Consider the following 57,671-nt stretch of genomic DNA (forward strand, 5'->3'; position numbering starts at 1 on the left):
GGTCACCCACGTCTGTACCACCCAGATCACCTACAAGAAGTTCGGCATCTCCCTGAACTTCACGCCGGTCGTGCTCAGCGAGGGACGTATCAGCCTGCGCGTGATGACCGAAGTCTCGGAGCTGTCGAATCAGAACGCCATCTCCGTGACGCAGGCGGTGTCCGCGGGCCAGACCAGCTCGATCACCATCCCCTCGATCCAGACCCGCCGCGCCGAGACCACGCTGGAAATTCCCTCGGGCGGCTCGATGGCGATGGCCGGCCTGATCCAGCAGCAGACCAAGCAGGCGATCAACGGCCTGCCCGGCGTCGATCAGGTGCCGATCATCGGCGCGCTGTTCCGCAGCCAGGACTTCGTCAACAACGAGACCGAGCTGATGGTGATCGTGACGCCCTATGTAGTGCGCGCGGTCGCCCAGAAGGAATTGTCGCGGCCGGACGACGGCTTCGCGCCGGCCTCGGACGCGCAGACGGCTCTGCTTGGCCGCGTGAACCGCCTCTATGGCATCGCGGCCCGCCGCGTCGATCCGATCGACGGCGTCCACGGCGATTTCGGCTTCATCATCGACTGAGACCGACGGCTTGGGGGCCGGGGCGAGACACGGGGCAAGAGGGGACAAGGCGATGACGAAGATGACAGCCGATCGACGTCGCAGCTTGCGGATCGCGCTGGCGCTGACGGGGCTCTCCGTCTTGCTCGGCGCCTGCAACACCACTGGCGAAATCGTCACCCAGACGGTGCCGACCGACTACCGCCAGCGCCACCCGATCGCGGTGCAGGAAGGCAAGAAGTCGATCGTGATCTTCGTCGGCAAGGCCAGAGGCGGCCTCTCGACCGCGCAGCACGCCGACGTCGCCGGTATCGCCCGGGACTGGGTGCGCGAAGGCACCGGCTCGGTCGTGGTCGACGTGCCCGTCGACACCGCGAATTCGCGCGCTGCTGCGGCGACCTATCAGGAGATCCGCTCCGTGCTCGCCTCCGGCGGCGTGCCGTCACGCGCCATCGTCCAGCATCGCTACCGCCCTGAGGATCCCGGACTGCTACCGACCATCCGTCTGAGCTATTCGAAGATCACGGCTGTCGCCGGCCCCTGCGGGCTGTGGCCGGAGGACATCGGGCCATCCATCCTCGACCCCGGCTACAACGAGAACCATCCCTACTTCAATCTCGGCTGCGCCAACCAGCGCAACCTCGCGGCCATGATCGACAATCCCGCCGACCTCGAGCAGCCGCGCGCGGAGACGCCGGCCTATACCGCACGGCGCGAAATCGCCTTCGACCGCTACCGCAAGGGCTCGACGACCGCGACCACCTATCCAGAGTCCGACAGGGCCAAACTGAGCGACACAGGCAAATGACCAGCGTCCACGACGAAGAGGCGGACGATCCGCAGCACCCCGAGGAACACATTGCGCCGGTTCCTCGCATCTCCGTGCAGGCCTTTTGCGAGACCGAGCAGACGCTCGCCGCGGTGACCGCCGCCGGACAGGACCGCCGGCTCGCCAAGGCGCATCTCACCGCCAAGAGCGGCGGGCTCGCTGCTGCGATCGAAGTCTACGATTCGATGCCGACGCCGAACGTCATCGTGATCGAATCCGACGGCACGCGCGACATCCTCGAAGGCCTCGACGATCTCGCCGGCGTCTGCGATCCCGGCACCCGCGTGGTGGTGATCGGCAATCCGAACGACACCGCGCCCTATCGCGAGCTGGTCCGCCGCGGCGTCAACGACTATGTGGTGGGACCGGTCGAGACGCTCGACGTCGTTCGCTCCATCTGCAGCCTGTTCTCGGCGTCCGAAGCCATCATCACCGGCCGCGTCATCGCCGTGGTCGGCGCCAAGGGTGGCGTCGGCGCGTCCACGGTCGCGCACAACGTCGCCTGGACCATCGCCCGCGACCTCGCGCTCGATTCCGTCGTGATCGATCTCGACCTCGCCTTCGGCACCGCGGGCCTCGACTACAACCAGGACCCGGTGCAGGGCATTGCCAATGCGGTGCTGTCGCAGGACCGGCCCGACACGGCGCTGATGGAGCGCCTGCTCGCCAAATGCACCGACCGCCTCAGCCTCCTTGCTGCACCCGCCACACTTGACCGCGTCTACGATTTCGGCGCGGAAGCTTTTGACGCGGTGTTCGACACGCTGCGCATGACCACGCCGTGCATCGTGCTCGACGTGCCCCATCAATGGTCGGGCTGGACGCGGCGCGCGCTGGTCAATGCCGACGACATCGTGATCGTGGCCGAGCCTGATCTCGCCAACCTGCGCAACACCAAGAACATGCTCAGCGTGCTCAAGGCTGCGAGGCCGAACGACCGGCCGCCGCTGTACTGCATCAACCAGGTCGGCATGCACAAGCGCGCGGAGATCGAGGTCAAGGCATTCGCCAAGACCATGGAGAGCCAGCCGCTCGCGGTGATCCCGTTCGATTCGAAGCTGTTCTCGACCGCAGCCAATAACGGCCAGATGATCGCGGAGGTCTCCAGAAGCCACCGCACCACCGAGCTGTTCCAGAATATGGCGAACCGCCTCGCCGGCCGCGGCGAGGTGAAGAAGCCGAAGCGCTCGCTGCTCGGACCGCTGCTGAAGAAGCTGAAGGGCCGGTCAAGCCGCAGCTCCGCGCCCCACCGCAAGGCGTCGTAGAGACCAGGAATTGTAGGGATGATGGAGAGGGCGGTTACTTGTCCGCCCGCTGCTGCTTCTTCGCCAGCAGCTGCCGCAGCGCGGTGACCTTGGCCGCGGCCTGGTCCGGCGGCAAATCTGCCTTCACGAGGATTTCAGCCTCGGCCTCGCGGCCCTGCAATCCCAGCACGAGCGCGAGATTGGCACGGACCCGCGCATCGTTCTGATTGCGCTGATAGGCGCGGCCGAGCACCTGTTCGGCCTTCGGCAGATTGTTTTGCAGCATGTAGGACAGGCCGAGATTGGACAGCACGGTCGGCTCGTCGGGCGCGATCTTCAGCGCCGCGGCGTAATATTGCTGCGCCTCCTCGTTGCGGCCGAGCTGATCGAGCGCCGCGCCCTGCGCCGACAGGATGCGCCAGTCCGGATCCTCGGGCGAATGCGCGCGGCCGAGCACGTCGAAGGCCTGCTGGAAATTGCCGTTGTCGGCGAGCGCGCGGCCGTAGCCGGCGAGCAGCGCCTTGTTGCTGGGATGAGCGAGCACGGCCTGCTCCAGCACCGCGACCGCCTGCGCGCGTTGGCCGCTCTCGCGCAGCGCCTTGCCGTATTCGAGGGCGACGTTGGGATCACTGGGCTTGGCGCGATAGCGCTCGCGCAAGGCATCCATGTCCGACTTCGGGTCGGCCTTGGCGGCCGCCTCCGGCTTGCCGCCGAGCGCGCTGGTGACGTCCTCGAGGCCGGTGGTCTGACAGCCACCCAAGCCAAGGACCAGGAGCGCGGAAAACAGATATCTCGCCGGGGGAGAGGCAACGAACAAACGCTTGGACATACTCTGATCACTCGGCGACTGATCAGAGATGCTTTGCCGATTAACGCTAAAGTCCCGTTAAAGAGACAGTCGTTCAGACCTTAGTCGGTGAATTCGGCGCCGAATTCGCAGCCGATGCGCCAGCGCAGGCGGCATTGGCGGGAATAGTCCGGCGCGAAGATGATGGTGAATTGCGGCGGCACTTCCAGAAATTCCGCCACGACCTTCACGCCGCCGTCCGAGATATCCGTGATCGTGCAATCCCGCGGCAGCGAGCCGGCGCCAAAATGAATCTTGGCGAGCCGGCTGCACACCCGACGTTCGCTTCTCCGGCGATTTGCAAGCATTTGAACTGTTCACCCGTTAGATCACGGCCCATCCCGCAGCCCTAGGAGTACCGGACATTCGTTGGAATGTGCTGAGGACAGCCGCTCGCATTCGAGGCTTAGTGTCCGCTGCCCGTTTACCGCTTGTTAGGGCTTGCCGCGCCCCGAAAATGTTCCCGTATTGTTCTTGCCGAGCGCCGCGCCCCCTGCTACCCTCGATTGTGCAAGAGGGCAGGCTGGTTCGGCATGGTTCAACGGGTTTCTACCGTCGCCTTTGAGGGGATCGAGGCCCGTGCGGTCGACGTGCAGGTGCAGGTCGCGCCGGGCCTGCCGGCCTTTGCCATCGTCGGTCTGCCCGACAAAGCGGTGTCGGAAGCGCGCGAACGCGTGCGCTCGGCGCTGATCGCCTCGGGGCTCGCGCTGCCGGCGCGGCGGATCATTGTCAATCTGGCGCCGGCCGACCTGCCCAAGGAGGGCAGCCATTACGACCTACCGATCGCACTCGGGCTGATGGCGGCGATCGGCGCGATCCCGCCCGACGCCCTGACCGGCTTTACCGTGCTCGGCGAGCTCGGCCTCGACGGCTCGATCGCACCGGTGGCCGGCGTCCTGCCGGCCGCGATCGGCGCCAATATGCGCGAGGAAGGCTTGATCTGCCCGGCGTCTTGCGGCTCCGAGGCGGCCTGGGCGAGCCCGGACATCCAGATCATCGCGGCAAGCTCGCTGATTCAGATCGCCAACCACTTCAAGGGCACGCAGGTGCTGTCGCGCCCTTCGCCGAAGGTGCACGAGGCCGCCGCCTCCACGCTGAATCTGCGCGACATCAAGGGCCAGGAGAGCGCCAAGCGCGCGCTGGAGATCGCGGCCGCCGGCGGACATCATCTCCTAATCTGATGTCCTTTTGATTTTAGATCAATTGGCCATCTTATCTTGATGTGATGGCCTTTTGATTGTTGCATTGAGGGACCGCAAACCAATCCAATTCTTTCTCTAATAGAGCTGCCTCTAATAGAGCTGCTTCCGATTTCTTGAGGGTCTCAATGGCTGTTAAGCCCTATAAATTGTTAATTGACTCCGCATTGAAAGAGTTTCGTGACCTGGGCCCAGGCTTGATGGGAGAGGGGCCGAAAATACCAGCCCCGTTTAGGTTCGGACTTGGATCAAGTTCACCTGTCTCCAAATTCTTCGAAGATGCGGGCATGGACCCCGACTTCTTTGAAAATTGGTGGTGGCTTCTGACGACCCTCGCCGAAATCCATTATAAATCGCAGAGTAAAAAAGACGCTTGGAATTCTCAGCTTGGCGAGCAGTTAGTCGAAGCCGTTGCGTTTGTGAAACTGAAGTACCCCGATCTTTCCAACGTCGAATGCTGTCGTAGGCTGATGTCGTACAAACGCATAGCCCGCATCAAAATCAGCAAAACTCTTGGCCGAAAAATCGACAAGACCAAGCACCACCTTAGCTTGTATCGTCAACTTCGTTACGCAATCGAAGAACTGCAGGAACTCGGTCGCGATGGCGATCTGGAGCTGTTCGTACCCACCGCTGCGCTGAAGGTGATTTCTCGGAAGCCTCGCGACGCTACATAGTACGAAGACGTCGAACTTTGATTTTGAAGTTTTGGGTGCCACTCGATACTTCAATTCCGTGACGGCAAAACATCATCTCTGTCAAACCAAAGGAGATGCATGTGAATTCATTCAAACATCCAACTCACTCTCAAGATCGAGCGAATATCGTCGATCTTATTCGGGATGCTCGACCGTTGGCGGCAAAGAAGCCCGGCAATGGCATGCTTCTGCGTAAGATTCGCCAGCAAATGCAGCGCAAGTCGAAGCCGTTGTACATCGATCGACATAGGGCGCAGACGCTCGTGGATGTGCTGTGCCGCGGTCGACCGAAGGTTGCCCAACAGGTCCGCCCGATGCCGTCTTCAGTGGGAGGGCAGTAAATGACTACGCTCGACAAACCGACCGAAACTGCCGCTACGATCGAACTGCCTAAGCTCAACTCTGGAGCAACCGGTTTCTTCGACGACCTTGAAGCGCTCAAGCTCTCGCAAGAGGAGATGGGGATTCAAGGTGCGAACGAGATTCTCACGCGCATTCCGGTCCGGAAGCCGCAAAAGCACGAATATTTTCGCGTTCGCCCCGGGGACGAGAACTGCTTCACGGCAGTGCTCTACGAGGATCGCGAAACGCGGGAGTATTATTTCGTGGCGCCCAAGATGCTCCCGCTCTTGCGGGCGGTAACCGACGTTTCGGTCGCAACGCTGGTTCCGTTCATTACGAAGCAGAAGGTGGTCGGCATCTTCCCGCTCAAGCTCTCGGGTGATGCCACAGCTCAAGGTGGTTGGCAGACGACGGCTATGAGGGCAGCCCACTTGGCCAAAACCCAATGGATCCGCATTCAGGCCGACATGGGTTTATCAGGCTACAGAATCTACGCAGCAGAGGGACAGCTCGGGGAGCCCAAGTGGCCGGCCGAGCCGTTCAACGAGCTTCTGGACCTTGCGTTCAAGGACCGCGTGATTTCGAACCAAGATCATCCGATGTTCAACAAGATCCTCGGTCGAATCTAAGAGTACTCAAGGACGGCGGGTTTGGCCGCCGTCCTTTCACCACTCACAATTAAGTTGTACCGATCATGTCCACCTTCGCTGGGCAGCTGGACGCGTTCGCTCACCTGTCGCTGGTCGATTTTGAATTCCGCGCCCTGAATGGCAGCCGTCCCGACGTGGTGTGCATGGTTGTCCGGGATTACCGGTCTGGCGAGGTGCGCCGGTACTGGCGTGACGAGCTTGTAAATCTCCGCGAGTGCCCGTTCCCGGTTGGTCCTACGGACGCGATGGTCGCCTTTTACGCCTCCGCAGAATTGGGCTGCATGCTCGAACGTGGTTGGCGACTGCCCTCACACGTAATTGACCTGTTTGCCGAACATCGTGTCCAGACCAATGGTCTGCAGCTCCCGACTGGGAATGGTTTGCTGGGCGCGCTTGCCTGGCGGGGTTTAGCTCGCATCGACGTCGCCGCGAAAGATGCAATGCGGGATAAAATTCTCTACCAATCGTCATGGACGCAAAACGAGCGGACCGAAATCCTGGACTATTGCGCGTCAGACGTGGAGGCCCTCACAGTCCTGCTCGATTTCATGTCGCCCACATTGGACCTCCCGCGAGCGCTTTTGCGAGGCCGATACATGGCGGCCGTAGCGAAAATGGAGCGTACTGGTATTCCGATCGACACTGAACTCCGCCAAAGTTTTGTCGAAGGTTGGCAACGCGCTCGGGTCGAGCTGGTCAAGACCGTTGATGCCGAGTACGGCGTTTATGATGGTCTGCGGTTCAAGCTCGGTCGGTTCGACGAATGGCTGCGTGTGCACGGCATTCCCTGGCCGCGCACCGACGCTGGTTTGCTGAAGCTCGACGACGACACCTTCAAGGAGCAGTCGGCGGTCTGGCCGTTGCTGAAGCCGCTGCGCGAGCTAAGGCAGGCGTTGACTAGCATGCACGTGCCCCAGCTTCCGGTGGGTCCCGATGGCCGCAATCGAAGCCTGTTGGCCCCATTTGCCTCCAAGACCGGCCGCAACCAGCCGTCTGCGAAACGGTTTGCGTTTGGGCTTGCCGCATGGCAGCGGGGAATCATTAGGCCTCCCGAAGGTTGGGGGTTGGCCTATCTCGACTTTTCCTCGCAAGAGATCGGCATAGCGGCGGGCTTGTCCGGCGATCCTCGCTTGATCGAAGCCTATGAATGCGGCGACCCCTACCTTGCGTTCGGAAAGCAGGCTGGGTTTGCGCCTCCTGATGCCACGCGCGAGTCGCACGCCCGAGTTCGCGACATCTGCAAGACCGTAGTGCTCGGCCTTAACTACGGGCTGGGAGCCGAAAGGATGGCGTACCAGGCCGGTATCGCTCCTTCGCTGGCAGCTGAGCTGATCCAGCGGCATCATATTGCATACCCTCGTTATTGGCGCTGGAGCGAAGACACTGTCACCTCGGCCCTGCTCAGCAACCAGATGTCGTCAATCTTCGGTTGGCGTCGCAAGATTACGGAGATTGACCGCCCAACCTCGCTGATGAACTTCCCGATGCAGGCGAACGGGGCTGAGATGATGCGGATAGCCGCCATAGCCGCAACGGAGGGCCGCATCGAGGTTTGTGCTCCGGTTCATGACGCCTTTCTGATCGCGGCACCACTCGAGCAGCTCGATGACGCGATCCGGCACATGCGCGAGATTATGTCTCGGGCTGGATACCACGTCACAGGCGGCGTCCACATCCGGACCGACGCGAAGGTCATCCGTTATCCCGGCCGCTACATGGACGAGCGCGGCGTCGACATGTGGAATCGTGTAGTCCGCCTGATTGACCGACCCGATGCAATCTATTGATCACCGCAAACCATCGCATCGGAGCGAGGCTAGCTTCGCGACCGTGCGATCCCGTCACATCTAATCCGAGTCTACTAATGACCCAATCAGGTTTCAATGAAGTCGAGATTCAAACCGAGGTTAGCCGGCGGCGAAGAAGCCGTATGCAAGGCCGCTTCCTCAAAGGTCCGATCCCGATGACTGATCTCTGGGCCGCTGCCCGGCTACCCGGCCAGGCGCTCGCCCTCTACTTGGCTATCCGTCATCGATGCGACATTTCGCGTTCCAACGTGGTCACGATTCCAGCAACGCTGCTCCGTCAGTCCGGGATCAGCAAGGATGGAAAGTCGCGCGCCCTTAAGTCTCTGAGTGCGGGTGGCCTGATCAAAGTGGAGCAGCGGCGGGGGCGGTCTGCTCGGATCACGCTCGCAACCCCCTGCCGGGCGTAATTCGGAGAGCCGTGTAATGACCCACGAAGAAGAGTTCGAGCGTGAGCTGCTCAGGCGGACCCGTATAGCCGCTCAGCTCACTGGACATTCATTCTCCCGGTTGCTTGAGCTCATCAAGTCGGTTGGCGGGGTGGCTGCCGCTCGCCGTTTGATCGCCTATAGCGCAAACAATATTGGCAGATTTCCTATCGGCATGCGGGTCCTTGCCAGAGCCGGTCTGTTGCATCTTTCTGTAGAGCAAGCTGTGATTGACTTCGGCGAGGCCGGTAAGATCTTCAGTCCTGAGGAGGTTCGTGAAGCAAAGCAGCGCCTTGATATGGCTCGGATGGTGCTGAAGAGGAGCCAGAAGTGATTCGCTGCTCCATCGTAGCCGTACAGTCACCGATCGCCGGCATTAACCAAACAATCAAGTCGCCTTAATCCCGGCCAAATATCCTTTACGCTCGACGCCTCGGTGTGGGGGACATCGCCGTGATCAAGGTCGTCGTACTTGGACTGGTTTGCGTGGCGGGCGTCGGAGCTATTGCTGCTGCCACGTCCAAGCCCGCTTCGGTACCGATACCCTCGGTCGTCTATCCTGCCGTAGCCGGCAATAAGAGCGATCGACTGTCGCTTGTCAGCATCCAGGACATTCAGCCAACGGTCGACCAGGCTGCTCTTGTCGATACACCACCTACCGAGCCTCCGGCACCGACTCAGCCGCCACAGAAAGAAGTAGCCAAGGCGAAGGCTCCAGACTTCATCCCTCGCCACTGGCACGATCCAAACGACACCCGAGCCGGTATGAAGAAGTTGAGGCCCGAGCCGGCGAGAGATACCTCCCGTAACGGTACCTCCACCAAGGTAGCTGAGTCACAAGACTGTCGAAAAGATGGTCTGGGCTCATTGATGAGCAAACTCAACCTGCAGCCGGCGTGCGGCCGATGACGCTTTAGCCCTTCTTTGGCTTGGATTGCTCCCTGTTGGTTGGCCGATCATCGTTTCAAGCGAACTGCGGCAATTTAGAAACGTTCTCTGACGCTTGAGTTGCCGAACATGTGACGAAAGTGGGGTCCGTGCCTTGTCCAATCTCCTCCGTAACGACAGAGAAGTGCTCTAGCTGGGCGGCACCAAAGCTCGTCGATATCGCAACATCTGCTGCGTCTCGGCCACGAGCGATCAAGATGCGGCCGATACGCGGGTGGTTATGCCGCGCATCAAATGTGTACCAGCGTCCGCCAAGGAATGCTTCAAACCATGCACTGAAATCCATTGGCGCCGGATCCCGCGGTACGCCTATATCGCCAAGATAACCCGTACAGTACCGGGCCGGTATGTTTACGCATCGACAAAATGTAACTGCCAAATGCGCAAAATCCCTGCAGACGCCCACCTTTTCCTCGTGACCCTCGGCGGCCGTTCGATCTCCTCGCGCGTAATGGTACCCGAACTCGATCCGGTCATGCACATAGTCGCAAATGGCTTGCACTCGTTGCCACCCAGCCGGCTTGCTTCCGAAGAGGGACCAGGCAAGATCCGTAAGCTTTTGTGTATCGCAGTAGCGGCTACCAAGCAGGTAAACCAACGCTTCGTCGGGAAGTCGATTGACTTCCCATTGCTCGGCATCCGGAACGACATCGTCAGGTAAGCCGCTGTCGTTGATTAAGAAGCGGTTGCGGATATGCAGAGTACCCGTCGGCGCAACCAATCTCGTGCACACGTTTCCGAAAGCATCGAGGTAATTTCGGGCAGCGACGTCGGGGGTAAAGCTCGGTTCGTCCTTAGTGAGGAGATCACGCTGTCGCGACGGATGCACGCTCAGCATCAGCAGTAAAGGTACGTTCTGACTGCACTTGAACGCAATGTTGTACCCGACCTCGATCTTCAAGCTCACACTCCCTGATAATGAGCTATAAGCCGTGTGCGCACCGACGGTTCCAATCGATCGATTCGAATAAGTTGCCGAAATTAAAGGCACTCTTGTTCGAGCACCGATCGACCACAGCCGTGTAGTCTAGATGCAGAGCAGTCAGCATCTGCAGTTACGGGACGGTTCGTATGGCAATTTTTTCCGTCCATCACATGACAACCTATCGGTATAGAAAGCCTGTGCGACCGGGCGTGCATCAGCTTATGTTCCGGCCGCGGGACAGCTTTGACCAGAGACTTCTTGAATTCAGCCTGACCATCAGCCCAAAGGCGGCTTCCATCCGATGGATTCATGACGCCTTTGGCAACTGCATCACACTCGTCGACTTCGATTCGAAAACCGAATTGTTGCAGTTTGAGGCGTTGTTAAAGCTCGATCACACTCCTGAAAACGCTCCGGCTTTTCAGATCGAGGACTATGCGAAGTTGCATCCGTTCGCGTACGCCGACAATGAACTGCCCGACCTCGCACCATTCATTCAGCGTCATCATCACGAAGGAGAGCACATTGAGCGCTGGCTGGCGAAGTTCGTGTCCCCTCGCGCAACCGTACCAACCGGACAACTCCTTATGACATTAAATGAGGCGATCTCTGAGAGTTTTTCGTACAGGCGACGCAATATTCGAGGGACGCAAACCCCCGCCGAGACTATCGAGCGACAGGAAGGAACGTGCCGAGATTTCGCTCTGTTAATGATGGAGGCCGCACGATCACTCGGATTCGCGGCCCGCTTCGTGACAGGTTACGTTTACGTGCCAGATCGTGACCAGAAGGTCCGGTTAGGCGGTGGTTCTACACATGCGTGGTGTCAGGTGTACGTGCCTGGTTCAGGTTGGGTCGAGTTCGATCCGACCAATGGTATCGTGGGAAATCGCGATCTGATTCGCGTCGGCGTTGCTCGAACTCCGCAACAGGCCATTCCATTGTTCGGCAGCTACTGGGGTGATGCAGACGATGACCTCGGCATGGACGTGAGCGTGCAGGTTACGAGCAAAGAGTTCGACTGAACTAAAGCACTAAAGCGCGGGGTCGCCCACGTGCTCGGCTCTAAATCGGACAGTTAGGTCCGCTGCGAGCTCAACGATCTCGACGGAAAGTTAGTATCGACATGTGAACGAAATGGAGCTTTCCCCTCACCGCCAGAGACAGGTCAAACGGATAAGCATCGCTGAGACCCATCGATCGGTTAAGCTCGTTCATCGTATAGGCAACCGGTGTCCATGAAGCCAGTAACGATTCAAAGTCATCTTCCAAGTAGGGATCTTGAAGAGTTTCTCGTGAGCGCACGTCAAGTGACAATGGGAGGGACGACGCAGAATCAAGCGTTGAGACGATGTGCAGAAAATGCGCGAAAGTTTCTGCCCAGTCCTCCCAAGGATGTGATGTCGCGTATTCGCTTATGAATCCATGTCGATCGTAATCGCGCTGCGTTCGCTTGTGATAGTTCGCGATCGCGGCCGCATAATCCGCAGTTTCGTCTCCGAAGATTACTCGGAATCCGTTGAGGAGGCCTGTGCCGCCGACCAGCTGCTCCCAGTAGAAATGACCCACCTCATGTCGAAAATGGCCAAGCAAAGTTCGATAGGGCTCACGGAACTGGGTTCGTCGCAGTTCTCGTGTGGGATCATCGGCCTCCGATAGGTTCAGAGTGATTAATCCGTTGAGGTGGCCAGTGATAACCGGTTGCCCCACGTCATCTGCAAGCACGTCGAAAGCAACGCGGTCGCGACCATTCTTTCCGCTCAGCGGGAGCTCCAGCCTCGCAAGATCATAAAGTAGCCGACGTTTGGCTTCTTCGACACGTCGCCATAACAATACATTTCGCGCGGTCTCGAGCGGAGGAATTGTGCGTGATAAAGTGCAGGATGGACAATACCCACCGTTTTCTTCTGACGCCCAGTTGCAGCCAATCAGCGTTCGATTGGCGCATGGCTGCGCATCGTAGCTAGACCGAAACTGAAGCTCGGCGGAAACAAAAAGCAGTGTAGCAGTGCAGTGAGTGCAGACTTCTTGTTCGAAGAAAATCGCCGAATTACAATTGGGACAGTTATGCTTTCGCATGACCGAAGACCGCTTCGATTAGGCAGACAACTTCGCAGTGTTGGATTGGCCCTCTCACCGCAAAGTCAATCGGGCCCAACGACATGTCAGATTGGCAGATTATCTGTCAATCCAGGTGGCGGTTCGCCGAGTTCTCTCGCTTCGCGGAGCAGCTGATCTTCAGCCTGATGCCAAAATGATTCCGATCGTCCTTCCGGTTCACCGGCTTCTTTCCATAGTTTGTAAGCTTTCCCCCGGATCTCTTCTTCGGTCGGTGCTGTCATAAAGCGATCTCCGAGTAACTCCATCGAGAAAAAAGGCCCCGCGTTAGCAGAGCCTTACGTGGATCACCACTTTTGGCGTCCGTACCAGGCGTCGACTTCCTTTTTCGCCTGGTCTTTCGCGTAACCGTATCGCTGCTGCAAACGACCTTCCAACTGGTCTTGTTTACCTGCGATCACATCGAGATCGTCATCGGTCAACTTGCCCCACTGCTCTTTGACCTTGCCCTTCATTTCCTTCCAATTACCTTCTACACGATTCCAGTCCATCGCTAACCTCCTCTGGTTTAGACCGTGCAACTTGACCAAAGCCAATTAGTTCCCGAGGATCGACGGTCCCCAATGGAGATAGTTATCGCTTGGGAATATTGAGGCGTCATTAGCATTTCGGTCAGCCTCATGTTTGACAGAGTAACTCAGTATCGCGGGTCACCGTCTCCTGGAGGTTCTGCGAAGCCACGATTGAATTGATGCATCTCCAAGACTTCGACCTTCGGTATCCTGTGTTTGATTGACTTCGCTTCCGTTGGGGTACAGTTAGCTATTAAAGCGTCGCCACACGGAGACGCCCCTTTGCACTTCAGCGAACGATCGGTTGCCTGAGAGGAGACTTCACTCAGCAATCAGTTGGCAATTGGCCCAATCTATAGAGTCGAACAGCGAGCGCTTCTGCCGCTGCTTGAGGATGTAATATGTCCAGCCTTCATCAGGTTGGTCTTGGATATCGATGTGCCGATACCCGAAATCTGTCTTCGTCCATTCCTCACGCACCACGACCTCGAATCGGACCAAAGTGCAATGGTATGGACGGTCGATAATACAGTGATAATGCAGGCGATTATCAGCGCTGGTTTCGAGCACCACGATCATCATTAGGTGCTTGCCGTGTAGCTTGGCTGCGCTCCCGAGTAGCGAGTGCTCCAGTCTGTTGCGGAAGTGCCTGAAGTTCTCGGAAGCAACGATATCGTCGGCCAGTCGTGCGCCGTGGCGTTTCTTCATCGTGAGCGTGACCGCCGCCGGCGCCGCGAACGGCATCGAATTTATCAGGCGGGCCAGCTCCGCACGACACACCTGTTCCTGGTGACTCATCAGTATCGGATCGGCGGCCAACGTTCAGACTTACGCAATCGGCACAGTGTGCGCAGTAGAAAATGACGAGCTTTGTCACTGAGAATGATGACTGCGCTGGCGGGTCCGGTCAGCAAGATTTTTTGCTCGCCGGCCAATGTGAGGCCACCCAGTTGGAGGCGATACTTGCCCGTCGTACGGCGAGCGTACAGGGCTCTTCGCAAATCCATCAGCTCATTGAAGCTCTGAGGCTTGTTCAGCCGAAGCCATTCAAGAACGTCAGTCGGCAACGAGTTGAGATATCGCTGACGATACTTCTTGCGACGTTCAAGCGGTGCGGGTTGTGAGGGCAATCGAGCTGAAGACACCTCCTCGGGCTCGTCCCATAGCGATCGCGACCTAATCTTGCGATCTTCTTCCTGATGCTTTGGGGTGCGGTTGGTCACTGCAGCTCTCCACGTTGGCGGAGATCGGCCTCGTACAACTTTCGTTGCTCTTCGGTGTAGACACGAGCCGGGCTTGCCGGTCCGTAACTTCCTCCTCTGAGACCGCGCTCGTGCTGGAGGTTGTTACCACCATAGCGATTTGTCGCTATCCCACGAAGATGCGAGGGATAGTTGCCGATAAGGCGTTCTTCGATGCTTGTGATGTTTGGAAGTTTACTAGCTGGGTTATTCCAGTGGGTTGGCTTACGAGCCATGATATCTCCGTTCGTTGCGAAAGGGATGCAGCCCCTGCCGCATACAGATATTTAGCACCCACGACAGGTGCGCTCGCTCGAATGGGAGCAATAGTAGACTGGCGGGTTCAACGTTTGAGCGCCGACGGCCCAGAAACGGTCTGGCGTTTCCCTGAACGTCTCATCTCTTCGCCGAAGACCTAGCAACCTAACGAGCGTGTTTGCACGGTGAAACCTGCCGAAAGCACCGAATTCACGCTGCAACTAGAAAGCGCTTGGGCTTTGTGGCACATTTGGAGAATTAAGCCTGACACAGAGAGTATGTGCGGGATCAGGATTGGGGAGGAAACTGGATGATTAGGATGCTGTCTCTATTTGTCATTCTTCTCACGTTTAGTACTAACTCAGCTTCGGCACAGATGACGTGCGCGAAGCCATCAGAGCAGTATGCCACGCAGATCGCCGGTGACGTAAACGCCACCGCTCAGGGCCTTACTCGCATTTTTTCCGCGGGAGTTAGCGGAGGAGCGCGCAAGGAGATCGTAGACCTGATTGGTAAGTATCCAAATGCCGACAGAGTGCTCCTCCAGCGTGACCTCATCTCGGTGACATGCGAACTCATAAAGACTTCGACGGAAGTCGACTTCGACAAGAAGGCGAGACTGCTAATTGACATTACGAAGGAGATTCAGAGCGCCTTTGCCAAGGCATCGATTTTGCTAAAGCCCATCAAGGATGCAGTGTTGGTCCTGTCGTCCGTACCGGCGCCAGAGCTTGAATATTTCGTTGCGGTAGTTTCTGACGAAGTGGTCTATCAGCGCTGCGCGATAAAGGGCGGCTCTGTGGAATACGGCGACGGCGTCGAATTTACGACTTACTACTCTTACCAGCCCGATATGCTGAAGGTGGTCTCGTTGGACGCTAATCTTAGTGCATTTGATTCCGGGAATCCGATCCTTCGGATTCCTAGAAGTCTCTTTTTTGATCCTGTCGACACGGCCCGCAGCGGGCTGATGTACTTCAATCAAATCCAAAGCGGAAACTGCTACTTCAATGATGTCGAAGTTCATTTAGCTGTGTGGGCGAGGCAAGAAAACCGATACCTTGCGATCTATAAGATTCGCTCTTTGACGAGCTACAGCAGGTGCGATCTGGTCGTTGAATCGGAGAGCCAGGACGAATTTGTGGATCAATACAATCGCTATGCAAAATTTCTTGATAAGCGAGACTGGATATCGAGGAACTATCTTCTCGCGGCGAAGAGCGACGCGTTCTCGAACGTTAAGAAGTCGCAATCGCTAGGGCCACCCTCTAAGAGTGGATCGAACACGCTTTCGGTCTCCAACGTTGCCGACGTCGACTACATTCGTTGCGCGGACACTGACCTAACGAAGGTCACTAAGCGACGGACATAGGCATTCGCTCCCCGCGGAACGCTCACTGCCGTTAGACGAAGCCTTATATCTCTCGCTTCGATTGAGCTCCGCGCAGCTCTGTGGCGCTGACTGCTGAGTGGGGCAGAGATCTGCAATGCGCATTCCGTCCTGAACTTCTTTGCCCATCCCAAGCGGAGCCACGAATCGGTAATCCGAATTGCCGCAAGCCTCAGGCACTAAATTCGCGCAATACCAGACAGTTAGGACAAATCGAGGAATTCGCACCGGCATAGCCGTTGCCCCGTTGGCGAATTCATAAGACGGCGGCTCCATCAACAACGAGGAGCCCATCATGGCACGAGCGACTATCTCTCTGGTTTCCGTACAGAAGCCGACCGCTAACACTCCGGTCCTTCAAAGGCGCAATAAGTTTACGTCCAGCATCGATCAGCAGATCACGAAGATCGGTCTCTTCCGTGAGGGAAAGCGGATCTCGCGGGAGCAGTTCTGGGTCGACGCAGCGGGTGCGATCTTCTTCCAGCTTCGATACGGAAAGCAGCCGCTGGAGCTGGAGAAGGGGAAGAGCACCCTCAAAGCGGTCGGCACCGGGAATGCCGCGTGGGACGATTTAGTCGAGCAGTTGGAGCAGATCAAGACAATCGCCGTCGCTGGCGGAATGGATGACGCACTGGCCGCCTGTGCAAACGCCGTCAGGTCTAACTTCAAGACGGCCAAAGACAAGAAGGCGGGCAGGAGCTAACTGCTCGGTCAATCGGACTGTCGCTTGACGGATCGCTTGGATGGTCTTTGGAAGAATTCGGCAGGCTCCACGCCAAGAATCGTAGAGAGCTTGCCGATTATTTCGAGACCAACATAGGTAACCGCTCGCTCGACCCGGCTGACATAAGCCCGGTCGATACCCGCGTCATTAGCCAGCTGCTCCTGCGAGATACCGCGGCTATGGCGTAGCCGACGAAGATTCGTTGCAAAAAGCTGGCGTAGGTCCATGGACCTAGCCAATCGTGCTGTGGTTTATTGGCCCACGGCTTTAAAGCCGAATTGTGATGGGGGAAATATGGGCACCGAACAGACGTTTTGCCTGGGTTGTGGAGTCGCCTTTCCGGCCGAGGCTCGATTTTGTGGTTCGTGCGGCTCTTCGCGGTATGCGCAACAAAGGTCCGTTAGCGACGCCTCAGAGCAGAAGGGTACGTTCGGCTCCGGCTTTTGGGCCGGCCTTACTGGCCAGCCACTTGATCACGTGGGCCACGCTCCCCCTCGTGCTGTCATGAATAGATCAACGCCTGAGAACATGCGACATGACACGGAGCCACTAGGATTAGATGAACCTCCACAAAATTCTCTTGTCGGAGTTCGTGTATCGAGCAACGTCGGACGATACAGCCTGCTATCGGGCCTGTTGCTGTTGTCGCTCCCTGTAGCGGGCCTAATTGCCGTTCTGATATTTCGCTATCAGAGCTACAATTGGGTCAACGCGATTGGTGTGTTGATTGTCTCGCTTGCGATCTTCTGTTGGATCTTCACCACTATCAGGGCAATCCATCTGCTTGACGTCAGGTTTTGGTTCATTCCCTCGACCTATGTTGGTCTCATTGGCGGTGTATTAGCACTCCTAATCTGCCTGATCATGGTTGTGTTTTCCGCTGAGTCGGAACGTCGAGGGCACCGGATAACCGACACGACCCTCTATGTGGCAGCTGCGATTCTTTACGGCGGCTGTGTTGTTTGGTCGTATCTCTATAATTGGCGAAAGACGGGATCGGCAATTCTGTCTGTCAGCCTGACGGTCCTTCAGACGATATCCGCCGCCTTCGTCATTGTGGCGCTGTACCTGTGGATCGGTGGTCGCAACACGAAACGGTACGAGCAAGAACACGGGATCAGTTAGGACACCTGTGTGAGAGCGCATCGAGTGCGTGCTCTGACAATATCCATCAGCTTCAATTTCGCTATTCTTCGAAAAAACTTGATCTTCGATTTAGCGATAGCAGCTTTCTCCTCATACTTAGTTGGGGGTGAGTCTCCAATAATTTCTTCCCTCCCGGGTAATTCGTAGTCACTTTTTTCGAAGGACGCCCAGTTCAACGAGCGTGTTTCCCCACCCGCGGCAGAGATCGGCCTTCTGGGGGCCGTGCCACTTTTTATATTCCTCGTCGGAGTAGAGGCTGGTAACTCCCCGCGTGATGTGGGGAATAAGCGCTGCTCTGTCGTATTCCCGATTGAAGACAAGCTTCATGGCAGCTCCGACCGCATCCTCAATTTTCGAAAAGTCAACGCCCAACCGATCGGCCACCTTCAATAGACCGTCGGGCACAGGTTCGTATTCGTTTCCGCACCAAGTTGAAACCGTGGTTTCCCTGACTGACGTGATGGCGAAGTATTGTTCTGCTTCCATCTGCGACATCGCAAACACGGGGCTCGTTAAGCAGCTCACTGGAGCGAGCGCCAGCCCGCAGATTAGGTGTCGGCGAGCCGAGCGAAGTATTAAAAGTCTACCGTCTATTCTGCCCACAGTGCCCCTCTACGTCCTCGTTCGTGCTTGGAACTTCGCAAGCATCATCACGGTCTTCCCAATAACTGCGCCATTCTAGAGACGTCAATATCGTGTAAGTGCTTGCGCCGCGCGTCTGGGCGCACCGCAATGAAGATCAGTCGTTGGGCGTGCCTAAAGTCAGCGTCAGAACAGATGAGACAAAACAGAGCTTCCGAGGCGTCACCCGTGGCGAGAAACGGACATGTGACATTGCTTCCACTTACGTGAATCTCCTGTCGGAATTCGTCGATGTGTTGCTGGCCGTCGTCACCGGGTCAGTGCGCACGCAGGGATCGGCTGGCGATTTGCAGGAGACGCGGCTCTGTGCCGCCGCACTGGCCGGTCTCGCAGGGCTAACTTGGTCCGCTTGGTACAATTGGAGAAGGACGGGAAGCCTGCTGGTCACCGTCAGCGTGACCGTGCTGCAGCTCATCACGGGCGGCTTGATCGTGCTGATTTTGATGCTTCACAGCCGGCCGCAGGAGAAGACCCGTGCTGATTAGGTTTTCCTGGCCGCTTTACGGATGGGACGCTGGAGGAAGTCGGCCGGCTCGACCTGAAGCACTGTCGAAAGCTTTACCAGAATCTCTAGACCGACCTACGCTAAGCGTTCTGGAGGGAGACATATGAGTCAGATTGGCGATGCAACCATTACGAAGCTCTGTGGAAAGTGCGGTACTAGCGGCTCGGGTGATTCCTGCTCGACTTGCGGCAGCGCTCTCGGCACCCCAAGCGGAGTCCTGGGTCTTGAACTCTCGCTTCGCATGGCCATCCACGATAAGTGCGTAACCACTTGTCGGAAGATCGGTTAGCGGCACATCGTGCCGCGGATAAGTGTAATTTAGTTCACACGCGACTCGCGCAATGGCATGATAAACGTATCGAGGGTTGGATGCGCCTCCTACCTTTCGAGGAGTGGCTGCGATGCATAGGAGCGACGCGGCAAAGGCAGTTGAGTTACCGGCTCACTTTCTTGGCAAGCTCATTCGCAGAGTAGGCGCGGCAATTGCCAAAAGAGCAGCCCCGGTGATTCGCAGAATCGCTCGCATTGTGGGCCCTGTGGTCGGCCGTTAGCCATGCCTTAAGTCGAACTGATTCGCGAGCGCCTGGATTGGCCCCATCTCGGCGTGAAAATCTGGGCACTCAAGCGCCTGATTAGCGGTGGTCACGCTCTTCCGCCCCCTTTGTTGCGGGCTGTCCGGGCGGTATGGTGAGGGACAAGCGCGAGCCTTCAAACCGTTTTGCCTTGCGCCAGGTTCCGTACCTCACCAAACAGAGCGGTCTTCAGATCCGCGAGCTCGCGCAAGCTGCGATCCAGTTCCTCGCTCTGCAACCGCTCAACGACGGAACGAAGTGCCGGATCGGAATTGGATCGCGCTGCGAGCTTCGCAATTATCGAATCAATTGTCCCCTGGACGGTGTAATTCCGAAACTGGCCGATGAATGTATTTGTCCCAAGCGATAACAGTCGGCCATCGACAATCCCTTGGAACCTTGTGGGTGGAGTCGCATCCCCAGCTATCGATCTTGCGATTTGTCGCGCTAGGTAGTCAGCCTGCTGATTCGCGACCTGACCGAGCTGCGGGTAGGGATTCCCATCCATATCGTCCATCGCGGCGATGTCACCGATTGCGAAAACATTCGCGAAGCCACCGACCTTACAAAACCCGTCGACTTTCAGTCTACGGTCGCATGTCGTACTAATCTTGGGAATAGTCCGGATCGCGGAGCCTATCACTCCGGCCGTCCACAGCGTCAGCGCTGAATCGATCCTCCGGCCGTCCGTCGTGAGAATTGTGCTCTTGGCTACCTTCTCTACGCGCGCATTCAGGGCCAAAGTCACTCCGTTGCGCACTAATACTTCAGTTGCACCTCGAGACACCTCGCTTGGCCAATCCGAGAGCAGTCTCGACTTCGCTTCCACGATGACGATTGAGATGCGATCTTGACAGTGGTTTAGTCGTGTGGCCTCGCATAATGCCGCGGCAAGCGAGACGCCGGTTGCACCACCGCCGACAATTATGATCCTGTGCGGCTTGTCGTCTTCGACGATCTGCGCCATTCGGGTACAAATCGTTGCAGCATCCGTCGTGGACCTGAGCGGAAGAGCGTTTGCTCGCGCACCCTTCACACGAAAGTAACTCGTAGTCGCACCGAGAGCTATAATCAGGATGTCGTAGCTGAGGGAGGAAGAGTCTAGCAGAACCATCTTGTCGATCAGCTGGATCATCCGGACGCCTGCACAAGCAAACTGGATTGCGTCGGCCGCCGGCGGGATTATCGGCGATCGCGCATCATCGAAGTCCGCGAGTCCGGCAGCAACGAGATGGAGAATCGGTGTCAGTTCGTGCTGGTCATTCCTGTCGACCAGCGCTATTTCGATCTGGTCCGCGGGCACCAACTTTCGAAGAGCCGAACAGAAGGCAACTCCAGCGCGTCCAGCCCCGAGGATCGCAACACGGCACTTGCCGCTTCTAACAACGGGGCAGAACAATCCGCAGCTTTCCTCGCGACTTTTTCGGAATGCTTTAATCGTGGCGCGCCGCTCCCCCTCGCTCGCGCGAATGCGCCGACGAACCATGCGCCCTCATTCGGCGATGAAACTTGCTATCTCAACGTATTACTGCGCCTCATACGATGGTCCGAGCCCACCTCCAGTGAACTTATTTGTTTCTTTGCAGGTTTGCGACCAACACGTGAAGCAACATTTTGTACAGCAGCAGCTCCAGGTCCAAAGCCCTAGCCCGCCGCCCGGGAAATCCATTGTCTTGAACTCTTCCGCGGCCATCGCCGCCGAAAGGTGCTCCACTATGCCGTTACTCTTCAGAAATTCGAAAAGAACTTCCGGGGATGCCCGCAATTTCTGGGAAAGTTCCTCGTCAGAGAGGACCTTCGCTCTCAATTCCAGCACCTTCCTGAGGGCAACCTTGTAATCTTCAATCTGCCGGTGAACCGTCTCCAGGACTCGAGCGGTCGCTTCAAGTTCGTTGTTCGATGTGAATTCGTCAGGCAAATTGCGTTTCAGGTTGGGCATGTCTCATATCCTTCGCCAAGGATCCGAACAGCTGTCCGGGCAGAGAAGCGCTTTCGCGTCACGCGCGGACGAGAGTGCCTATGAACGCCAAGGTAGATCGTGCACCTATCTGCCTAACGCGGTCAACAAGAATCTGCATCGCCGAGGAATTGAAGAGGGCCGCGACGGCCGTCGCAAGGCGCTCGCGGTGCTGTTGCACAAGCGTTAGGGCGACGGCACAACATTCCGCTACAGCAAACGCAAGCCAGCTCAAGGCATCGAGTTCCGCCAGGGTGGAGCGGCGTCTCCTGGGCAGACGGGGAGCTGGGCGAGATCACAACCCGTCGTGCCGGACCGAACGGCGCTTGTTACCATAACCGCATGGTCTCCATCCCGGTACCTGATTGGTCGACCACGGACGTTAGCGGGTGCTCCCCAAGACGTGCGTTAACAAGATCACGCAACTGGACTGGAAAGGGCCGGCGACAGCCAACGCGTCACATAGTGTTTACCGATCGGTTTTCGTGTGGCAGGCACACCCCATGGAGTGTCTTGCCTACTGCCAGCTGATTTACACCCCGAATTCCGGTACAAACAGGTCAGCAGTACGGGTGAAAGTTGCCCGGATCAGCGCGCATTGCTGTTTCGTGCTCGACTACAATGGGAACCTCACAAGTGCCCGAGCGAGTTCGCTGCCAGAGGGACGTTGAGGGTTGAGCCAAGCGATCCCTACTCCAGATTGTTCGGCATGTGAGCTTGAGCTAGTATCACACTTCCTTGCGCTGCGACGCGACGGTCCATGCAAGACGCTTCAACGAATGATAAGCTGATTGGCGAGATGCTGGCGGCATTTTTCGTCAAGCCGGGGCTTTGGGAGATCGTGGACTCGGATGCCCTCCACTGCGGTTGGACGAACGTACGATTCAGCCCTAAGAAACTACCTGCGCAGGGGATCAAACTGCACATCACCGCGACCCCCAATAGCGCCGAATCGGTTCTGCGCCGGGTCCTGCCGGTCCTACTCGCTCACAGCGCGAGCTTCAAAGTCACGGCTACGATTTCCGACCTGCAAAGCCTCCTCAACGGGCGCGGAGGCCTGACTCAGGTCGGTAAATTTATCACTGTTTATCCCGACAGCGACGAGCACGCCGTCTCGCTCGGTCTCTCATTGCACGAAGCCACCAAGGATATTCCCGGTCCCCACATACCGTGCGAGACCTCGCTCGGAATCGACAGTCTCGTTCATTACCGCTTCGGCGCTTTCGATCGGTCGGAGATGCAACTAGATACAGGCCGAATTGTAGGTGCGATTCGCGATGGCACAGGAAAATTGGCACCGGATGACAGGTTCGCGGCCGTCAGCGAATCGCATGATCCCTTTGCGAGGGCCGGGATCAAGACTTGGAGCAGGGTCATCGAGACAGTGCTTCGAGATCGGTACCTGCGGGTCGATCAGCTGGGGGTTAGCGGCAAGGGAATTCATTCGGTAGGCATTGACTTGCATTCGGATACGGCGCGGCTGGTTCTGATAAAGGAGGCGCATCGAGGTATCGCGGTAGACCGCGACGGAATCGACGCTTTCCAGCGGCTGCTTGCTGAAGCCGCGATTCTTGCCGAACTGCAGCAACACCACGTATTTCCCACGCTTGTGGATTCCTGGGCAGAGAAGCACCGTTCGTTCCTCGTTTACGAATTCATTGAAGGCACGACGATTCAATCAGTCATCGGCGAGCTCGCCAGCAAGGGCCTGGTCGTTCAACTTGATACCCTTCGAAAATGGGCCTTGGATCTTTGCGGCATCCTGCGGACCCTTCATGGTCTCCGCATCGTATTTGGCGACCTCAAGCCGTCGAATATCATCATCGACGCCCGGGGTGGCCTCCATCTCGTCGATTTTGAACTCGCGCACCATTTCAATGAACCCCTTTACGCCGGGTTTGGTACCCGGGGATATGCACCCCCAAGTCAACTTGCAGGGATGTCGGCGGCGACGGCGGAAGACGATATCTACTCTTTCGGGGCCACAATCGTGAGTGCGGCTGCAGCCATGGACCTTTCGCTGGTTTCTGGGCGATGGGACCACAACCTCATTCTGGAGGAATTCGGATCACAGTTGCCGGACGCGCTGAAGTTCGTTCTCATGGATTGTCTCCATTCTGATCGTTCGCATCGGCCGAGCCTTGACGTGATCGTCTCCACACTCAAGTCGGCCTCGAGCTGCGGGTCCAAGCGCAAACGCCCGACCGCGTCGGACCTGGATATGGCTTCTGCGCTGACACTGGCCGAGAGCGTCGGTCAAACGATCTTGATGGACGTCAACGAGTCCCTGTATGGCGCGCACTGGGTTTGCCGCCATGACACCAGCTACGGTTCGGCTGCACGGGATCTCTATGTCGGTACCGCCGGGGTTGCACTGTTCCTCCTGAATCTTCACGAAACGACCCGGAAGGAGCAGTACCTTTGTATCGCGGAAAAGGCCGCGAGATGGCTGCACTCCGGGAGCCCTTGTATTGGCCGCGCGAAACCCTTGCCCGGCTTGTACTACGGCGAAGCTGGCGTCGGACTCTACTACAGTCGCCTTTATCAGGTGACGAGAAGGCAGGAGTACCTGGATTGGGCTGCCAGTGCCAGCGATCTGGTTTGGAGCCTGGGGTTCTCGAATCCCGATCTGCTCACCGGCGCGGCCGGGACCGGTCTATTCCACCTGCTGCTCTCTCGCCTGTTCGAGGATGATCGCTACCTTGAGAGGGCGATTGAAGCGGGGAAATTTCTGATTTCTAGCCGCTCGAGTTGGGGGTGGCGGATACCTCCTGGCTACGAGGGGCTAAGCGGCAATACCTACCTTGGGTTTGCACATGGTGCCGCAGGCATCGCGTATTTCCTCTGCGAGCTATACATGTCCACAGGGGAGTTCTGTTATATTGATACCGCAATGGAAGTGGCGGCCCAGCTCAGTAGCATGTCCCACCAGGTACTCGACGATCGAACGGGCATCGCTTGGCCCGACGTCGAAGGAGGAGAGCCGGGCTTCTATTGGTGCCACGGAACTGCTGGTATAGGCCGGTTTTTCCTTAAGCTGTTCGAGTCGACCGCGGACCTTGGGTTCCTTGGCATAGCGATTCGATGTGGTGAAACGGTTGCAAAAGGCGCCCGGCGGGCCGGTACGACTCAATGCCATGGGCTTGCGGGATCCATCGAGCTCCTCCTCGATCTGCGCGCAGCTACCGGGCGGGTGGAACTCCTCGATGCAGCGTTCGAGCTCGGGACTCTCCTCGCACGTTACGGAGTCGAGAGAGCTGGCACTTTCACTTGGCAGTCTGAGTCGCCCGATTTGATTACGTCCGACTTCATGGTTGGACAGGCAGGGATCGGAGAGTGCTTCCTCAGGCTCGCGGATCCGCGGCGTTTGCACCACATCTCGATTACCGCTTCTCGCCTCGTCCAATCGAAATGAATTCCGCCTGCTGCACCAATCAGAGTACGACCAGGATCCACTTAGGACGCACGGCAAACCCCAGACGTTCAGGGGCGGCGAAGGACCATAGCGCCGCCTCATGAGCGTCAATGGCAGGCGCAGCCGGATGGGCCATCCCCGCTGTGTCCCGGCTTCGGATATTTGGAGGCGGTCGGGTTCAATCCAAGCGCCGATCTACACCAACTGCTTCTTTAAGTAATACAATTTTAGAATTCGCACAGGTCGAGAGTTTTTAGCGCAAGCCTTGGGCACGTCAGTCCACTGCAGTTGGGCCCAGGTACCTAGTGATTCCGTCAAACGTAAACGCTGGTTTACCTTTTAAGCGAGCGGCGGTTGCGTGGGCCAGCGACCACCGGCCAGGCGGAGGCTCTGAACGCTTTAGGGAGCTCAACCTCCGCAGCGTTAGGGTCGCAATCAAGAAGTGCAACTCGGAGCCAATGGTTCGGCCGTCCAGTATTCGTCAGGTGTATTTGCGGGAGTTTGGCGGCTGTCCACGTCACTGCGCAAGCCTGAGTCCTGCTTCTTCCCTATAAGCTGACAAGTCTCAGGCGATGAAGATCGCCTGCATCGGTAGAGTTCAGAGCCCGTCCGATTTCGTCGCGGTGCGTGCCCCTCAGCGCGGCTTACTGGCAATCGGCTGGCTGGCAATTGACCGCGGCTGGCAGCGGACAAAATCCCAGCCCTCCACGCAAGCAACGGCATTCCTCATTATTGACCCGTACGCGAGTAACGGATGCAAGGTCGGCAACAGAACACGACGTCATGAGCGCGCACTTCGAATGTCGATGTCCCAAGCCCGTCAGGTGTCCAAACTCGTGAGCCCACAGTAGATGATCCGGGAACTCTAAGGGCGGCGCATCGGGATGTTTGCCGGGGTGAACGACGATTATCGAACGAAAATCAGGTGGAAATGCACATCCGTTGAATGGCCCATCCAGGTTTGGCCTGCAGAACCTTATTTCGTCGACAACCTCAATGTGGAAGTCGACACCAATGACATCAGAGTCCACCTTATGTACCGCGTCTCGATGCTGCTCGTCCACGATGTTTGGAGGTGTATCAGCTGATCCGAAGGTGCGAACTGGACCTACCAAGGTGAAGGTCACATCACATGCAACGTCGGTGTCGCCGTTGCTTACGGAATTTTTCTGCAGCATCTTCGAGGCGTCTTCCAGGATTTTCCGGACATGCGCCTCGCTCAGTGCAGGAACGGCAGCGTGGCGACTGACGCTCACAGAGTAAGTGCTCTGCGCGCTCGCTTCGTCGACTAACATCAGCGAAACAAAAAAAAGAATGGCGATGATCATTTGCATTTTCATCTCCATCGCTGTTGATTTCTGAAGCGAAGTATTGCCGCGCGGTCTGCGGGAGCAGACCGCGCTGACCGTCAACTCGAATCTCACGGCGGCTGCGCTGCCCGGAAGATTAGCTCTTCGGCGGCATTCCCTGCAGCACAGGAGCCAACTGCTTTTTCAGTATGTCTCGAACCTCTTGAATGCCAGTGAACAGTTTCGGATTAGTCTTCATTAATTCGCGGATCTCCTGATTAGTTTGTAACTGCTCCACAGTGTGCTGCTTCAGCTTCTCACGATCCTCTTCGCTGAGATGTTTTACTTCATCGTCATTGAATGTTCCCACGGTGTTTCCCATAGCAACTACCTCCTTGGCCTCCTAATGGCGATCAGATCGTGAAGAAACGCGAAGGATGTACTTAATTACCCGATCTTTGCTCATTCAGCGAAACGCGGATGGCCGAGATTGGCTGCTCCGGCTGCGTTGTCATGCGTTCGAGCACCTCCTGGAAATCGCGAAGCAGGCGATCGATCGTCGCAGCTTGGAAGCGGTCCGGCTTGTAAACGCAAGTCCCTGCCAAACCGCGAGAGGTCTCCCTCAGCATGAAAATAACATCAAAAGACGTAATCGTCACCAGGGGTACAAGCATGTTCGGGCTGGCCTCCTCGAAACTGAGCTTGTGACCGGAGTTTGCAGTCGGGCGCAACGCGGAGTTCTGCAATATCATCATGGCGTTAACCGGCATCGCGAATCGACGCTCGCGCTCGAGAGTCTGAACCAGCTCTTCGAAAGGAAGATCCTGGTGGGCGAAGGCTGCAAGGGTGGTCGAACGAGCCCGACGCATCACCTCCCGAGCATTAGGATCGCCACCAAGGTTCGTGCGCAGAATTACTGTGTTGACCAGAGGACCAATAAGGGCCTCTGTCCCAGGACGATTGCGATTGGCAACATTCGTGGCCACCCAAATATCGTCCTGACCCAGGTAGCGATGCAATAGCGTCTTCAAAGCCGCGACGAGCGCCATGAATAACGTGCCACCTTCTTGACGGCTGAAGCGTTTGGCCGCTTCAGCCAGGACTGCCGGCAACATCCACTGCCGCCGTGCTGTGAGGAGATCATCGACTGTCCGCCTCGGACTGGAGGTCGCAAGTCGCACCACAGGCGGCGGCTCTCGCAGCTGCTCTTTCCAATATTCCAGCTGCAAAATGATCTCGGAATGCAACTGCCAGTGTCGCTGCCAGTGCGCAAAGTCCGCGTACTGGATCGAGAGCGGCGCCAGAGGCGATTCATCCTGGCCTGAGAACGCGTCATATAAGGCGACGAGTTCCTCGACGAACACTCCGAGCGACCAGCCATCGCAGACGGCCTGGTGCATGGAGATGAGCAAGAGGTGCTCATGCTTTGCCAGCTTCACTAGCCGAACTCGGATGAGCGGGCCTTTCGCGAGGTCGAAGCAATGACGCACCTCTTCTTGAATAAGTTGGTGTCCGATAGTTTTCTTCTTCTTACGCGGCAGCGAACGCAGATCGTCGACTGCCAGCGGCACGGCCAACTGCGGCGCAATGACCTGCACGTATCGACCGTTAATATGTGCGAGGGTTGTGCGCAGAATTTCGTGACGTCGTACGATTTCGTTGATGCTCCGCGCCAGGACCGCTACGTCGCACGGCGAGATCAGTCGGAGCGGATAGAGGATGTTGAAAAAGGGTATGTCAGGCAGCGCGTGCTGTAGCTTCCATAACCGTTCTTGAGCGATGGAAGCTGCCGCTATTCCATTTTCTCCGGGCACGCGGACAATGGTTGAGGAAGGCTGGGACGCTTGGCCGGCGTGAACCATGCGTTCCAGATGGTGCGCTACCTCCGCAACAGTCGGCCCCTCTACAAACCGCGCAACGTCGAGCCCTACCTGGGTAATATGGTAAACATGAGCGAGAACGTCAGTGGCCAAGAGAGAGTCTCCGCCCGAAGCGAAGAAATCATCGTGAATACCGATCTGCTCGACCTGCAGAATCTCTGCCCAATGCTTGGCTAGCATTTTCTCGAGCACTGTCCGTGGCGCGACAAAGGTCCGCGGCAGGGTAGTGTTTGTCTCGACACCTAGTTTAGCCGCCAAGCCGATTCGCTGCACTTTGCCTGTCGGCCCTTTTGGGATTTCCCTAACGATGAGTATCTGGCGCGGGACCTTGAAGTCGGCGAGGCGCCCGATTGCGTAATGACGAATTTCTCCAGGCGTTGCCGCCGCTTTGGGCCGCAACACGATTGCCGATGCAACGTCCTCACCCAGCGTGGCGTGCGGAATTGCAAAGGTTACGGCCTCGGCCACTGCTGGATGATCGAGAAGCACTTCATCGATTTCCTGTGGGGCAACCTTCTCCCCACCGCGATTGATCATCTCGCGTACACGGCCCACGAGAAACAGGTATCCGTCGTCATCGAAGTAACCGAGATCTCCTGTCTTGAACCAATCGCCGGCAAACGCTGCTTTGGTCGCGCTCGGGTTGCCATCGTAGCCCGCCGTGACGCTTGCGCCCCGAACGACGACCTGGCCGGTCTGGCCGCCGGTCATCAAATCCCCTCGTTCGTCCATGATCGCGACGTCGAGAACCGCTGGTGGCCCGACCGAACCAGCCTTGCGCTGACCCGGCGGCAGCGGATTGCAGGCGATGGGCGAGGAAGTGACTTCGGTCATGCCGTACCATTCGATCACCGGGCTCTCGAAAGTTTGCTCAAGTTCCGCGAAGACGCGGGCCGGCAGAGAAGCTGACGAGGAGCGGACGAACCGTAGTTGACTCTCTGCCAGGCGCTCGCGACTCCGCCGAGCCTGCGCGAGAATTGCTTGGTGTATGGTCGGCACTCCGGAGTACCACGTCGGTTGAAACGCAGTTAGCCACCCAGAGAAGCGATTGACATCAAATCCGGGGGTACATACGACACTCCCGCCCGCCGCGAGCGAGGCCACCAAAGTGGCATGGAGACCATGCCCATGAAACAAGGGTAGGACATTCAAGCATCGATCGGTTTCTTTCAACGCGAGTGCGGCGACATGTGCGTAAGCGGACGTACAGATGTTGGCATGCCTCTGCGGGACAATCTTGGGCCGCGACGTTGTGCCTGACGTGGACAGCAGCAGAGCCGTATCGGTCGCGCTGACCGGCTCGTCGGACCGCGCATCTCCTCGCTCTCCCGTGAGCGTGAAGAGACCAGCCTGTGCATGGAACGCGGTCGACAACTCGATGACAAGGACGCCGCGAGAGAGTGCCACACGACGCGCGGGCGAGTCGATACCAGCCTGCGTAATCACCGCACGAAGCTGCAAATCGGCGAAATATCTCTCCAGTTCCTCGATCCCGAAAGCCGGGTTCAACGGCGCGCACGACGCGCACGCCGCCACGGTGAGAATCGCTACCGCCAACTCTGGACCATTCGGCAGCACAACGGCAATCCGGTCATGACGACCTATCCCCATGGCCCGCAGAGCGCGCCCCATGGTGTCGATATGCTGATAGAGACGACCGTAGGTCAACGGAGCGCGCTCCTGAGCGAGAATTGCCGGCGCGTCCGGAATACGATTGGCGTGATGTTCCAGCAGGTGGGGCAGGCACGAAAACGGAAGGGAGAGCCTTGGGACAACGCGACGTTCGGCCGGCATGTTTCTGAATCCATTTTTTGGAATTACGCCCAAGCTTTGGAAATCATCTGAGAGCCTGTTTTGGAATTACGCCCAAGCCTCGGGATTCATCAGAGAGCCTGTTCGAGCCAGAAATCCATTTCCATCTCGCGGTACATTGTCGTCGCGGCGGTTAGATTCTCCCGCGACTGCTCCAGCTCGCCAGTGCGCTCGAAGAGCTTCGCCAAGCCGAGATGACAGTGGGCGACGAGCGGACGCATGCCGTGCAGTTGGGCGTGTGCCATCGCCTGTCGGTAGTGCGCTGCCCCGATTTTGGCATCGAACCGGTTGGGATGGGTCATGATGTCGCCGAGCAGGTGCAGCGCATGCGCCTCAAAGCCAGGTTGACGCTGAGACAATTCAACGGAGCGACGCCCGAGGCGGCGCGCGTCGTCGAATTGTCCGAGCAGCAGGCAGGCGCGACTCACCGCATGGTAGGCCCAGCCGTGGTGACCGACGATTCCCCGCGCCGCTTGGCGCTCAAGGAGCTGCTCAGCCTCTCGTACCCGGCGCAACGCCTCGCTGGTCTCGCCGACCTCCGCGAGCGCCCAGGCAGAGGAGGCGACCGCCCAGGGAAGAAGGACGGCCACATCTAAAGGCCCAGGTGAGGTCAGCCAGCGTTCGACCAGTAAACGCGCCGCTGCCCAGTCGCCCTTGTAAAGGTGGAGCATGCTTGCGGCCAGGCGAGCCCAACCGACGGTGTGCGCGTGCTGGGTCGGTTCGGCGAGTTGGATAGCCTCCTCCTCGTACTTGGCCGCCTCGCCGAATCGACCGAGCTCGGCGAGGCTCATAATCAGCCAGGCGCGACCGAAAATCGACGCCGGCACCGCCATGCCGAAATACTCATGGACCCAGTCCGCGGGCAGTGCCGCGAGGTTATCGGTGGCGAATTCGACCACGTGCTCATACTCGCCCCGATAGTAGTGCGCCTGCTCGAGATAGCTCGTGCTGAGGATGCGAAGCCTCAAGTCGCCGACGCGCCGGGCGATCTCCAGGGCGCGAGTGCCGGTCAGAAGTGCCTCTTCCAGCTCGCCGTGCGTTGACAGGACCGTCGTCATGAAAGCGCAAACCCGACCACGGCGAAGATCGTCTTTCAACCGCTCGGCGATGGCCTCGGCCTCGCGGAGGTGCTCAAGCATCTGCCGGGCTTCGCCGAGTTGGCGCAGCACGGGCCGCAATTCAAGGCGGATCTCGAAGGCGTCCTCCGGCGCTGCCTCGTCCTCCCGCAGTGACTTGAGGATATCCAGCGCCTGCTCAAAGTAAGCCCGAGCTTCCGAGAGCGCCAACCGTCCGGCCGCCTTCTTTCCGGCCTGCCTGAGATACTGCATTGCCTTCTCTCGCAGCTCGCCCCGGACGGCGTGATAGGCTAGCCGCTCGGCCTGCTCGCCCACGCGGTCGGCGTAAAGCTTTTCCATGGCATCCACAACACGCGTGTGGATCTCGCGCCGGCGTTCGCGGAGCATCCCGCTGTAGGCCACATCGTGGGTGAGGGAGTGCTTGAAGGTGTACTGCAGCTCAGGAAAAAGCCTTGTCGTGTAAAGAAAATCAGCAGTCTGTAGATTGTCGAGCAGACCACGAAGCTCGCCCTCTGTCTGCCCGCAAATTGCGTGCAATAGGTTAAACGTCGCGTCGTGTCCAATTACTGCCGCCTCCTGCAGCAGGCGCTTCTCGGCGGCGGGCAGCGCGTCGATGCGCGCGGCGAGCACCGCCTGCACTGTGGGCGGAATGTCCACGCTTGAAAATGACCTCGCGAGTCGGTACCGGCCGCGCGTGCCCTCAAGCAAACCCCTATCGATCAGCGCTCGCACGATCTCTTCGACGAAGAATGGGTTCCCATTGGAGCGGTCCACCAGGAAACTCTTCACGTCCGGCAGACTTGGGTCGGAGCCCAACAGGGCTAGAAGGAATTCCGCAAGGCTATCACTCGCAAGGGGATCAAGACGTAGCTGGCGGTAATTCGGCCGGTTACGCCATTCGTCCCTATGCTCGGGGCGGTAAGTGACTACTAGGAGCAAGCGAGCATTTTGTACTCCGACGACGAGCTCGTTCAGTAGACCGAGAGTAAGGGAATCACTCGAGTGAAGATCCTCAAACACAGCCACAACTGGCTGGACGCGACTCTCACTCGACAGCAGGCGGCTGACCGCCTGATACGTGTACTGCCGATGCTGGAGCGGATCGAGTAACCGGAACGGATGCTCCTTATCCAACGCATCAAGGAGATCCAACACCGGCGGAATTCCCTCCTGAAACGAGGAATCGAGCGTCAAAATTTTGCGCGTGACTTTCTCGCAGATGAATCGCGTCTCCTCATCGACATTGATCTTGAAATAATGCCGGAGCACTTCGATGACCGGCAGGTAGGGCGTTGCGCGACCATACGAAGCGGGGTTGGATTGCAGAACCAGCCAATCCGCGGCGTGCTCCGAATGAATGAACTCGTCGACCAGGCGCGACTTGCCCACCCCCGCCTCGCCGACGATAGCCACCACCTGAACATGACCGTGGCGAGCAATCTGCTGAACGTAATGGAGCTGATCCATCTCCACGTCGCGACCGACGAAGCGAGTCAAGCCACGTTCGGCGGAAGCTTCGAGGCGAGTTCGTGCCGCGCCGGCGCCCGTCACTTCGTAGAGCTGTACGAGATAGGGGACGCCTTTTACCGGCACGGGGCCGAGGGGCTCCACGGCGATGTAGCCTTCCACCAATTGGAAAGTGTCGGCCGTCGTAAGCACGGACCCAGGCTTTGCCATCTGTTCCATCCGAGCCGCCAGATTCGCTGTCTGGCCTATAACGGTGTAGTCCATGTGCAGATCGTTGCCGATGGCACAGACGATGATCTCCCCTGAGTTGAGTCCGACACGGACCGCCAACGCTACTCCCCGAGAGCGCTGAACCTCGTCTGCGTATCGCCCAATCGCCTCTTGCATCCTGAGCGCCGCATAGCAAGCGCGCACGGCATGATCCTCGTGGGCAATCGGCGCGCCGAACAGGGCCATAATTCCGTCGCCCATAACCCTGTTCACGGTGCCCTCGTAGTGGTGGACTGCTTCAATCATGCGTTCGAGAATTGGATCGAGAAGCTCTTGCGCGACCTCGGGATCACGATCCGCAAACAAATCCATCGAACCCTTGATATCGGCAAACAAAACCGTGATCTGTTTCCGCTCACCCTCAAGGGCTACCCTTGCGGTAAGGATCTTATCGGCGAGGTGCGAGGGCGTATAACTTTTGGGCGATGCAAAGCGAGGATCGTCCGCAACAGCCATTAGGGGACGGCCACATTGGTGGCAGAATTTGGCCGTGGACGACACGTGGCTTCCACACTGATCACAGCGCGCCAAAGGCGTACCACACTGCTCGCAGAACTTTGCGTCAGCGGTGTTCTCGTGGTCGCAGTTTGGACACTTCATTGCACACACTCCGGAGAAAGAGCGCGAGCGGGGTGCTCTGTAAGCGTAACGTCGGGGACCATCGGCAACAAGTCATATTCCGCATTTCTCGCGATGGTTGACCGGGAAAGCGACGTCGCGGTCTGTCATGGCCTTTGCTCCTAGCTAAAAAAATGTCTTACAATTGCCGAACGCCGCTTTTCTCGCGCACGCGAAGTTCTGCGACCATGGTCACTCGGCCTGAGACAACGTCATCGAGCCATCGACGGCCTCGGTCGATGGCACTGACCACGTAGGCCCTGCGCTCAAACTGCTCCGGATCGGACGTCGCATGGAGAGGCGTTGTGCTGGAGCAGTGTCCAGCGGGATCTTTTGGATGGCTGCTTCTTCCAGAAAATCGTAAGCGGCCGATCGGATGCCTTTGTCACGCCGTGGGCGCAACCGCCTTTCGGCGGATCAGTACTTACTCTCTCTTAATTCTGGCCGCCCGAATGACCTTGGCCCATTTCTCGGTTTCGTCAGCCACGAGCTTGGTGAACTCGGCGGGTGAAAGCACAAGGGGCTCGGCCCCGAGTTCAGCAAACCGCGCCTTTATGTTGGGGTGAGCGAGGCCTAAATTAATCTCCTTGTTGAGCTTGATGATGATATCGGTGGGCGTGTTTTTAGGCGCGCCAACACCAATAAACGCGCTCACTTCATAGCCTTGCAAAAAATCGCTCAGTGTTGGAACGTTCGGCAAGGCGTCCGAGCGCATCGCGGTGGTTATCGCCAGCGCTCTAAGTTTACCTGTCCGGATGTGCCCCACCGACGCAGGCAAGTTGTCGAAAGCTGCCTCCACCCGCCCCCCGAGCAGATCGATGAGCATAGGCGCCGATCCGTTGTATGGTACCTGGATCATGTCGATGCCGGCCATCATCCTGAACATCTCCCCGGCCATATGAGAGATCGAACCGGCGCCAAACGACGCCATGCTGATCTTCCCTGGGTTGGCCTTCGCATAGGCAATGAACTCAGGAACGGTATTGACTGGAACCGCTGGATTTACTGCCAGGACAAGCGGTGAGCGGCTGAGGCCCGCCACCATCACGAAATCGCGGTTCAAATTGAAGCTGAGCGTGTCGCGGAACGTGGCGTTAATCGCGTTCGTCGAACCGATCGTGAGGAGCGTATAGCCGTCGGGGGGCGCGCGCGCGACCGCTTCCGTCGCTATATTGGTGCTTGCACCGGGGCGATTCTCGATGACGAATTGCTGGCCGAGACGTTCTGACAGCCACTGTCCTATCAGGCGTGCGACGATGTCGGTCGTGCCGCCGGCTGCAAAGCCGACGATCAAGCGCACGGGTCGCGTCGGATAGGCTTGCGCCAATGCGATATGCGCGACGACCAAAAAGGTCGTAGCATTTGCTGCCAGACGCAAAAATCGACGGCGTTGAAGATTCATGTGCTCTGGTGACCGCCTTGTGGACAGCATGAAGCAGCTTATACCCTAATGCCGGCAGGTAGAAGACGACTGGCTAATGCTTACCGATGCCCGCCGGCATATCGGACCTTCTGCGCTTAGTTACCGTGGCGTCGCGGACCAGGAAGAAGGAGGGCTTGCGAATATGTCGACGTGTCTGATGGACATGGAAGCCTGCGTAGGAGCACAAGATCTCAGCCGCAGAAGCTTTCCACGAGGCCCGGTTGATGTTTGGGCGGTTGTTGGGACAGATGAACGACTTCCTGACGCGGAAGCCATCCCCGAAGCGGTACGGCGGGGCAGCAATCGGAGCAGGTGACTGGACGCGGGAGTCGCCTTGGTCAACGCCACCGCTGTTCTTATACTTTCCGCCGTAACCTCAAACTCTGTCATAAGCCCCACCGATGGCGGCAACGTAGCGCTCCACCGAACTCTGTAAGATCTGCTTCGCTCCGGAATGCATCACCCGCTCGAAGTGGTGGCTGTAGACTCGGTCGAAGGCAAGGGGCATCAGTGCGGCGCCGATGGCACGGACGGCCTTTTCGGAAAGGGGGATATGGTTGGGAATGCTGCGCATGAATGCGAAGGACTTCCGGTCCAAGTTCACGATGGCTATGTCTGCTGAGCACACGACGCCTTTACCCTCAGCTCCCGCTGCCCAATGCAGCATCGATCCACCGGGAAAGTGTCCGCCTCCATGGATCAGCGTAACACCTTTGAGCAGTTCGAATCTCTCCCCCTGCCAGAACTTGATGCAGGGGTCCGGCCGCCTCACCCACTTTGCATCGTTGGCGTGGAGATGGACGGGTACATCCCCAAACGCACGGCTCCACTCGACTAGCGTCGTGTAGAAGTGCGGATGCGAAATCGCTATGGTGTGCAGCCCGCCAAGCCCCTTGATTAGGGTGACCGTGGCATCGTCGACTAGCGAAATGCAATCCCACAGAATGTTCCCCTCGGGCGTGCACAGGAGCAATGCGCGTTGTCCGATGCCGAACTTTGGCTGTGTGCCGATGCCGATGAGGCCTGGTTCGTATTGTCGGAATCCGTTGTGGTGCGAAATCCTGAGCCGTTCTAGCGTTGTCCACGACTGCCCCTCGGGCGGGATGTACTGGCGCTCGTCTTCGCAAACGGGACACTGAGCCGGTGTAGCGTCACTCGGCGGATACTGTGTGCCGCAGGCGGTGCAGATGAATGCAGGCATGGCCCCCCCTTTCGGCCGCCGCTTCAATGCGGGCAGCTTCGCTTGGCCAACAGTCGCGATGCCATCATACTGGGTTCAGGCCCTGATTTACATCCCCTTCGTAATCCTTAAACGGCTTCGCGTAGCAAACCTGATAAATCTCTTCGAGATCTCGAAGGCATCGTGCGGACACAAATTGTTGGTGGCGTCCGACTTCGGTTCACCGTTGTCCGATCCGTGCGCTTCGTTGATAGCGGTGCCGCCACATTGACTTGGGAGCCCCGTGACAAAATTCATTGCATATTTCCGGGTATCTACCGAACGCCAAGGTAAGTCCGGACTCGGGTTGGCTGCCCAGCGCCGCAAGATATCGGAGTTCATAGCAGGAGCCGGAACGCTGATCGCTGAGTTCTGCGACGTTCAGTCCGGGAAGGACGATTCGCGCGTGGAATTACAGCGAGCGATCCAACTGGCAAAACGCGAGAATGCAAAGATTGTTATCGCACGCCTCGATCGTTTTTCCCGTCGCGTCAGCTTCATCGCCAGCATTCTTGAGCAGGGCATCGGCTTGGTCTGCGCTGAGATGCCCAACGCGACCGACTTCCAGCTGCACATCTTTGCCGCCCTCGCTCAAGAAGAACGTCGGCTAATCTCCGAACGAACGAAGGCAGCGTTAGCAGAGGCGAAACGTCGAGGAAAGATTCTTGGGTTGAATGGTCGGAGTTTGGCCGCGAAGAATCGCAAGGCTGCTGACGAATTTGCATCCCAACTCCGGGCGAATGTCAATCGGCGTTCGACTGGGACCCTCTATCGGCATCCAAAAGGGGCTCTGACGCAATTTTGGTGCAGCTCCGATTATTCTGCGCCGATCAATCTGGCTTGAAGCAGATCGATTTTCCCGCGACCGTACATCTGACGTCTGACGAGCTTGAGGCGCGTGATCTGACCTTCAGTTTGTCCGTTGGACCAAGGCGAAGTGATTGCTGCTCGAACCGCTGCTTCATCTTTCGCGACGCCGCTGGCGAACGAGGCGACGAGACTGGCGCGGGCGCGCTCGATCCATGGGATGAGGCCCGCCTCGGTCTTGCGTCGGATCATCAGATGGAATTCGGCGATGATCTCGCGTGCCTCGACAAGGGTTGGCACGCCAGCTTCGATCGCCGCGACCGTGACGGTCTCCGCTTTCGTGAGCAGGTCCCGACCGATGGTCATGAGGCGCGCGATTGTTCTGGCCGACGGAATCCGCTGAAGGTTTTTTGCGTCGGCCTTTTCGGCCCGTCGTCTGCGGGTCGCCCACTCGCTGACGACGCGGAGCGAGCCGCGGAAGCCACGCGCCGTTAAGCGGCGCCAAAGTTCGGCCCCATTGCGACAGCCAGCGGCCCACTGATCGTCCAGCCATGGCAAATGCAGATCCAAAGAGCTTTGTCGGGTCCGGAAGACATCGGTGCGTTCGCCGCGGATCACCTGCCGTACCAGCTTCCTGCTATGGCCAGTCTGGCGCACGATCTGCTTGATGGGTATGCCGCTCTTCGACAGAGCCAGGATGGCTTCATTGGCCTCCTCGCGGCGCAGATAGCCCTCATACTGGAGGCGCTCGGCGGCTGTTAGCAGCTTGGGATCAATTGTGGTCGCGCCGATGACGATGCGAATCTGGCGCATCGATTTGCGGACGGCGTCAAGGAAGGCCCGACTGGCGTTCTCCATCAGATGCCAGCGGTCGGCGACCTGCACAAGGCTTTGGCCGCCGCTTCGCCATATCCGCCGCCACGATCGCGGGCGACGATCGCGATCGTGGGATGCGCAGCGAGCCAGGCTTGGGCGGTCGCGGGCTCACGATCCGGCAGCAGGGTGACTACCCGGCGCCTTTCCAGGTTGCAGACGATGCTGGCGTATCGGTGATTGCGACGCCAGGCCCAATCATCGATGCCGATAACCTTGAGCTGGTCAGCCGGCGGACGGTGACGGCGTCGGACCACGCGCAGAAGTGTGTCCTTGCTCACCGGCAACATCAGCCGTTTTGCGAAGCCTGCTGCCGGCCGGCCGCCAAGCGCCAGACCAAGGTGATGGACGATAGAGTCCAGCCTCGCCGTGCGTCGCGCTGATGGAGCCAATATCCCGTCGGAGAAACGCTCAGTGAAGATCTGGCGTCCGCACAGGACGGCCTCGCAGCGGAAGCGGCGGGCGATCACCAGGAGCTCAACGACCCGCCCGGAAAGCGGCAGATCGGTCACGCGGCGCCGATACCGGCTATGGATCCGCCGCGAAACTGTCCCACATGATGGACACAAGCCAAAACTTCCGGATGGCCGGACAGTGATGACGGCCTTATCACCCTCGTAGCACGCACTCTCTACAACAAACCCACGCGGTACCAGACTGGAGCGGTGGAGTGCTTGCTGCATGGCGCTGATTCTCCCAATCAAAGCGCCAGACATCCTCCGAACTGCATCAAAAGTGAGTCAGAGCCCTTATTCCATGCCGAAACACAAGCGAAATTGGATGCGGATCTATTGCGGCGTTCTTACAGCGAGATTGCGCGACACTTGAATGATGCGGGACTGACGACGATAACTGGGCGGAAATTCTATCCGCAGACGGTCAAGAACTACGTCAAGCGATTTGAATGAGAAAGTGTGGCTACGCTGCTTCAGCGAATTGCCAGCCAATCAGCAACGCTCACCGGAAACATTCCTGTTAAGGAACTTGCGGTTTCACATCAAGTTGGCCATCGAACAGGCTGGCCCCTTCCTTTGCGTCGAAACGCAACTCACGCATTGATAAGTGAAGCCTGTCAGCCTGCAAATCAAATAGGCAGTAAGCGTTGCGCTCGCTTCCTGGAGTACGTTTGCCGCCTGCGCTGCCGTTCGAGACTACATGTAGCGGCGGAGCCATAGTTGCGCCTCGCAAGGGAACGGTTTGATATCGCGCTATTCGCGGCATGTGCTCGTGACCATGAAGCGCAATATGCGCTCCTGCGTTTTGTGCTGCATCTAAGAGATCGGATGCATCTAGCGATAGAGTCACTCCTTTAGAATTTGGAGCCGCCACCCCAGCAACTGGCAATAGGTGGTGGTGGAGCGCCACAAATTTGAATGTGGGCCGAGTAATTGGTTCATCTCGCAAAGTACCCATGGCATCGATCCCGCTTGTTCCGACGAAACCATACTCGGTCCACTCGGTTGCCACGATCGTGCAAGAATTGAGTAAGCACAGAAGCACGTCTGCTTCCTTGAGACGTATCCGATGGACGTAGTTTAGCGAGTCTTTCCAGTTGCGCCCTATAAGCTCGTCGACAAACGTTCGAAATTCTCGTTCATGCTGATATGTAGTTTGGTTGCTAAGCACTATTGCGGCTATGTCAATCGGCGAACCTTTTGGATACCTCACGATGTCATGGTTACCCGGCACTGCTATGATCTGTTCGGGCTCTAAGCCCAGAACGCCTCTCAGTGCCTTAAATTCTTGAAGCACATCTTCACGTGTTCCATCTCGCCAATCCCCCCCTGTCGTGAAGTCGCCTGTAACCAAAACGGCGGCGATGTTGTCGTGCTTACCTATCCGCTTGAGATCGGCTGCCAAACATTCAGTGAGTGTTTTCCGAGGATCCCCTATGTTCGGCTTTTCGCGCTGTGTCGCGAATGCGTAGTCCGCGCCAAAGTGCAGGTCTGAAAGGTGGAGAATACAGGACCTGTTGCTGACGTTAGTGTCGGCAGCCAGCTTTTCCACTCGATCATCTTCGGCAGCGGCGAGCGACAGCAACGTGTGATCGCCGAAACGGGCCGCGATCTCATTGTCAAAACTCTCTTCCTCAATGGAGGACAACAGGAACCATGCAAACACCCGCTCCTCGTACTTAAGATAGTACTCCGGGACAAAATCTAGCTCCGCCTTCTTCAGACGCCCGATCCGTACCTGCAACACGTCCGCCCGAAACATCCGTTGTGTGGAGCGATCAACTATGGAAATTGCGAGCGAGCCATTCGCCTGCAGACTCTCCAGCAAGGCGCCATGATCTTCTTCAAAGTCCTTTTTCCACCAGCCCCACCAAACCGAACCCTTGTCGTGCAAGACCGAGCGATGTGCATGAATCGTATCGACGTTTGGCACGGTATCTCGAAAGCGCAATGCTATTGCTGGTGCTGCCATTCCAATAACCTTCGGTAAGGGGGGCGCGGAATGCTTAAATCTTGTAGTTGGCCATACGACCCCAGTTGATCTCTAAACCCAGCTGGATCACCTGATTTCAGAGCCCTACGCAACGTCTCTACGGCAAGTCTGGGGTCTCTAAGAAGTGCGACCTCGTTGCGCGAACTCCAAAGATTGATCAGATCTCGCTCACGAGCACGCTTGCTGACATAAGGCCAAATCCAATGCTTCGCGAGCGGGTGCAGGACAACTGGACGCGTCAAAGCTTTATTTTCTTTTAGGCAGATCGCTAGCTGATAGTCGTCCACGACAAATCGAATCCATGTACTTCGCAATTCTGAATGTCCGAGAAGGACGGGGAGGGTCCTGGGGCGAACGGACACTAGGCGACCATAGCGAGGACTCAGTCCCATGGAAGGCCCCTCGCTGACCTTAAGAGCCGCCTCTTCGAACAAAGGCGCCTTGTATTGTGGGACCACGTCCAAGATTTCGAACTCAGCCCACTGGCTAATCCAGGATTTTAGTTCTTCAAACTCTTTCGCGGCGGTCGGGCGGGTAGTGTCGGGCCAAAGCGAAACCAGCATCTGGCTTTGGGGTTCGATGCCGTGTGCTGTCCACGCAATCCAAATCTTGGCATCCGTAGGGTACCAAGGGGGGTCGATGATTGCGATGGTGCTCTTCCCAAAATCGGGCGGACTGGAGCCAGGTTCGACCTGCCTATGATTACGAACGGCATGGATCGGTTGACGATCAACTAGGAGCACCTCGTGACCGATCGATTCAAGGTACCGAGCCAGTGATGGCGTGCCAACTGCGAGCACAGATTTCGAGTGGCGCACTAGCTCAGAGAGGATCATCACCGTCTCAGGCGTGTATCGCCAGTCGTAATCTAGTATGTGAGGCTCGGGCAAAGCCTGCAAGTGATCGGGCGTCATGTCTACTAGACGGATGTTGGTTGCGAGCCGTTACCGTCCATGTCACTTCCTTCCGCACATTGCCTTGACAAAAGCGAAGATGCCCCGATGCTTTTCGATGCCTTCCGACCAGGGCTGGGGAATTGCTCGCTTTTGATAGACGCGATCAAGATTTTCCAACTGACCGAACAACGTTCTTCGATTGTAATCTGAGTAATTAAAACGGGAGCGCACTGCCGCTTGTTCGAATTGCTGTCGCCAACTTGGTTGTTCGATGATCATTTCAAGGCAATAACTATATACCCCCCACAAGACCGCTATAACGTCGTCGACTTCGAAGTCATCGGTCTTTATCACTGCCTGCATAGGACTCAAATCCCGTCCTGCGAAGAACGGCTTCATTGATCTTGAATTTAGAAGCCAATTCGCCGCTCTATAAACATCCAACCCCAAAGACCGAAAAAACACCAATCCGCAAAAATCGACGAACAAATATTTGGCTCCAGCCAGGACTAAGCCTCTTGTATAAAGGCTGTCACGAACTAACTCCGCATCTTGCTCCTCCTTTTTCAGCTTATCCAACTTAAGTCGCTTGACGCTATCATCTCGATTTTGCTTGCGTGTCGGCGTCAATCCGTCCGCGATCTCACGAAGCAGCTCTGACAGTAGCAAGGCCTGCGGGCTCGGGGCTTGCTGCTCTGCCTCTGATCGAACGCTAGGATCGTTGAAAGCGAAGTTGTAATCGTAGCCGTGCTTGGCAACGCGCTGCTTGAATACGAGATCATAGAATTTTTCGTCGCTGAATATATCCCTCTTGTTATGAATTGCTTCATTCGAAAAGCCGATGAAGGACAACCACGCTTGCGCAAGTTCCAAATTGTCAACGTTCCGAACGCCACCCGCACGTCCTTCGATCTTGAAGTCGGCAACTCGCTTCCCTTTTAAGGAGCCCCAGAGCTTCGAATCGCTTTGGAACGCCTTCCAAGCTCCTTCCTTGCGCTCATAAAACCAGTTCATATCCGCGAATAGAGATTCGAAATAAATCTGCTCCTGCTCATTTGATCGAAGATTGCGCGGCTGCATAGGATTCTGATTGTTCGTCGATTTTACCAGCTCCTTGTAGTCGGCAACTGCCTCCCGGGTGTGCAGTCGAACAAGAACCTCGCAGTCTTGCTCAAAGTGAGCCTTTTCCGAGTCGCTCAGCTCGTCGAATGCATCGTGAACCGACTTCACGGTCTGCAAGCCGTTGATAACGCCAGGCTGAACTATTCGTATGATGGGAATTTGTCGGTTAACTTTCTGAAAGCTAGAGCAGATCAATGTAATTCCATTGTTCAAATGCTTGAACTCTCGTCGCCCTCGCGAATGCCTCACCGACTCTCGAATCTTCTCGTTGACTTTAGAGCGCCGAAGTTCACATCGCACGTTCGGTTCGAAAAGCTGATAACCAAATCGATCAAAGGCTGAGACGAGATCGTACGCTTTCGTGAAGAAGACGGCCGACTTTGCCGAGGAAATCATTTCCCCGCGTACGTGTAACTCGACCTTGTCATCTCTCTCACCGTTTGCCGTGCGCCAGTCTGTGTTGGATTCGCGCCACCGCTCTGCAATAAGCTCGTCAATGAAGATCGGAAACGTGGATACGTGTATTAGTTGATTTGACCAAGTGATGTTTAGCGGCGCGCTGAACCGTGCGTATTCTTCTGCGGCTTGCTTTGTGAGACCGTTCGCAAGGCAGCAGAAGAAAATCGTGATCTCAAATGGCGATTCTTTTGCGTTCGCGGTCGCACTGTAGCGATGGATCGCAACGCCAACCTCCTTAATGAACTCTTGAACTCTTTGATTAGCTTCTTTCGGAACTTCGTTGAGGTGCTGCAACAGCTGCCTTATGCGAGGCAAGTCGCCTAAGTATGTACTATCAGCCAAGAGCTCCGAGTTCAGACCGGCAGTAAAATCGTGGCTCTTGAACTGAAATATCGTTGCGGCTTTTTCCTCAACGATCCAGTAATCTACACCGAAGTCGCCTCGGCCGTCGGACCAAGTTCCAGACCCTGGCTCATATCCGAGAATGTCCAGCGCGATTTGACTGAACGCCTTGTCAAAGGATACTTCGTCTTCATCAACTCTCCGATTCAGAAGAAAACCAAGCTGATCGGTCAAATTCTTCCGTAGTGCCGTCGGATATTTTTGCTGCTTTGCGGTCATGATCAAACCCCCCAGCTATTTGCAAGGCCCCGTTTAGGCAGGATTGTTGTTCGGCGGATTGCTCTCATTCAAGGGCTCTGAGCGCCGTCTCTAGCGGTACAGTTTTGGATTCAGTGGATCGCCCCTCGTTTTTTTTTAAAAAGGTCGACAGGTTTTGGCGTTTGCTCTTTGATTCGCCACCTAAAATTGAACATGCAGAGGGAGAAGTCCAGTCCAACTTGCGGACAAGTGCCCGTCCGGACAGTGGAAAGGGCTACGCCGATGGACGCTCTAATCGCGGTAATTCCATTCGTTTACTGACGCAACAGAATTGAAGATCGCTTCGGCCCCCGCATTGATTGGGTCTGTTGTAGAGATTCGCTCCTCCGCCCAAGACAGCCATTCGCCAAGCTTGCGGCCCCCAGTTTCCTTTTCTCGGTCGATCTCGGCTTGCTTGACAGCTGCTAGAAACGCTCGGGCGAGTTAAAGTTCTCTCCCATCCTTCGCAATGTCGACGAATCGACGCCAACGATTATTGTCGCGCTTCCGGCGCTGTTGTTCCTCATAGCCGAGCTCGACGGCTTGGCAGCCGGCAAGTTCATGATATTGAGATGCAACGCGCGGCGTGGGGAGTCGCGAACTGGGGGGGCCGCATGAGCGTTACAATCAGACAGGTTCACATCGAAAATTTTCGCTCAATCCAGCGCCTTACCATCCCGACTGAAAAGTTATCAATCTTCGTTGGAAAGAACGACTGTGGAAAATCCAACATCCTTCGCGCACTCAATCTTTTCTTCAACGGGATCACAAACCCCGGCAAGCAGTTCGATTTCAACGAAGACTATAATCTGTTTGTCCCCGAACGAGCGAAAACGGCAAAAGAGGTGATCGTCCGCTTGGAGCTGGACATACCAACCTCCTACCATGAAACGAATGGCACACTAGTCGTCTGGGAGAAACGCTGGCGCGCAGGCGGCCTGCACTCCAGCCGCTACTGGGGGAATCGAATTTCAGTTAATCGTCGCGGACGGGAGGTGAGGACCCAGCTCGAAATTCCGGAACGCTCCAACGCCCATGCGCTGCTGAGGCAAATTGAATTCGAGTATGTACCTGCGATCAAGGACGCGAAATACTTCGATGACTTGCGTGGGCGCATCTACAGTATCATCGCCGAGGTCGCCACCCGCACGTTCAGGACCTCCAGCACAGCCTTCGAAGACTCGATCGGAGAGCACCTCTCGGATCTTACCGAAGGCATCGGCAGTTCCCTTGGGTTCGAGACACGTTTGGCTCTTCCACGAGATCTGAGCCACATCTTCCAGCGGCTCGATTTCCTAAGCGGTGTAAAAAACATTTCCCTTGAGAGTCGTGGCGACGGCATCAAGACCCGCCACATTCCGCTTATTCTGAAGTTTATGGCGGAGAAGAAGCGTTCGCTCCAAGGAAGAGGCGCGGCACCCTACAGCTTTATCTGGGCGTACGAGGAGCCTGAAAACAATCTTGAATTTGCGAGCGCGGTGGAACTTGGGGGCGAGCTCTCAGCCTTCGCCCAGAACGGCGTCGCACAAATCCTTCTTACCACCCATTCCCCCGTGTTTTATGACCTTGGCGAGACCTGCCCCGTCGGCGTGGCTTGCGCCCATGTCTTCCGCGATACCGACGAGAAGGGCACAGAGTCCAGTCCCTCGGGATGCGAGGTGGACGAGAAAATGGGAACGATGGCTCTGCTCGCGCCCCGCGTGAAGCAACTCGTCCACGACGTCCGGGAACAGATGCAGGCGAAGCACGAGGCTGAACAACTTGCCCTGCAGAACCGACCAAAGATCTTTGTCGAAGGCGAAAGCGATCGTATTGTGCTTCGTCGATGCACCGAGGTGTTTCATCCCGCTCGCGCGGCGCTGATCGACTTCGAGACTAAGAGAGAGGGGGCGGGACACAGCTATGTCATCGACATGCTGAACGCTTGGCGATGCCAGCACAAACATCACCAACACGGTCCTCGAGCCGCTGGCATTCTTGATGGAGACGCCGCCGGGCCGAAACGCGAGTGGAACGAGGTCGAGGGAAACACCGCTTCTGCTAAAGCCTTCTGCTACCCGAAGCCTGCGCATGCGGTTGCCGCTTTACAAGCCGGCTTCCGGCTCCCTGTCACCCTCGAGGTCCTGTATTCGGAAGACGTCTGGACGTGGGCGGAAGATAGAGGGATGCTTGAAGACCGAGCCCGCGCCAGCACGTACCCAGCGTCCATGGTGGAGCAGATTTTGAAGGGCGAACTCGAAAATGTCGTCTTGGACGAGACCTACCGTTTGTACGTGACCCGACAATTTGCGACAGGCACAAAGATTAACTGTGCTAACCACATAGCTCGTTTCTCGGATGATCGCATTCGAGCTGACTTTGCTCGCCTTGGAGCTCTCATCGGTGACGTACTCGACTATCTTGGCATAGCTGAAACGCAGGAAGCCGCCGCCTGAGCCCTTTCACGAAGGCAGCGTTGGCCGAGGCGAAACGTCGAGGCAAAATCCTCGGATAAAACGGAAGGAATTTGGGCGCGAAGAATCGCAAGGCCGCTGACGAATTTGCATACGGCTAAACTGGATGCGGATGTATTGCGGCGATCTTACAGCGAGATTGCGCGCCATTTGAACGATGCGGGAATCACCACGGCGACCGGACGGAAATTCTACCCGCAGACTGTCAAAAACTATCTCTGTCGCGGGATCATCTGAGGTGCGCGTTCAATTTCTCGGCGGGGCGATCAGCTGGCTCAGTTCGTCCGCCGTTACGATATCATACTTGATCAGCTTCGCGCGAGCGGCTTCAACGACCTCAGAGGGAAATCGGGCCGGAAAATCGATGCCTACTATGTATTCACCAACCCGATCCTTAAGTCCGAACTCAACCATCCGCTCAAAGCCGGAGCTCATTCTTTTTGCACGGCACCAGCCTATAAGAATCTTCTCAACTGCACTCGCCCCACCGCCGAGGTTTTTTAGCTTTATTCGTACGCGGTTCGCGCGCCCCCTTCTCAAGGTTTGCTCGTAGACTGTCAGGAGAGAATGAAAAGCAGCTTCCAGCGGATCAGAATAGTCTGCGCCGCCGAGTTGGGCTAACCGAACATATAGTGGCTTTACGAACTCCGCCTCGCCGGCCTGGATCGCTCGCTCAAGCGCTAAGCGACAATCGGGCACCGTTTTAAGCACATTAGGGTCGTATAGCATGAATTCTTCCGGGCGGTCGGCCTGCTGTCACAAAGCGCGCATTTTCACCTTTGAACACACGGCGCCTCAATGCCATACACGGAAGCAGGCTTAGCCAGAGCTCGGGAAGCCAAACGAGCGACCGTCGATTGAATCGTCTCTGCCATGGGACGCCTCGGACACTCCTGTGAGTTTGAGTGCTCCACAAGTGCGACCCTAATTTGAGCCTCCCGCCGACCAACAACCCGATGGGGAAGGCGGTCGCATTAACAATAACAGCAATAATGGGCCCGACGGCGCAACTTTGCCGACGGGGGAATTTAAGTACTCTGAGTGACCTGTTTAGGAATCTTTATTTCTCGTCCAGAGCTGGGTCATCGGCAGGTAGTCGAAGGAGCGCGCCATCAGCAGACAGAACTTCGAAATCCGGCGCCTTCCCGCTGACCTTCTGGATAAACTTCGTCGGTTCTTCAGGGTCGACGAACAGAGTCATGCCCTGACCATCACGGAAGATAACCTCAAAGCGCTGAGTGTCAGGGTCGACCGTCAGACGCAGTTCGCTGATCAACGATTGCAGCCTCGACGCGATCTGAGCGCGGAGCTTGTACACATCCCCACCCCTGGCGGCCCGCACACGTTCAATTAGCTCCGCGACCTGATCGGGACTGCGATAATACGTTAGGGCCGTCTGGTCGAGGATCGCAATCTCGTGGCGCAATTGCTGCCTCACCTTCTTTGCTTCGGTTAGTTCTTGCTCCCCCTTCTTGATGCTCTCCGCTAGCAGCTCACTCTTGAATTCTGCCAGCGCCATGCTCGTATCGATGGCCCGACGAACGTTTTCCTGAAGAAGGTTGATCCTGCCCTCGACGGCCTCGATTTGGAAAGCTAGTTCGCTCCGCTTATTCGAATGCTCGCTCGACTGAACTAGCGAAGCCAGATCGAGCTGCTCGACGAACGACAAGAACGTCCTTTCGAACTGGTCATATCGCCAGCGGCCGGTCATCACGCAACCATCCTCGCGAAGCGCATTCGAGCACACGAGGTACGTCCGTCCCTTCGGCGGTGCACCCTTGTTTTGATAATGCATTGGCTCGCCGCAATAGTCGCAGACGGCCAGCTTTGAGAATAGGTTTGAATACTGCTTGCCCTTTCTGCCGCCCGCCGGATGCGGCTTTTTTCCCTTTTCGGGCTGGGCGTTCCGCCATCGTTCAAGGCGGCCGCGCTGAGCTGTTTCGAATACGTCCTGCCTCACGATTCGGGGAAAGTAGTTTTGGATCGGCTGGCCCTCGGGCAGACGCCTACCACCATCCATGCGATTGGGCTGGAACGTACCAACTGCCGCAGGGCTGCTGAGGATCTTGTTGACCGTCGAGCTCTGCCAGCCCCCCTTGCCAGCGAACGTCGGAACGCCATCGTTGTTGAGGCGGCGCACGATTGTGAACGTGCCATATCCGGAAGCAGCTTCGTCAAAAATCCTCCGGACGGTCGTGGCACGCTCCTCAATGATTTCGAAATCCGCCCGATCAGGGGTTAGACGTAACCAACTTGGACAACGGGCTGTGAGCTTCTTCTGACCGATCACAGACCGTTTTGCTTTCCATGCCTGTGACAATCGGTCGCTCTTACGTGCCGATTCCTCGTTCGCCCGGCTCATCTTGGCGATCGAGATAATCAGGTCTTCGAAGCTGATGTTGCCACGGAATACGCGCTCATCATCTAGCGTGACCAGGACCAGACCCGCTTCGACGATCTCAATGAACGGTTTCAGGGCGACCACCGGCTCTTGGCGACTCATTCGGTCAAATGATTCGACGAGCAGGTATGAGCCCGCCTGGATTTTCCCGTCCCGGACGGCCTCGAGAAACCTTCCGAAGGCGCCGGATGCGATATTTTTACCCTTGTAGGCCGAGACACCGATGTCGTGGAGATCGATATCCTCGATCAGCTCTAGGCCGTGCCGGTCGGCGTATTTGCGGGAGGCTTCGCGCTGACGGCGAAGGCTATCGCCCTTCAGTTGAAGGTCAGTGGACATCCTGACGTATGAGAAAGCCTTCGGGCGGACTTCCGGATGATCTATAACCATCTGGTCTCATTAACATTTAGTAATTTAATTGTCCACCATATCCTGATGATCGGCGCGCCCGGCGCCGGCAAATCGATGCTGGCGGCGCGCCTGCCCTCCATCCTTCCTCCGTTGTCGCCGGGCGAGCTGCTCGAAGTGTCGATGATCGCCTCCGTTGCCGGCGAGATCGATGGCGGCGCGCTGACCGCGCGGCGGCCGTTCCGCTCGCCGCATCATTCCGCCAGCATGGCGGCGCTCACCGGCGGCGGCATGCGCGCAAAGCCCGGCGAGATCTCGCTGGCGCATCAGGGCGTGCTGTTTCTCGACGAGCTGCCGGAGTTCGATCCGCGCGTGCTGGATTCGCTGCGCCAGCCGCTGGAGAACGGCGAGGTCGCGGTCTCCCGCGCCAATCATCGCGTCACTTATCCGGCGCGCTTCATGCTGGTCGCGGCGATGAATCCGTGCCGCTGCGGCAATGCGTTCGAACCGGGCTATGGGTGCAAGCGCGGCCGCATCGATCGCTGCACCGGCGATTACCAGGCGCGCATCTCCGGCCCGCTGATGGACCGCATCGATTTGCGCATCGAGGTGCCCGCGGTCACCGCAGCCGATCTGATCCTGCCGCCGCCGGCGGAAGGATCCGCCGAGGTCGCCGCGCGCGTCGCGGCGGCGCGCGACATCCAGCTTGCACGCTATGCCGATGCCGGCCTGCCCAATGTCCGCACCAACGCCGAAGCGCCCGCCTCCGTGCTGGAGGACGTCGCCAAGCCCGACACGCAAGGCCAGAAACTGCTGCGCGATGCCGCCGAGACCATGCGGCTGTCGGCGCGCGGCTATCACCGCGTGCTGCGCGTGGCACGCACGCTCGCCGACCTCGACAATGCCGACAAGATCGGCCGGCTGCATCTCGCCGAAGCCTTGTCCTACCGCGCACTCGCGGAGGATGTGCGGCAGATCGCCTGATCATTCCGCGCGTCAACCCGGCGGTAACGAGTTTCCTTTACGCTCTGCAAACCATAAGGCCATGCGTTCTTAGGGGACAGTTCCCGAGCGGCCTGGTGAGTAGAGTGTCATGTTGCGTTTCAAGATCCTGGCCTCGGTTGTTCCCTTGTTGGCGGCTGCGGTGTTCGCCCGCGGCGAGATCGGATCGGTCTCGCATCCCTGCATCGCCGTCGGCGAAACCTCGGTCGAACTGACATCGCTGTTCTGGACCGCCGGCGTGCACGTCGCCTTCACCGACGATCCCGAAAAGGCGACGGTACGGGTCCAGATCACCGACGATGCAGACGCCGCAGACTTCGCCGTCGTCGACGACGGCCTCGGCTCCGAGCCGGACTCCTGCGAGGCTACTTCCTCGAACCGCCTCGTCTCGATCGCCGCACAGCCGGTCGATGGCGGCCCGGTGATCTATCTCTCCACCGAGGGGCCGGCGGATTACCGTATCTATGTGCGCTCGCGGACGTTCTCGCAGCGCGAGGCCGCGGCCCTGATCGTCGGCGCCCGCGGCGGCCACCGCCACCTCCAGGCCGCCTCGCTCTAGGTTTGAGCATGATCTTTCCGGATCATGCTCTGAGGCATTAACACCTCGTCAACCCTGTTTGGAGGCAACCCCAAAGCCTCAAACTGTTCGCAAGGTCGGCACGACATCGTCGCACGCGCTGGCGGCGGGGTTTCGGATAAGGGTCGGTGGAGATGGATCGGACGTTCCGGATCAAGGTGCGCATGCGCCGCTTCAGGCGACGGCATCCGCGCATCGCCTTCGCGATCCGCTCCTTCATGGTCTTCTCGGCGACCTTCGGCGGCGCCTATGGTTTCGTCACCGGCAGCCGGTCCGAGAATTCCGGCTACGATCCCCACGCCTTTGCGATCGGCGCGAGCTTCCTGTTCGCGCTCGCCTGCCTCGGCCTTGCCACGTTGAGCATGCGCCTGCGCTTCGTCAACAAGCGGATGCGCAAGCTCGCCGCCCACAACGAGGCGCTGATCGACCGCAATTGGGAACTGAAGGAAGCCGAGGAGCGCGCGCGCAGCCTGTTCGAGCAGCAGGGCGATCTGATCGTGCTGCGCGACACCCAGGGCCGCATCACCTTCGTCAATGACGCTTATTGCGCGCTCACAGGGCAGCCGCGCGGCGCGCTGGTCGGCACCCGCTTCGATTTCGACGTGCTGGAGCAGGGCGACAGCGCCCGCGAGAGCAGCGGCACGCGCGTCCACGACCAGAAGATCGCAACCCCGCTCGGCGCGCGCTGGATCGCCTGGCGCGAAGGCTATGTCCGGCTCGATGCCGGTCAGCCCGCTGAATTGCAGAGCGTCGGGCGCGACGTCACCGACCGCACCGAGAGCGAACGCGCGCTGTCGGACGCGCGCGACCAGGCCGACGCCGCCAACCGCGCCAAGTCGCGCTTCCTGGCGATGGCCTCGCACGAGATTCGCACGCCGCTGAACGGCATCATCGGCATGGGCGGCCTGTTGCTCGACACCAATCTGACGCCGGAGCAGGCGACCTATGCCAGGGCGGTGAAAACCTCTGGCGAAGCGCTGATGGCGCTGATCGAAGAGCTGCTCGACTATTCCAAGATCGAGGCCGGCAAGCTCGATCTCGAGCTGCGCCCGTTCGCGCTCTCCACCCTGATCGAGGAGATCACCGAGCTGCTGGCGCCGCGCGCGCAGGCCAGGCAGCTCGAGATCGCCGCCTATGTCGACGAGCGCCTGCCGCTGGAAGTGGTCGGCGACGCGGCGCGGCTGCGCCAAGTGCTGCTCAACCTCGCCGGCAACGCCATCAAGTTCACGGCAAAAGGCGGCGTCGCGCTGATCGTCGAGCCCGGCATCTGGCCGCACGAGATCAGTTTTCTGGTCCGCGACACCGGCATCGGCATCGCATCAGAAGCGCAGCAGCGCATCTTCCGCGAATTCGAGCAGGCCGACGAGCGCGTCGCGCGCACCTATGGCGGCACCGGCCTTGGCCTTGCCATCAGCGAGCGCATCGTCAAGCGCATGGGCGGCCGCATCACGCTGACGAGCGAGCCGGGCAAGGGTGCAACCTTCGAGGTCGCGCTGCCGCTGGCGGCATCGCAAGGCAGCGCGGGACAGACGGCATTCCCGAGCCCCGACCTCACCGGCAAATCGATCCTCCTGGTTGCCGACGGCATCGAGGCCTCGCTGATCGCGCGGCGTCTCGAGCGCTGGGGCGGCCAGACCTGCATGACCTCCGATGCGTCGGTCGTGGAAGCGCTGCTGCCGGAGCGATCCTGGCACGCCATGCTGGTCGATCGTGCGATCGGCGCGACCATCGCCGACCGGCTTGGCGGGCTGGGGCGCGCGCATGCGGCGCAGCGGCTGGTGCTGCTGACGTCGAGCTCGCGCCACGAGAAGTTTTCGGCTGATTTCACCGGCTTCCTGGTCAAGCCCTTACGCACCGCCTCGCTCGCCGCACGTCTCGCGCTGACACCCGAGGTCGCCTCGCCCGACCTCGCGCCGGAGCCACCGGCCGACTCCACCGGCGCTGCACCGGCAAAGGGCTTGTCGATTCTCGTCGCCGAGGACAACGAAATCAACGCGCTGCTGATGCGCTCGCTGCTGACAAAACTCGGCCACCGCGTCGTCATCGCCGTCCACGGCGAGGCCGCGCTGGAATCCTGGCTGGCGGCTAGCTCGGCCGGCACGCCCTATGATCTCGTGCTGATGGACATCCAGATGCCGCAGCTCGACGGCATCGAGGCAACCAAGCGCATCCGCGCCCACGAGGCCGTTACCAGCGGCCAGCACACGCCGATCCTCGCGCTCACCGCCAATACGCTGGTGGAAGACCGCTACGCCTGTTTCGAGGCGGGCATGAACGGCTTTCTGATCAAGCCGCTCGACCGGGAGAAGCTCGACGAGGCACTGGCGGGGCTGGCAGCGTCACGGCATCTGGCGATGTAGTCCCCGCTCCCTCGCCGTCATCGCGAGCGCCGCGAAGCAATCCAGAATCTTTCCGCGTAGGCAGTCTGGATCGCTTCGCTGCGCTCGTAATGACGATGCGGTGATACGCGCGCCTGCCCGACCGACAATCTTCGATTGAAATCGAACCCACTGCGCGTCATCATCCTTCGGGGGCTCGGTTTCCGACGAGGTTATCGCGCATGAATGTACTCTACCGGCTCTCCGTCATTGTCTTTCTCGCTGTTAGCTCCCAGGTCGCCGCAGCGGGTACGTCGGAGCTCATCGCTGCGCTGAAGCAAGGCGGGTACGTTCTCGTCTTTCGGCACACCGCGACCGACGACAGCCAGAAAGACGTCTATCCCTTCAAGTTCGACGACATGAGTGCCCAGCGCCAGCTGAGTGAAAAGGGCAGGGATATGGCGCGTCAGATCGGAGCGGCGATCCAGGAGCGCGCGATTCCGATTGGCGATGTCTACACAAGCCGTCTGAACCGCGCGATCGAAGCCGGCAGGCTGATTACTGGCAAGGAATGCAAGCCGGTCGACGCATTGACGGACAGCAGCAATGCCAGCACGTCGGGAATGGCAAACCCCACCGCTGCGAACGCAAAGGCCGGGGCGGCCGTGCGCCAGCTCGTTGATCAATCGCCGGCGCCCGGCACGAACACCGTCCTCGTCACTCACAAGACGAACATCGCCGATGCCTTCGGCAAGGAGGCCGGGGAAGTACAGGAGGGCGAAGCCTTCGTCTACCGGGCCAACGGCTCGGGGCCCGCGACCTTTGTCGCACGCGTCAAGTCCGCGGATTGGACGGCGAAGGCCGGCAAATAGGAGGCGGCGAAGCTACAGCCGCCTGAGCGCCACGCTCTCCACCGCGTGATCCGCGCCCTTCTTCAGGATCAGCGTCGCGCGGGGCCGCGTCGGCAAAATGTTGTCCTCGAGATTGGCGAGGTTGGTCCGCTCCCAGATCGCGGTGGCGGTGGCGGTGGCTTCCTCGTCCGACAACAGCGCATAGCGATTGAAGTAGGACTTTGGATTGGTGAACGCGGTGTCGCGCAGCGCCAGGAAGCGCTTGATGTACCATTGCCGCAGCGCCGCCTCGTCGGCATCGATATAGACCGAGAAATCGAAGAAGTCGGAAACGACGGGCACCGCCTTGCCGTCACGCGGCAGCTTGCCGGTCTGCAAGACGTTGACGCCCTCGACGATCAGGATGTCGGGCTGGTCGACCTCCGCCCATTCGTTCGGCACGATGTCGTAGGTCAAATGCGAATAGACTGGCGAGCGGACATGGCGGCGGCCCGATTTGATATCGGACAGGAAACTGAGCAGCAGCGGCAGATCGTAGCTCTCCGGAAAGCCCTTCTTCTGCAAAATGCCTTGCTGCTCGAGCAGGGCCTTCGGGTAAAGAAAACCGTCAGTCGTGATCAGCTCGACCTTCGGACGCGGCGACCAGCGTGCCAGTAGCGCCTGGAGCACGCGGGCCGTGGTGGATTTTCCGACCGCGACCGAGCCGGCAACGCCGATGATGTACGGGACTTTGCGATCGCGAATGTTGAGGAACTGGCGCTCGGCGTAATACAGGCGCTGCATCGCATCGACATAGATCGAAAGCAGGCGCGACAGCGGCAGGTAAATGTCCTCGACTTCCTTGAGATCGAGGCGGTCGTGGAGTGAACGCAGCCGGTCGAACTCGCCCGGCTCCAGCGTCATCGGCGTATCGTCGCGCAACCGCGCCCATTCTTCGCGCGTATAGACGCGGTATGGATTGTATTGCTGCTCGGGTGCGCGGATATCCATGACGCGACCTTTCCGTTAAGAGGAGAGCATGATCCGGAAAAGTGTGAAGCGGTTTTCCGAAAAGATCATGCTCAAACAAACCCTCTAGTTGCCGCTCTTGCGCGACGCCTTCTCTTCCAACCCTGACATATTCGTACGCTTGTCCAGCGCCGCTTCCACCTCTTCCAGCTTTACGCCGCGGGACTTGAGCAGCACAAGGAAGTGATAGAGCAGGTCGGCACTTTCAGCGATCAGATGCGCGCGATCGTTTTCGACTGCTGCGATTACGGTTTCGACTGCTTCCTCACCGAACTTCTTGGCGCAATGCTCGGCACCCTTGTCGAGCAGCTTGCGGGTATAGGAGGCCTCGCCACCGGACGCCGCGCGGGCATCGATGGTCTCGGCGAGATGATGGATCGTGAAACGCGCCATACAGAACACTCAAATACACGTCCGGCCGAACGGGCCGGTCCCATCGGCCTATGTAGCATTTTTATGAAGCGGAGTCGTCAGGCATCGAGGCGCATGGCTAGCCCGCGCCGGGCCATATGCTCCTTGGCTTCGCGGATGGTGAATTCCCCGAAGTGGAAGATCGAGGCGGCCAACACGGCCGTGGCATGGCCATCGCGGATACCGTCGACGAGGTGGTCGAGATTACCGACGCCGCCCGAGGCGATCACGGGAACGGGAACGCTGTCGGCGATCGCCCGGGTCAGCGGAATGTCAAAGCCCTGCCTGGTGCCGTCGCGATCCATCGAGGTGAGCAGGATCTCGCCGGCGCCGAGCGAGACCACTTCCTGGGCATATTCGATCGCGTCGATGCCCGTGGAGTTGCGCCCGCCATGGGTAAAAATCTCCCAGCGGTCGCCGCCCGGGCGCTTGACGCGCTTGGCGTCGATCGCGACCACCACGCACTGCTCGCCGAATTTCTCGGCAGCTTCCTTGACGAACTCGCGGCGCGACACCGCGGCGCTGTTGATCGAGACCTTGTCGGCGCCGGCGCGCAGCAGTGTCTTGATGTCGTTGACCTCGCGCACGCCACCGCCGACGGTGACCGGCATGAAGCAGGCCTCGGCGGTGCGCCGGACCACGTCCAGCATGATGCCGCGGTTCTCATGGGTCGCGGTGATGTCGAGGAAGGTGAGCTCGTCAGCGCCGGCGGCGTCATAGGCGATCGCGGCCTCGACGGGATCGCCGGCATCGCGCAGGTCGACGAAGTTGACGCCCTTGACGACGCGGCCGTCCTTGACGTCGAGGCAGGGGATCACGCGCACCTTGAACATGTGTCAGCTCCTGCGCGCGTCGCGGATCAGGGTGAGGGCGGCGGCGGGGTCGAGTCGGCCGTCGTAGAGCGCACGGCCGGCGATCGCGCCGGCGAGCTTTTTCGCCCGCGGCGTCAGCATCGCCTTGATGTCCTCGATCGAGGCGAGACCGCCGGAGGCGATCACCGGAATCGAGATCGCGTCGGCCAGCGCAATCGTCGCATCCAGGTTCAGACCCTTGAGCAGGCCGTCCCGCGCGATGTCGGTGAAGATGATGGCGGCGACGCCGGCATCCTCGAAGCGCTTTGCGATCTCCAGCACGGTCACCTGCGAGGTCTCGGCCCAGCCTTCGACCGCGACCTTGCCGTCGCGCGCGTCGAGCCCGACCGCAACGCGGCCGGGGAATTTCTTCGCAGCAGACTTCACCAGTTCGGGATCGCGCACCGCGGCGGTGCCGATGATGACGCGGGTGATGCCCTTGTCGAGCCAGGCTTCGACGGTCTTGAGATCGCGAATGCCGCCGCCGAGCTGCACCGGGATCTTGATCGTCTTCAGCATCGCCTCGACGGCCTCGGCATTCACCGGCTTGCCGGCAAACGCACCGTCGAGATCGACGACGTGGAGATACTCAAAACCCTGCTCGGCAAAGCTCTGCGCCTGCGCTGCTGGATTGAGGTTGAAAACGGTCGCGCGCGCCATGTCGCCTTGCTCGAGGCGCACGCACTGGCCGTTCTTGAGGTCGATCGCGGGAAAGAGAATCACGGTTTCCATCGCAAGAAGTTCGAGATCAGGGCCAGGCCAAAACGCTGGCTTTTCTCGGGGTGAAACTGCGTGCCGACCGCGGTGTCCTTGGCGACGATCGCGGTGACAGGCCCGCCGTAGTCGGCGCGCGCGAGCACGTCCGCCTCGCTGGCGGCGTTGAGGTGGTAGGAGTGCACGAAATAAGCGTGCTGGCCCTTGGGGCCGAGCGGCAGCCTGTTCAGCACCGGATGCTCGCGCAGCACCTCGAGCGTATTCCAGCCCATGTGCGGAATCTTCAGGTTTTCATCGCGCGGCGTGATCTTCTCGACGTCGCCACCGATCCAGTTCAGCCCTTCGGTGATGACATGCTCCTTGCCGCGGCTCGCCATCAGCTGCATGCCGACGCAGATGCCGAAGAACGGCCGCGCCTTGACGCGCACGGCTTCCGTGATCGCCTCGACCATGCCGTTGACCGCGTCGAGCCCGCGCCGGCAATCGGCGAAGGCGCCGACGCCCGGCAGCACCAGACGGTCGGCCTCATAGGCCTGATCGGGATCGCTGGTGACGAAGACCTTTTGCGGGTTCTCGAGGCTGCGCGCGGCACGCTCGAAGGCCTTCGCGGCGGAATGCAGATTCCCGGAACCGTAATCGATGATGGCGACGCTCATCTTGACCCTCCCGGTTCTGGAAACAAACCAATGATGCCGCCGGCCGGAATTGGCGGCGGGTTCGAGAATTGCTGACCCGGCGTGCTGCGGGTCGGCGGCGGACCGCCGCGGTCGACGGCCCATTGATCGTTGACGATGCCGTGCTGCTTCTGGCTCCAGCGCTCGAAGAAGCGGCGCTCGGCGGTGTCCTCGTCGTCGGCAATGACGACGTCGAGCTGCCGCCACTTGCCGCGCGACAGGGTCCAGCGGCGCAGGCTCGAGGCCTCAAGACCCATCAAGAGCGCGATGATGATATTTGCGAAAAAGATGGCGCGGCGGCCGACGCCGAGGCTGTGCAAGCCGGCATCGAATGCAGCCAGGAAGATGATCCAGCCGATCAGAGCCAGCCAGAGCCGATTCCACAATAGCCAGAACGGCCCCAACACCATCGCCCAGAAATGAAAACCGTCGCGCACGAACACGAACTTGTCGGTCGCGCGCAGATCGGCTCCGGCAGGAGAGGGAGCATGAACTGTGTAGACAGGCATGGCGATGCCCCGTGCTCGAGAATTGAGTAGAAAGCGCAAGCGGCGCGTGCCGCCGGCCGGAAGACGTCAGCCGCCGAGCGAGCCCTTGGTGGACGGAATCTCGCCCACGGCCTTCGGATCGATCGCGACCGCGGTACGCAGCGCTCGCGCCAGACCCTTGAAGCAGGACTCGGCGATATGGTGGCTGTTATCGCCATATAGGGTCTCGACGTGGAGAGTCACGCCGGCGTTGATGGCGAAGGCCTGGAACCATTCGCGCACCAGCTCGGTGTCGAACTCACCGATCTTGTCGCGGGGAAAGTCGGCCTTGA

At 58.5% G+C, this 57,671-nt stretch carries 50 protein-coding genes and 3 pseudogenes (2 of these 53 only partly in view); 22 read left to right on the forward strand and 31 right to left on the reverse strand.

Translation table 11 applies throughout. The features are described from left to right. The 3 genes in view from AAFG16_RS47235 to AAFG16_RS47245 are tightly spaced (at most 52 nt apart) and all read left to right on the forward strand, a layout consistent with a single transcriptional unit that may run on beyond the window. Positions 1-571, forward strand: partial view of a type II and III secretion system protein family protein gene (locus AAFG16_RS47235; protein WP_342736250.1) — the 3' portion only. The gene continues 953 nt to the left of window position 1, outside the view; only the last 571 of its 1,524 coding nucleotides appear in the window; its start codon lies beyond the left edge, outside the window; its stop codon occupies positions 569-571. A gap of 52 nt (positions 572-623) precedes the next feature. After that, positions 624-1,358 (forward strand): CpaD family pilus assembly protein, encoded by a 735-nt coding sequence (locus AAFG16_RS47240; RefSeq protein ID WP_342736252.1) that lies wholly within the window; start codon positions 624-626, stop codon positions 1,356-1,358. Then, positions 1,355-2,644, forward strand: coding sequence for an AAA family ATPase (locus AAFG16_RS47245; RefSeq protein WP_342736254.1), 1,290 nt, complete (start codon positions 1,355-1,357; stop codon positions 2,642-2,644). Before AAFG16_RS47240 ends, AAFG16_RS47245 begins: the two co-directional genes overlap by 4 nt. A gap of 34 nt (positions 2,645-2,678) precedes the next feature. Here AAFG16_RS47245 and AAFG16_RS47250 read toward each other — a convergent pair whose 3' ends face one another. Continuing rightward, positions 2,679-3,452: a tetratricopeptide repeat protein gene (locus AAFG16_RS47250; RefSeq protein ID WP_342736256.1), complete on the reverse strand. Its 774-nt coding sequence runs from the start codon at positions 3,450-3,452 to the stop codon at positions 2,679-2,681. 80 nt (positions 3,453-3,532) lie between these two features. After that, positions 3,533-3,778 (reverse strand): PilZ domain-containing protein, encoded by a 246-nt coding sequence (locus tag AAFG16_RS47255; protein WP_011083489.1) that lies wholly within the window; start codon positions 3,776-3,778, stop codon positions 3,533-3,535. Positions 3,779-4,003: 225 nt separating this feature from the next. Here AAFG16_RS47255 and AAFG16_RS47260 point away from each other — a divergent pair. From AAFG16_RS47260 to AAFG16_RS47285, 6 genes and pseudogenes are all read left to right on the forward strand, one after another. Continuing rightward, positions 4,004-4,648 (forward strand): annotated as a pseudogene (locus AAFG16_RS47260) (magnesium chelatase domain-containing protein); the annotation flags it as partial. A 149-nt stretch (positions 4,649-4,797) separates the two neighbouring features. Continuing rightward, the gene (locus AAFG16_RS47265; protein WP_342736258.1) at positions 4,798-5,346 is read left to right on the forward strand and encodes a hypothetical protein; all 549 of its coding nucleotides are present in this window, start codon (positions 4,798-4,800) and stop codon (positions 5,344-5,346) included. A 362-nt stretch (positions 5,347-5,708) separates the two neighbouring features. Next, entirely contained in the window at positions 5,709-6,338 is a 630-nt protein-coding gene (locus AAFG16_RS47270; protein WP_342736260.1) for a hypothetical protein, read from the forward strand. A 65-nt stretch (positions 6,339-6,403) separates the two neighbouring features. Beyond that, a complete protein-coding gene (locus AAFG16_RS47275) occupies positions 6,404-8,146 on the forward strand; it encodes a DNA polymerase (protein WP_342736262.1) in 1,743 nt (580 codons plus the stop codon). Between the two features lie 444 nt (positions 8,147-8,590). After that, positions 8,591-8,926: a hypothetical protein gene (locus AAFG16_RS47280; protein WP_342736264.1), complete on the forward strand. Its 336-nt coding sequence runs from the start codon at positions 8,591-8,593 to the stop codon at positions 8,924-8,926. A gap of 119 nt (positions 8,927-9,045) precedes the next feature. Further along, positions 9,046-9,501, forward strand: a complete 456-nt coding sequence (locus tag AAFG16_RS47285; RefSeq protein WP_342736266.1) for a hypothetical protein — start codon at positions 9,046-9,048, stop codon at positions 9,499-9,501. A gap of 55 nt (positions 9,502-9,556) precedes the next feature. On the opposite strand, the gene AAFG16_RS47290 is transcribed toward AAFG16_RS47285, so the two are convergent. Continuing rightward, positions 9,557-10,441: a transglutaminase family protein gene (locus tag AAFG16_RS47290; RefSeq protein WP_342736268.1), complete on the reverse strand. Its 885-nt coding sequence runs from the start codon at positions 10,439-10,441 to the stop codon at positions 9,557-9,559. Positions 10,442-10,611: 170 nt separating this feature from the next. Here AAFG16_RS47290 and AAFG16_RS47295 point away from each other — a divergent pair, with 170 nt between their 5' ends. Next, positions 10,612-11,490, forward strand: coding sequence for a transglutaminase family protein (locus AAFG16_RS47295; protein WP_342736270.1), 879 nt, complete (start codon positions 10,612-10,614; stop codon positions 11,488-11,490). Positions 11,491-11,560: 70 nt separating this feature from the next. Here AAFG16_RS47295 and AAFG16_RS47300 read toward each other — a convergent pair whose 3' ends face one another. The 5 genes from AAFG16_RS47300 to AAFG16_RS47320 all read right to left on the reverse strand — a co-directional run bounded on the left by AAFG16_RS47300 (position 11,561) and on the right by AAFG16_RS47320 (position 14,318). After that, positions 11,561-12,544 carry a putative zinc-binding metallopeptidase gene (locus AAFG16_RS47300; RefSeq protein WP_342736272.1) on the reverse strand — a complete coding sequence of 328 codons (984 nt, stop codon included), beginning with the start codon at positions 12,542-12,544 and terminating at the stop codon, positions 11,561-11,563. A gap of 86 nt (positions 12,545-12,630) precedes the next feature. Continuing rightward, complete coding sequence (locus AAFG16_RS47305; protein WP_342736274.1) at positions 12,631-12,807, reverse strand: DUF2934 domain-containing protein; 177 nt, start codon at positions 12,805-12,807, stop codon at positions 12,631-12,633. 63 nt (positions 12,808-12,870) lie between these two features. Then, positions 12,871-13,074: a CsbD family protein gene (locus AAFG16_RS47310; protein ID WP_342736276.1), complete on the reverse strand. Its 204-nt coding sequence runs from the start codon at positions 13,072-13,074 to the stop codon at positions 12,871-12,873. A gap of 342 nt (positions 13,075-13,416) precedes the next feature. Further along, positions 13,417-13,914, reverse strand: coding sequence for a hypothetical protein (locus AAFG16_RS47315; RefSeq protein WP_342736278.1), 498 nt, complete (start codon positions 13,912-13,914; stop codon positions 13,417-13,419). Next, entirely contained in the window at positions 13,893-14,318 is a 426-nt protein-coding gene (locus AAFG16_RS47320; RefSeq protein WP_342736280.1) for a hypothetical protein, read from the reverse strand. The genes AAFG16_RS47315 and AAFG16_RS47320 overlap by 22 nt, the downstream gene beginning before the upstream one ends. 595 nt (positions 14,319-14,913) lie before the next feature. On the opposite strand from AAFG16_RS47320, the gene AAFG16_RS47325 reads away from it, so the two are divergent. After that, positions 14,914-15,966, forward strand: a complete 1,053-nt coding sequence (locus tag AAFG16_RS47325; protein WP_342736282.1) for a hypothetical protein — start codon at positions 14,914-14,916, stop codon at positions 15,964-15,966. A gap of 313 nt (positions 15,967-16,279) precedes the next feature. After that, positions 16,280-16,687, forward strand: coding sequence for a hypothetical protein (locus AAFG16_RS47330; protein WP_342736284.1), 408 nt, complete (start codon positions 16,280-16,282; stop codon positions 16,685-16,687). Positions 16,688-16,695: 8 nt separating this feature from the next. Here AAFG16_RS47330 and AAFG16_RS47335 read toward each other — a convergent pair whose 3' ends face one another. Next, a complete protein-coding gene (locus tag AAFG16_RS47335; RefSeq protein ID WP_342736286.1) occupies positions 16,696-16,935 on the reverse strand; it encodes a helix-turn-helix transcriptional regulator in 240 nt (79 codons plus the stop codon). Between the two features lie 301 nt (positions 16,936-17,236). On the opposite strand from AAFG16_RS47335, the gene AAFG16_RS47340 reads away from it, so the two are divergent. Further along, positions 17,237-17,833 (forward strand): hypothetical protein, encoded by a 597-nt coding sequence (locus AAFG16_RS47340; protein WP_342736288.1) that lies wholly within the window; start codon positions 17,237-17,239, stop codon positions 17,831-17,833. A gap of 168 nt (positions 17,834-18,001) precedes the next feature. Here the strand turns inward: AAFG16_RS47340 and AAFG16_RS47345 are convergent, their stop codons facing one another. Then, positions 18,002-18,340, reverse strand: a complete 339-nt coding sequence (locus AAFG16_RS47345) for a hypothetical protein (protein WP_342736290.1) — start codon at positions 18,338-18,340, stop codon at positions 18,002-18,004. 215 nt (positions 18,341-18,555) lie between these two features. Between AAFG16_RS47345 and AAFG16_RS47350 the strand changes: the two genes are divergently transcribed. Continuing rightward, positions 18,556-18,981 (forward strand): hypothetical protein, encoded by a 426-nt coding sequence (locus AAFG16_RS47350; RefSeq protein ID WP_342736291.1) that lies wholly within the window; start codon positions 18,556-18,558, stop codon positions 18,979-18,981. Positions 18,982-19,709: 728 nt separating this feature from the next. Here AAFG16_RS47350 and AAFG16_RS47355 read toward each other — a convergent pair. Together AAFG16_RS47355 and AAFG16_RS47360 are read right to left on the reverse strand one after the other, a co-directional pair. Next, positions 19,710-21,059, reverse strand: coding sequence for an FAD-dependent oxidoreductase (locus AAFG16_RS47355; RefSeq protein WP_342736292.1), 1,350 nt, complete (start codon positions 21,057-21,059; stop codon positions 19,710-19,712). A gap of 39 nt (positions 21,060-21,098) precedes the next feature. Then, complete coding sequence (locus tag AAFG16_RS47360; protein ID WP_342736293.1) at positions 21,099-21,512, reverse strand: hypothetical protein; 414 nt, start codon at positions 21,510-21,512, stop codon at positions 21,099-21,101. 778 nt (positions 21,513-22,290) lie between these two features. On the opposite strand from AAFG16_RS47360, the gene AAFG16_RS47365 reads away from it, so the two are divergent. Further along, on the forward strand, positions 22,291-24,945 hold the full coding sequence (locus AAFG16_RS47365; protein ID WP_342736294.1) for a lanthionine synthetase LanC family protein: 2,655 nt from the start codon (positions 22,291-22,293) through the stop codon (positions 24,943-24,945). A gap of 644 nt (positions 24,946-25,589) precedes the next feature. On the opposite strand, the gene AAFG16_RS47370 is transcribed toward AAFG16_RS47365, so the two are convergent. The 6 genes from AAFG16_RS47370 to AAFG16_RS47395 form a co-directional block, all read right to left on the reverse strand. Then, a complete protein-coding gene (locus AAFG16_RS47370; RefSeq protein WP_342736295.1) occupies positions 25,590-26,279 on the reverse strand; it encodes a hypothetical protein in 690 nt (229 codons plus the stop codon). A gap of 112 nt (positions 26,280-26,391) precedes the next feature. Next, a complete protein-coding gene (locus AAFG16_RS47375) occupies positions 26,392-26,616 on the reverse strand; it encodes a hypothetical protein (RefSeq protein WP_342736296.1) in 225 nt (74 codons plus the stop codon). A gap of 61 nt (positions 26,617-26,677) precedes the next feature. After that, on the reverse strand, positions 26,678-29,908 hold the full coding sequence (locus tag AAFG16_RS47380; protein ID WP_342736297.1) for a condensation domain-containing protein: 3,231 nt from the start codon (positions 29,906-29,908) through the stop codon (positions 26,678-26,680). 89 nt (positions 29,909-29,997) lie between these two features. Beyond that, a complete protein-coding gene (locus AAFG16_RS47385; protein ID WP_342736298.1) occupies positions 29,998-33,195 on the reverse strand; it encodes an adenylate/guanylate cyclase domain-containing protein in 3,198 nt (1,065 codons plus the stop codon). 586 nt (positions 33,196-33,781) lie between these two features. Further along, positions 33,782-34,759: a tripartite tricarboxylate transporter substrate binding protein gene (locus AAFG16_RS47390; RefSeq protein WP_342736299.1), complete on the reverse strand. Its 978-nt coding sequence runs from the start codon at positions 34,757-34,759 to the stop codon at positions 33,782-33,784. 397 nt (positions 34,760-35,156) lie between these two features. Continuing rightward, on the reverse strand, positions 35,157-35,981 hold the full coding sequence (locus AAFG16_RS47395) for an MBL fold metallo-hydrolase (RefSeq protein ID WP_342736300.1): 825 nt from the start codon (positions 35,979-35,981) through the stop codon (positions 35,157-35,159). Between the two features lie 262 nt (positions 35,982-36,243). Between AAFG16_RS47395 and AAFG16_RS47400 the strand changes: the two genes are divergently transcribed. Continuing rightward, positions 36,244-36,843, forward strand: coding sequence for a recombinase family protein (locus AAFG16_RS47400; protein ID WP_342736302.1), 600 nt, complete (start codon positions 36,244-36,246; stop codon positions 36,841-36,843). Here the strand turns inward: AAFG16_RS47400 and AAFG16_RS47405 are convergent. From AAFG16_RS47405 to AAFG16_RS47420, 4 genes and pseudogenes are all read right to left on the reverse strand, one after another. Continuing rightward, positions 36,816-38,362 (reverse strand): annotated as a pseudogene (locus tag AAFG16_RS47405) (ISL3 family transposase). The gene AAFG16_RS47400 and the pseudogene AAFG16_RS47405 overlap by 28 nt on opposite strands. Before the next feature lie 292 nt (positions 38,363-38,654). Further along, entirely contained in the window at positions 38,655-40,106 is a 1,452-nt protein-coding gene (locus AAFG16_RS47410) for a metallophosphoesterase (RefSeq protein ID WP_342736304.1), read from the reverse strand. Then, positions 40,088-40,963, reverse strand: coding sequence for a hypothetical protein (locus tag AAFG16_RS47415; protein ID WP_342736306.1), 876 nt, complete (start codon positions 40,961-40,963; stop codon positions 40,088-40,090). Before AAFG16_RS47415 ends, AAFG16_RS47410 begins: the two co-directional genes overlap by 19 nt. A 120-nt stretch (positions 40,964-41,083) precedes the next feature. Continuing rightward, on the reverse strand, positions 41,084-43,225 hold the full coding sequence (locus AAFG16_RS47420) for an AIPR family protein (protein ID WP_342736308.1): 2,142 nt from the start codon (positions 43,223-43,225) through the stop codon (positions 41,084-41,086). Positions 43,226-43,857: 632 nt separating this feature from the next. On the opposite strand from AAFG16_RS47420, the gene AAFG16_RS47425 reads away from it, so the two are divergent. Both AAFG16_RS47425 and AAFG16_RS47430 read left to right on the forward strand, forming a co-directional pair. Next, positions 43,858-45,678 carry an AAA family ATPase gene (locus tag AAFG16_RS47425; RefSeq protein WP_342736310.1) on the forward strand — a complete coding sequence of 607 codons (1,821 nt, stop codon included), beginning with the start codon at positions 43,858-43,860 and terminating at the stop codon, positions 45,676-45,678. Between the two features lie 168 nt (positions 45,679-45,846). Beyond that, positions 45,847-45,933 (forward strand): hypothetical protein, encoded by an 87-nt coding sequence (locus AAFG16_RS47430; protein ID WP_342741093.1) that lies wholly within the window; start codon positions 45,847-45,849, stop codon positions 45,931-45,933. Between the two features lie 9 nt (positions 45,934-45,942). On the opposite strand, the gene AAFG16_RS47435 is transcribed toward AAFG16_RS47430, so the two are convergent. Further along, complete coding sequence (locus AAFG16_RS47435; protein WP_342736312.1) at positions 45,943-46,425, reverse strand: hypothetical protein; 483 nt, start codon at positions 46,423-46,425, stop codon at positions 45,943-45,945. A gap of 331 nt (positions 46,426-46,756) precedes the next feature. Beyond that, positions 46,757-48,487 (reverse strand): recombinase family protein, encoded by a 1,731-nt coding sequence (locus AAFG16_RS47440; protein WP_342736314.1) that lies wholly within the window; start codon positions 48,485-48,487, stop codon positions 46,757-46,759. A 33-nt stretch (positions 48,488-48,520) separates the two neighbouring features. On the opposite strand from AAFG16_RS47440, the pseudogene AAFG16_RS47445 reads away from it, so the two are divergent. The 4 genes and pseudogenes from AAFG16_RS47445 to AAFG16_RS47460 form a co-directional block, all read left to right on the forward strand. Continuing rightward, positions 48,521-49,429: pseudogene (locus tag AAFG16_RS47445) on the forward strand (ATP-binding protein); the annotation flags it as partial. Between the two features lie 109 nt (positions 49,430-49,538). Then, positions 49,539-50,006 (forward strand): hypothetical protein, encoded by a 468-nt coding sequence (locus tag AAFG16_RS47450; RefSeq protein WP_342736316.1) that lies wholly within the window; start codon positions 49,539-49,541, stop codon positions 50,004-50,006. Between the two features lie 152 nt (positions 50,007-50,158). Beyond that, the gene (locus AAFG16_RS47455) at positions 50,159-52,384 is read left to right on the forward strand and encodes an ATP-binding protein (RefSeq protein WP_342736318.1); all 2,226 of its coding nucleotides are present in this window, start codon (positions 50,159-50,161) and stop codon (positions 52,382-52,384) included. A gap of 200 nt (positions 52,385-52,584) precedes the next feature. Continuing rightward, on the forward strand, positions 52,585-53,214 hold the full coding sequence (locus AAFG16_RS47460) for a histidine phosphatase family protein (protein ID WP_283082970.1): 630 nt from the start codon (positions 52,585-52,587) through the stop codon (positions 53,212-53,214). A 12-nt stretch (positions 53,215-53,226) separates the two neighbouring features. Here the strand turns inward: AAFG16_RS47460 and coaA are convergent, their stop codons facing one another. The 7 genes from coaA to hisB form a co-directional block, all read right to left on the reverse strand. Beyond that, positions 53,227-54,183, reverse strand: a complete 957-nt coding sequence (gene coaA / locus AAFG16_RS47465; protein WP_283082971.1) for a type I pantothenate kinase — start codon at positions 54,181-54,183, stop codon at positions 53,227-53,229. 84 nt (positions 54,184-54,267) lie between these two features. Continuing rightward, on the reverse strand, positions 54,268-54,594 hold the full coding sequence (locus AAFG16_RS47470; protein ID WP_027561668.1) for a phosphoribosyl-ATP diphosphatase: 327 nt from the start codon (positions 54,592-54,594) through the stop codon (positions 54,268-54,270). Positions 54,595-54,671: 77 nt separating this feature from the next. Next, positions 54,672-55,445: an imidazole glycerol phosphate synthase subunit HisF gene (gene hisF, locus AAFG16_RS47475; RefSeq protein ID WP_027561669.1), complete on the reverse strand. Its 774-nt coding sequence runs from the start codon at positions 55,443-55,445 to the stop codon at positions 54,672-54,674. A 3-nt stretch (positions 55,446-55,448) separates the two neighbouring features. Next, positions 55,449-56,186, reverse strand: a complete 738-nt coding sequence (hisA, locus tag AAFG16_RS47480) for a 1-(5-phosphoribosyl)-5-[(5-phosphoribosylamino)methylideneamino]imidazole-4-carboxamide isomerase (RefSeq protein WP_283087127.1) — start codon at positions 56,184-56,186, stop codon at positions 55,449-55,451. Beyond that, positions 56,183-56,833 carry an imidazole glycerol phosphate synthase subunit HisH gene (hisH, locus tag AAFG16_RS47485; protein WP_342736323.1) on the reverse strand — a complete coding sequence of 217 codons (651 nt, stop codon included), beginning with the start codon at positions 56,831-56,833 and terminating at the stop codon, positions 56,183-56,185. Before hisH ends, hisA begins: the two co-directional genes overlap by 4 nt. Then, on the reverse strand, positions 56,830-57,360 hold the full coding sequence (locus tag AAFG16_RS47490) for a DUF2628 domain-containing protein (RefSeq protein WP_342736325.1): 531 nt from the start codon (positions 57,358-57,360) through the stop codon (positions 56,830-56,832). Before AAFG16_RS47490 ends, hisH begins: the two co-directional genes overlap by 4 nt. A 66-nt stretch (positions 57,361-57,426) precedes the next feature. After that, positions 57,427-57,671, reverse strand: the final stretch of a protein-coding gene (gene hisB, locus AAFG16_RS47495) for an imidazoleglycerol-phosphate dehydratase HisB (protein WP_342736327.1). It continues 349 nt past the right edge of the window; the window shows 245 of its 594 coding nt (coding positions 350-594); its start codon lies beyond the right edge, outside the window; the stop codon is at positions 57,427-57,429.

The organism is Bradyrhizobium sp. B117, assembly GCF_038969555.1.
In the GTDB taxonomy this organism is placed as follows: domain Bacteria; phylum Pseudomonadota; class Alphaproteobacteria; order Rhizobiales; family Xanthobacteraceae; genus Bradyrhizobium.

Coding starts and splice junctions, on each gene's coding strand:
- AAFG16_RS47425 (WP_342736310.1), top strand. CDS start 43,858: ATGAGCGTTACAATCAGACAGGTTCACATCGAAAATTTTCGCTCAATC.
- AAFG16_RS47470 (WP_027561668.1), bottom strand. CDS start 54,594: ATGGCGCGTTTCACGATCCATCATCTCGCCGAGACCATCGATGCCCGC.
- AAFG16_RS47375 (WP_342736296.1), bottom strand. CDS start 26,616: ATGGGAAACACCGTGGGAACATTCAATGACGATGAAGTAAAACATCTC.
- AAFG16_RS47250 (WP_342736256.1), bottom strand. CDS start 3,452: ATGTCCAAGCGTTTGTTCGTTGCCTCTCCCCCGGCGAGATATCTGTTT.
- AAFG16_RS47380 (WP_342736297.1), bottom strand. CDS start 29,908: ATGCCGGCCGAACGTCGCGTTGTCCCAAGGCTCTCCCTTCCGTTTTCG.
- AAFG16_RS47255 (WP_011083489.1), bottom strand. CDS start 3,778: ATGCTTGCAAATCGCCGGAGAAGCGAACGTCGGGTGTGCAGCCGGCTC.
- AAFG16_RS47270 (WP_342736260.1), top strand. CDS start 5,709: ATGACTACGCTCGACAAACCGACCGAAACTGCCGCTACGATCGAACTG.
- AAFG16_RS47435 (WP_342736312.1), bottom strand. CDS start 46,425: ATGCTATACGACCCTAATGTGCTTAAAACGGTGCCCGATTGTCGCTTA.
- hisH (WP_342736323.1), bottom strand. CDS start 56,833: ATGAGCGTCGCCATCATCGATTACGGTTCCGGGAATCTGCATTCCGCC.
- AAFG16_RS47440 (WP_342736314.1), bottom strand. CDS start 48,487: ATGGTTATAGATCATCCGGAAGTCCGCCCGAAGGCTTTCTCATACGTC.
- AAFG16_RS47450 (WP_342736316.1), top strand. CDS start 49,539: ATGTTGCGTTTCAAGATCCTGGCCTCGGTTGTTCCCTTGTTGGCGGCT.
- AAFG16_RS47365 (WP_342736294.1), top strand. CDS start 22,291: ATGCAAGACGCTTCAACGAATGATAAGCTGATTGGCGAGATGCTGGCG.
- AAFG16_RS47370 (WP_342736295.1), bottom strand. CDS start 26,279: ATGCAAATGATCATCGCCATTCTTTTTTTTGTTTCGCTGATGTTAGTC.
- AAFG16_RS47265 (WP_342736258.1), top strand. CDS start 4,798: ATGGCTGTTAAGCCCTATAAATTGTTAATTGACTCCGCATTGAAAGAG.
- AAFG16_RS47355 (WP_342736292.1), bottom strand. CDS start 21,059: ATGGTTCGTCGGCGCATTCGCGCGAGCGAGGGGGAGCGGCGCGCCACG.
- AAFG16_RS47390 (WP_342736299.1), bottom strand. CDS start 34,759: ATGAATCTTCAACGCCGTCGATTTTTGCGTCTGGCAGCAAATGCTACG.
- AAFG16_RS47300 (WP_342736272.1), bottom strand. CDS start 12,544: ATGCGAAAGCATAACTGTCCCAATTGTAATTCGGCGATTTTCTTCGAA.
- AAFG16_RS47245 (WP_342736254.1), top strand. CDS start 1,355: ATGACCAGCGTCCACGACGAAGAGGCGGACGATCCGCAGCACCCCGAG.
- AAFG16_RS47305 (WP_342736274.1), bottom strand. CDS start 12,807: ATGACAGCACCGACCGAAGAAGAGATCCGGGGGAAAGCTTACAAACTA.
- AAFG16_RS47310 (WP_342736276.1), bottom strand. CDS start 13,074: ATGGACTGGAATCGTGTAGAAGGTAATTGGAAGGAAATGAAGGGCAAG.
- AAFG16_RS47385 (WP_342736298.1), bottom strand. CDS start 33,195: ATGGCTGTTGCGGACGATCCTCGCTTTGCATCGCCCAAAAGTTATACG.
- AAFG16_RS47490 (WP_342736325.1), bottom strand. CDS start 57,360: ATGCCTGTCTACACAGTTCATGCTCCCTCTCCTGCCGGAGCCGATCTG.
- AAFG16_RS47420 (WP_342736308.1), bottom strand. CDS start 43,225: ATGACCGCAAAGCAGCAAAAATATCCGACGGCACTACGGAAGAATTTG.
- AAFG16_RS47345 (WP_342736290.1), bottom strand. CDS start 18,340: ATGGAAGCAGAACAATACTTCGCCATCACGTCAGTCAGGGAAACCACG.
- AAFG16_RS47410 (WP_342736304.1), bottom strand. CDS start 40,106: ATGGCAGCACCAGCAATAGCATTGCGCTTTCGAGATACCGTGCCAAAC.
- AAFG16_RS47275 (WP_342736262.1), top strand. CDS start 6,404: ATGTCCACCTTCGCTGGGCAGCTGGACGCGTTCGCTCACCTGTCGCTG.
- AAFG16_RS47335 (WP_342736286.1), bottom strand. CDS start 16,935: ATGGACCTACGCCAGCTTTTTGCAACGAATCTTCGTCGGCTACGCCAT.
- coaA (WP_283082971.1), bottom strand. CDS start 54,183: ATGGATATCCGCGCACCCGAGCAGCAATACAATCCATACCGCGTCTAT.
- AAFG16_RS47455 (WP_342736318.1), top strand. CDS start 50,159: ATGGATCGGACGTTCCGGATCAAGGTGCGCATGCGCCGCTTCAGGCGA.
- hisF (WP_027561669.1), bottom strand. CDS start 55,445: ATGTTCAAGGTGCGCGTGATCCCCTGCCTCGACGTCAAGGACGGCCGC.
- AAFG16_RS47330 (WP_342736284.1), top strand. CDS start 16,280: ATGGCACGAGCGACTATCTCTCTGGTTTCCGTACAGAAGCCGACCGCT.
- AAFG16_RS47340 (WP_342736288.1), top strand. CDS start 17,237: ATGCGACATGACACGGAGCCACTAGGATTAGATGAACCTCCACAAAAT.
- AAFG16_RS47295 (WP_342736270.1), top strand. CDS start 10,612: ATGGCAATTTTTTCCGTCCATCACATGACAACCTATCGGTATAGAAAG.
- AAFG16_RS47240 (WP_342736252.1), top strand. CDS start 624: ATGACGAAGATGACAGCCGATCGACGTCGCAGCTTGCGGATCGCGCTG.
- AAFG16_RS47280 (WP_342736264.1), top strand. CDS start 8,591: ATGACCCACGAAGAAGAGTTCGAGCGTGAGCTGCTCAGGCGGACCCGT.
- AAFG16_RS47415 (WP_342736306.1), bottom strand. CDS start 40,963: ATGATCCTCTCTGAGCTAGTGCGCCACTCGAAATCTGTGCTCGCAGTT.
- AAFG16_RS47395 (WP_342736300.1), bottom strand. CDS start 35,981: ATGCCTGCATTCATCTGCACCGCCTGCGGCACACAGTATCCGCCGAGT.
- AAFG16_RS47325 (WP_342736282.1), top strand. CDS start 14,914: ATGCTGTCTCTATTTGTCATTCTTCTCACGTTTAGTACTAACTCAGCT.
- AAFG16_RS47460 (WP_283082970.1), top strand. CDS start 52,585: ATGAATGTACTCTACCGGCTCTCCGTCATTGTCTTTCTCGCTGTTAGC.
- AAFG16_RS47360 (WP_342736293.1), bottom strand. CDS start 21,512: ATGCCCAACCTGAAACGCAATTTGCCTGACGAATTCACATCGAACAAC.